The organism is Pseudomonas sp. BN414 (genome assembly GCF_029871275.1).
In the GTDB taxonomy this organism is placed as follows: domain Bacteria; phylum Pseudomonadota; class Gammaproteobacteria; order Pseudomonadales; family Pseudomonadaceae; genus Metapseudomonas; species Metapseudomonas resinovorans_C.
The window spans coordinates 1-54,706 of sequence record NZ_SSOL01000079.1 but is presented as its reverse complement, the minus strand read 5'-3'; the positions used below and the strand labels follow the sequence as shown (position 1 = coordinate 54,706).

The 54,706-nt window shown below is 60.5% G+C and carries 59 protein-coding genes and 2 pseudogenes (1 of these 61 cut by a window edge); 34 read left to right on the top strand and 27 right to left on the bottom strand.

Going from position 1 to position 54,706, the window contains the following annotated elements; all coding sequences use genetic code 11:
* Positions 1-190, bottom strand: the 5' end (the start) of a protein-coding gene (locus tag E8E95_RS28070) for a class I SAM-dependent methyltransferase (RefSeq protein ID WP_280355554.1). The gene continues 656 nt to the left of window position 1, outside the view; the window shows 190 of its 846 coding nt (coding positions 1-190); it begins with the start codon at positions 188-190; its stop codon lies off the left edge, out of view.
* 115 nt (positions 191-305) lie between these two features.
* Here E8E95_RS28070 and E8E95_RS28065 point away from each other — a divergent pair, with 115 nt between their 5' ends.
* Together E8E95_RS28065 and E8E95_RS28060 are read left to right on the top strand one after the other, a co-directional pair.
* Positions 306-1,016 (top strand): DNA-3-methyladenine glycosylase, encoded by a 711-nt coding sequence (locus E8E95_RS28065; protein WP_280355552.1) that lies wholly within the window; start codon positions 306-308, stop codon positions 1,014-1,016.
* The gene (locus E8E95_RS28060; RefSeq protein ID WP_280355550.1) at positions 1,013-2,329 is read left to right on the top strand and encodes a bifunctional DedA family/phosphatase PAP2 family protein; all 1,317 of its coding nucleotides are present in this window, start codon (positions 1,013-1,015) and stop codon (positions 2,327-2,329) included. The genes E8E95_RS28065 and E8E95_RS28060 overlap by 4 nt, the downstream gene beginning before the upstream one ends.
* Positions 2,330-2,356: 27 nt before the next feature.
* Here E8E95_RS28060 and E8E95_RS28055 read toward each other — a convergent pair whose 3' ends face one another.
* From E8E95_RS28055 to E8E95_RS28045, 3 genes are read right to left on the bottom strand one after another with little or no spacing between them, the layout of a single operon-like run.
* Entirely contained in the window at positions 2,357-2,953 is a 597-nt protein-coding gene (locus tag E8E95_RS28055; RefSeq protein WP_280355549.1) for an LON peptidase substrate-binding domain-containing protein, read from the bottom strand.
* A gap of 9 nt (positions 2,954-2,962) precedes the next feature.
* The gene (locus tag E8E95_RS28050) at positions 2,963-3,679 is read right to left on the bottom strand and encodes an LrgB family protein (RefSeq protein WP_179061048.1); all 717 of its coding nucleotides are present in this window, start codon (positions 3,677-3,679) and stop codon (positions 2,963-2,965) included.
* On the bottom strand, positions 3,676-4,038 hold the full coding sequence (locus E8E95_RS28045) for a CidA/LrgA family protein (RefSeq protein WP_280355547.1): 363 nt from the start codon (positions 4,036-4,038) through the stop codon (positions 3,676-3,678). Before E8E95_RS28045 ends, E8E95_RS28050 begins: the two co-directional genes overlap by 4 nt.
* A gap of 215 nt (positions 4,039-4,253) precedes the next feature.
* Here E8E95_RS28045 and E8E95_RS28040 point away from each other — a divergent pair, with 215 nt between their 5' ends.
* The 5 genes from E8E95_RS28040 (at position 4,254) to E8E95_RS28020 (ending at position 8,424) form a co-directional block, all read left to right on the top strand.
* Positions 4,254-4,709: a MaoC family dehydratase gene (locus tag E8E95_RS28040; protein ID WP_077525225.1), complete on the top strand. Its 456-nt coding sequence runs from the start codon at positions 4,254-4,256 to the stop codon at positions 4,707-4,709.
* Positions 4,710-4,796: 87 nt separating this feature from the next.
* The gene (locus E8E95_RS28035; RefSeq protein ID WP_280355545.1) at positions 4,797-6,524 is read left to right on the top strand and encodes a C13 family peptidase; all 1,728 of its coding nucleotides are present in this window, start codon (positions 4,797-4,799) and stop codon (positions 6,522-6,524) included.
* 28 nt (positions 6,525-6,552) lie between these two features.
* A complete protein-coding gene (locus tag E8E95_RS28030) occupies positions 6,553-7,194 on the top strand; it encodes an oxidoreductase (RefSeq protein ID WP_280355543.1) in 642 nt (213 codons plus the stop codon).
* 98 nt (positions 7,195-7,292) lie between these two features.
* Positions 7,293-7,904 (top strand): class I SAM-dependent methyltransferase, encoded by a 612-nt coding sequence (locus tag E8E95_RS28025; RefSeq protein ID WP_280355541.1) that lies wholly within the window; start codon positions 7,293-7,295, stop codon positions 7,902-7,904.
* 52 nt (positions 7,905-7,956) lie between these two features.
* A complete protein-coding gene (locus E8E95_RS28020) occupies positions 7,957-8,424 on the top strand; it encodes a YbaK/EbsC family protein (RefSeq protein WP_280355540.1) in 468 nt (155 codons plus the stop codon).
* A gap of 124 nt (positions 8,425-8,548) precedes the next feature.
* Here E8E95_RS28020 and E8E95_RS28015 read toward each other — a convergent pair whose 3' ends face one another.
* From E8E95_RS28015 to mpl, 3 genes are read right to left on the bottom strand one after another with little or no spacing between them, the layout of a single operon-like run.
* Positions 8,549-8,839: a YceK/YidQ family lipoprotein gene (locus E8E95_RS28015; RefSeq protein ID WP_280355538.1), complete on the bottom strand. Its 291-nt coding sequence runs from the start codon at positions 8,837-8,839 to the stop codon at positions 8,549-8,551.
* Positions 8,832-9,461, bottom strand: coding sequence for a flavin prenyltransferase UbiX (ubiX, locus tag E8E95_RS28010; protein WP_077525231.1), 630 nt, complete (start codon positions 9,459-9,461; stop codon positions 8,832-8,834). The genes E8E95_RS28015 and ubiX overlap by 8 nt, the downstream gene beginning before the upstream one ends.
* A gap of 4 nt (positions 9,462-9,465) precedes the next feature.
* A complete protein-coding gene (mpl, locus tag E8E95_RS28005) occupies positions 9,466-10,818 on the bottom strand; it encodes a UDP-N-acetylmuramate:L-alanyl-gamma-D-glutamyl-meso-diaminopimelate ligase (RefSeq protein ID WP_280355536.1) in 1,353 nt (450 codons plus the stop codon).
* 495 nt (positions 10,819-11,313) lie between these two features.
* Between mpl and E8E95_RS28000 the strand changes: the two are divergent.
* A pseudogene (locus E8E95_RS28000) lies at positions 11,314-12,380 on the top strand (ISL3 family transposase); the annotation flags it as partial.
* Between the two features lie 169 nt (positions 12,381-12,549).
* Here the strand turns inward: E8E95_RS28000 and E8E95_RS27995 are convergent.
* Both E8E95_RS27995 and E8E95_RS27990 read right to left on the bottom strand, forming a co-directional pair.
* Positions 12,550-13,416, bottom strand: a complete 867-nt coding sequence (locus E8E95_RS27995; RefSeq protein ID WP_280355534.1) for an ImmA/IrrE family metallo-endopeptidase — start codon at positions 13,414-13,416, stop codon at positions 12,550-12,552.
* A 12-nt stretch (positions 13,417-13,428) separates the two neighbouring features.
* Positions 13,429-13,800 (bottom strand): helix-turn-helix transcriptional regulator, encoded by a 372-nt coding sequence (locus E8E95_RS27990; protein WP_280355532.1) that lies wholly within the window; start codon positions 13,798-13,800, stop codon positions 13,429-13,431.
* Positions 13,801-14,037: 237 nt separating this feature from the next.
* Here E8E95_RS27990 and E8E95_RS27985 point away from each other — a divergent pair, with 237 nt between their 5' ends.
* The 3 genes from E8E95_RS27985 to E8E95_RS27975 are packed head-to-tail and all read left to right on the top strand — an operon-like array spanning position 14,038 to position 16,410.
* Entirely contained in the window at positions 14,038-14,787 is a 750-nt protein-coding gene (locus E8E95_RS27985) for a multiubiquitin domain-containing protein (RefSeq protein WP_280355529.1), read from the top strand.
* Positions 14,762-15,952 carry a ThiF family adenylyltransferase gene (locus E8E95_RS27980; RefSeq protein ID WP_280355527.1) on the top strand — a complete coding sequence of 397 codons (1,191 nt, stop codon included), beginning with the start codon at positions 14,762-14,764 and terminating at the stop codon, positions 15,950-15,952. Before E8E95_RS27985 ends, E8E95_RS27980 begins: the two co-directional genes overlap by 26 nt.
* Positions 15,949-16,410, top strand: coding sequence for a DUF6527 family protein (locus E8E95_RS27975; RefSeq protein ID WP_280355525.1), 462 nt, complete (start codon positions 15,949-15,951; stop codon positions 16,408-16,410). The genes E8E95_RS27980 and E8E95_RS27975 overlap by 4 nt, the downstream gene beginning before the upstream one ends.
* A 371-nt stretch (positions 16,411-16,781) precedes the next feature.
* Here the strand turns inward: E8E95_RS27975 and E8E95_RS27970 are convergent, their stop codons facing one another.
* Entirely contained in the window at positions 16,782-17,015 is a 234-nt protein-coding gene (locus E8E95_RS27970) for a hypothetical protein (RefSeq protein WP_280355523.1), read from the bottom strand.
* 30 nt (positions 17,016-17,045) lie between these two features.
* Positions 17,046-18,608 (bottom strand): anti-phage dCTP deaminase, encoded by a 1,563-nt coding sequence (locus tag E8E95_RS27965; protein WP_280355521.1) that lies wholly within the window; start codon positions 18,606-18,608, stop codon positions 17,046-17,048.
* Between the two features lie 340 nt (positions 18,609-18,948).
* On the opposite strand from E8E95_RS27965, the gene E8E95_RS27960 reads away from it, so the two are divergent.
* The 13 genes from E8E95_RS27960 (at position 18,949) to E8E95_RS27900 (ending at position 32,777) form a co-directional block, all read left to right on the top strand.
* The gene (locus tag E8E95_RS27960; protein WP_280355519.1) at positions 18,949-19,584 is read left to right on the top strand and encodes a hypothetical protein; all 636 of its coding nucleotides are present in this window, start codon (positions 18,949-18,951) and stop codon (positions 19,582-19,584) included.
* Positions 19,585-20,156: 572 nt separating this feature from the next.
* Complete coding sequence (locus E8E95_RS27955; RefSeq protein ID WP_280355517.1) at positions 20,157-20,612, top strand: TlpA disulfide reductase family protein; 456 nt, start codon at positions 20,157-20,159, stop codon at positions 20,610-20,612.
* Positions 20,613-20,618: 6 nt separating this feature from the next.
* Positions 20,619-21,362: a cytochrome c biogenesis protein CcdA gene (locus tag E8E95_RS27950; protein ID WP_280355515.1), complete on the top strand. Its 744-nt coding sequence runs from the start codon at positions 20,619-20,621 to the stop codon at positions 21,360-21,362.
* 141 nt (positions 21,363-21,503) lie between these two features.
* On the top strand, positions 21,504-22,547 hold the full coding sequence (locus E8E95_RS27945; protein WP_280355513.1) for a beta-propeller fold lactonase family protein: 1,044 nt from the start codon (positions 21,504-21,506) through the stop codon (positions 22,545-22,547).
* Between the two features lie 156 nt (positions 22,548-22,703).
* A complete protein-coding gene (locus tag E8E95_RS27940; RefSeq protein WP_280355511.1) occupies positions 22,704-23,168 on the top strand; it encodes a hypothetical protein in 465 nt (154 codons plus the stop codon).
* Positions 23,169-23,192: 24 nt separating this feature from the next.
* Positions 23,193-23,468, top strand: coding sequence for a DUF2933 domain-containing protein (locus E8E95_RS27935; RefSeq protein ID WP_280355509.1), 276 nt, complete (start codon positions 23,193-23,195; stop codon positions 23,466-23,468).
* On the top strand, positions 23,465-24,124 hold the full coding sequence (locus tag E8E95_RS27930; RefSeq protein WP_280355507.1) for an isoprenylcysteine carboxylmethyltransferase family protein: 660 nt from the start codon (positions 23,465-23,467) through the stop codon (positions 24,122-24,124). Before E8E95_RS27935 ends, E8E95_RS27930 begins: the two co-directional genes overlap by 4 nt.
* 217 nt (positions 24,125-24,341) lie before the next feature.
* The gene (locus E8E95_RS27925; protein WP_280355505.1) at positions 24,342-24,674 is read left to right on the top strand and encodes a hypothetical protein; all 333 of its coding nucleotides are present in this window, start codon (positions 24,342-24,344) and stop codon (positions 24,672-24,674) included.
* A 97-nt stretch (positions 24,675-24,771) separates the two neighbouring features.
* A complete protein-coding gene (locus E8E95_RS27920) occupies positions 24,772-26,022 on the top strand; it encodes a TolC family protein (RefSeq protein ID WP_280355503.1) in 1,251 nt (416 codons plus the stop codon).
* Entirely contained in the window at positions 26,022-27,503 is a 1,482-nt protein-coding gene (locus E8E95_RS27915; protein ID WP_280355501.1) for an efflux RND transporter periplasmic adaptor subunit, read from the top strand. The genes E8E95_RS27920 and E8E95_RS27915 overlap by 1 nt, the downstream gene beginning before the upstream one ends.
* Positions 27,500-30,664 carry an efflux RND transporter permease subunit gene (locus E8E95_RS27910; RefSeq protein WP_280355499.1) on the top strand — a complete coding sequence of 1,055 codons (3,165 nt, stop codon included), beginning with the start codon at positions 27,500-27,502 and terminating at the stop codon, positions 30,662-30,664. The genes E8E95_RS27915 and E8E95_RS27910 overlap by 4 nt, the downstream gene beginning before the upstream one ends.
* A gap of 257 nt (positions 30,665-30,921) precedes the next feature.
* Entirely contained in the window at positions 30,922-31,254 is a 333-nt protein-coding gene (locus E8E95_RS27905) for a DUF2790 domain-containing protein (protein ID WP_280355497.1), read from the top strand.
* A 197-nt stretch (positions 31,255-31,451) separates the two neighbouring features.
* A complete protein-coding gene (locus E8E95_RS27900; RefSeq protein ID WP_280355495.1) occupies positions 31,452-32,777 on the top strand; it encodes an OprD family porin in 1,326 nt (441 codons plus the stop codon).
* Between the two features lie 317 nt (positions 32,778-33,094).
* Here the strand turns inward: E8E95_RS27900 and E8E95_RS27895 are convergent, their stop codons facing one another.
* The 13 genes from E8E95_RS27895 to E8E95_RS27835 form a co-directional block, all read right to left on the bottom strand.
* Positions 33,095-33,553, bottom strand: a complete 459-nt coding sequence (locus E8E95_RS27895) for a DUF411 domain-containing protein (RefSeq protein ID WP_280355492.1) — start codon at positions 33,551-33,553, stop codon at positions 33,095-33,097.
* Positions 33,543-34,382, bottom strand: coding sequence for a c-type cytochrome (locus E8E95_RS27890; RefSeq protein WP_280355490.1), 840 nt, complete (start codon positions 34,380-34,382; stop codon positions 33,543-33,545). Before E8E95_RS27890 ends, E8E95_RS27895 begins: the two co-directional genes overlap by 11 nt.
* A gap of 9 nt (positions 34,383-34,391) precedes the next feature.
* A complete protein-coding gene (locus E8E95_RS27885; protein ID WP_280355489.1) occupies positions 34,392-35,450 on the bottom strand; it encodes a copper resistance protein B in 1,059 nt (352 codons plus the stop codon).
* Positions 35,440-35,751 (bottom strand): hypothetical protein, encoded by a 312-nt coding sequence (locus E8E95_RS27880; RefSeq protein ID WP_280355486.1) that lies wholly within the window; start codon positions 35,749-35,751, stop codon positions 35,440-35,442. Before E8E95_RS27880 ends, E8E95_RS27885 begins: the two co-directional genes overlap by 11 nt.
* An 11-nt stretch (positions 35,752-35,762) precedes the next feature.
* On the bottom strand, positions 35,763-37,775 hold the full coding sequence (locus E8E95_RS27875; protein ID WP_280355484.1) for a copper resistance system multicopper oxidase: 2,013 nt from the start codon (positions 37,773-37,775) through the stop codon (positions 35,763-35,765).
* A 200-nt stretch (positions 37,776-37,975) separates the two neighbouring features.
* Entirely contained in the window at positions 37,976-38,176 is a 201-nt protein-coding gene (locus E8E95_RS27870) for a co-regulatory protein PtrA N-terminal domain-containing protein (RefSeq protein ID WP_077524884.1), read from the bottom strand.
* 224 nt (positions 38,177-38,400) lie between these two features.
* Positions 38,401-39,138 carry a TraX family protein gene (locus E8E95_RS27865; RefSeq protein ID WP_280355481.1) on the bottom strand — a complete coding sequence of 246 codons (738 nt, stop codon included), beginning with the start codon at positions 39,136-39,138 and terminating at the stop codon, positions 38,401-38,403.
* Between the two features lie 182 nt (positions 39,139-39,320).
* Entirely contained in the window at positions 39,321-39,521 is a 201-nt protein-coding gene (locus E8E95_RS27860; protein ID WP_280355479.1) for a heavy-metal-associated domain-containing protein, read from the bottom strand.
* A gap of 87 nt (positions 39,522-39,608) precedes the next feature.
* Complete coding sequence (gene dsbG / locus E8E95_RS27855; RefSeq protein WP_280355478.1) at positions 39,609-40,376, bottom strand: thiol:disulfide interchange protein DsbG; 768 nt, start codon at positions 40,374-40,376, stop codon at positions 39,609-39,611.
* 135 nt (positions 40,377-40,511) lie between these two features.
* A complete protein-coding gene (locus E8E95_RS27850; RefSeq protein WP_280355476.1) occupies positions 40,512-42,896 on the bottom strand; it encodes a heavy metal translocating P-type ATPase in 2,385 nt (794 codons plus the stop codon).
* A gap of 3 nt (positions 42,897-42,899) precedes the next feature.
* Positions 42,900-43,154: a DUF2933 domain-containing protein gene (locus E8E95_RS27845; RefSeq protein ID WP_280355475.1), complete on the bottom strand. Its 255-nt coding sequence runs from the start codon at positions 43,152-43,154 to the stop codon at positions 42,900-42,902.
* Between the two features lie 97 nt (positions 43,155-43,251).
* Entirely contained in the window at positions 43,252-43,791 is a 540-nt protein-coding gene (locus tag E8E95_RS27840) for a plastocyanin/azurin family copper-binding protein (protein ID WP_280355474.1), read from the bottom strand.
* A 259-nt stretch (positions 43,792-44,050) separates the two neighbouring features.
* Complete coding sequence (locus tag E8E95_RS27835; RefSeq protein WP_280355473.1) at positions 44,051-44,410, bottom strand: co-regulatory protein PtrA N-terminal domain-containing protein; 360 nt, start codon at positions 44,408-44,410, stop codon at positions 44,051-44,053.
* A 203-nt stretch (positions 44,411-44,613) separates the two neighbouring features.
* On the opposite strand from E8E95_RS27835, the gene E8E95_RS27830 reads away from it, so the two are divergent.
* The 8 genes and pseudogenes from E8E95_RS27830 to E8E95_RS27795 all read left to right on the top strand — a co-directional run bounded on the left by E8E95_RS27830 (position 44,614) and on the right by E8E95_RS27795 (position 50,429).
* The gene (locus tag E8E95_RS27830; RefSeq protein WP_280355471.1) at positions 44,614-45,297 is read left to right on the top strand and encodes a heavy metal response regulator transcription factor; all 684 of its coding nucleotides are present in this window, start codon (positions 44,614-44,616) and stop codon (positions 45,295-45,297) included.
* Positions 45,294-46,688: a heavy metal sensor histidine kinase gene (locus tag E8E95_RS27825; RefSeq protein ID WP_280355470.1), complete on the top strand. Its 1,395-nt coding sequence runs from the start codon at positions 45,294-45,296 to the stop codon at positions 46,686-46,688. Before E8E95_RS27830 ends, E8E95_RS27825 begins: the two co-directional genes overlap by 4 nt.
* Positions 46,685-46,882 carry a hypothetical protein gene (locus E8E95_RS27820; protein WP_280355468.1) on the top strand — a complete coding sequence of 66 codons (198 nt, stop codon included), beginning with the start codon at positions 46,685-46,687 and terminating at the stop codon, positions 46,880-46,882. Before E8E95_RS27825 ends, E8E95_RS27820 begins: the two co-directional genes overlap by 4 nt.
* Positions 46,883-46,995: 113 nt before the next feature.
* Positions 46,996-47,445 (top strand): hypothetical protein, encoded by a 450-nt coding sequence (locus E8E95_RS27815; RefSeq protein ID WP_280355467.1) that lies wholly within the window; start codon positions 46,996-46,998, stop codon positions 47,443-47,445.
* Between the two features lie 617 nt (positions 47,446-48,062).
* Positions 48,063-48,446, top strand: a complete 384-nt coding sequence (gene copC / locus E8E95_RS27810; protein ID WP_077524905.1) for a copper homeostasis periplasmic binding protein CopC — start codon at positions 48,063-48,065, stop codon at positions 48,444-48,446.
* Positions 48,447-48,449: 3 nt separating this feature from the next.
* Positions 48,450-49,388 carry a copper homeostasis membrane protein CopD gene (gene copD / locus E8E95_RS27805; RefSeq protein WP_280355464.1) on the top strand — a complete coding sequence of 313 codons (939 nt, stop codon included), beginning with the start codon at positions 48,450-48,452 and terminating at the stop codon, positions 49,386-49,388.
* An 81-nt stretch (positions 49,389-49,469) separates the two neighbouring features.
* Positions 49,470-49,587, top strand: a pseudogene (locus tag E8E95_RS27800) (IS630 family transposase); the annotation flags it as partial.
* 200 nt (positions 49,588-49,787) lie between these two features.
* Positions 49,788-50,429 carry a calcium-binding protein gene (locus E8E95_RS27795; RefSeq protein ID WP_280355463.1) on the top strand — a complete coding sequence of 214 codons (642 nt, stop codon included), beginning with the start codon at positions 49,788-49,790 and terminating at the stop codon, positions 50,427-50,429.
* 106 nt (positions 50,430-50,535) lie between these two features.
* On the opposite strand, the gene E8E95_RS27790 is transcribed toward E8E95_RS27795, so the two are convergent.
* The 3 genes from E8E95_RS27790 to E8E95_RS27780 form a co-directional block, all read right to left on the bottom strand.
* Positions 50,536-50,988, bottom strand: a complete 453-nt coding sequence (locus E8E95_RS27790) for a hypothetical protein (RefSeq protein ID WP_280355461.1) — start codon at positions 50,986-50,988, stop codon at positions 50,536-50,538.
* Positions 50,989-51,310: 322 nt separating this feature from the next.
* Positions 51,311-52,264, bottom strand: a complete 954-nt coding sequence (locus E8E95_RS27785; protein WP_280355459.1) for a hypothetical protein — start codon at positions 52,262-52,264, stop codon at positions 51,311-51,313.
* A gap of 427 nt (positions 52,265-52,691) precedes the next feature.
* A complete protein-coding gene (locus E8E95_RS27780; protein WP_280355458.1) occupies positions 52,692-52,883 on the bottom strand; it encodes a hypothetical protein in 192 nt (63 codons plus the stop codon).
* A gap of 174 nt (positions 52,884-53,057) precedes the next feature.
* Between E8E95_RS27780 and E8E95_RS27775 the strand changes: the two genes are divergently transcribed.
* Positions 53,058-53,276 carry a GDCCVxC domain-containing (seleno)protein gene (locus tag E8E95_RS27775; protein ID WP_280355457.1) on the top strand — a complete coding sequence of 73 codons (219 nt, stop codon included), beginning with the start codon at positions 53,058-53,060 and terminating at the stop codon, positions 53,274-53,276.
* 55 nt (positions 53,277-53,331) lie between these two features.
* Positions 53,332-54,036 (top strand): SOS response-associated peptidase, encoded by a 705-nt coding sequence (locus tag E8E95_RS27770; protein WP_280355455.1) that lies wholly within the window; start codon positions 53,332-53,334, stop codon positions 54,034-54,036.
* Positions 54,037-54,706: the final 670 nt, after the last annotated feature.

Here is a 54,706-nt window from a genome sequence, read left to right as displayed (position 1 = left end):
GGAAGCGCTCGACATCCAACCCGAACGCCACCCGCGCGCCCCAGCTCACGGGCGCCAGCACGCCATGGGCGAAGCGTCCGAAAGGCGTAACGAAGGGGGCTTCGGCAAGCTGGTGGCGATACCAGACGTAACCGGTGTAGTGCGCACTGGGGGTGATGTGGGCACTGTCGAGACGGGCAGCTCGGGACATGGCAGCGGGCTCTTGTTATTTTGCGTGACGATTCCGACGCCGGCGTTCAGCTTCGGCTCAGCATGCTTCCGTATAATCGCGAGCCTATTCCGACCCGTAACCCTGCGACAGCCCCATGTCCTGCGATCCCATCCTTAGTTTGCCCTGGCCGGGTGCCCGCCCGCTGACCGATGCCTTTTTCGACCGCGACGCCCAGCAAGTGGCCCGCGAGCTGCTGGGCAAAGTGATTCGCCACCGGGCAGGCGACCGCTGGCTCTCGGCCCGCATCATCGAGACCGAGGCCTATTACCTGGTGGACAAGGGCAGCCACGCGTCCCTCGGCTACACGCACAAGCGCCGCGCGCTGTTCCTCGATGGCGGGCACATCTATATGTACTACTCCCGTGGCGGTGACTCGCTGAACTTCAGCGCCCACGGCGCCGGCAACGCGGTGCTGATCAAGTCCGGGCATCCCTGGGTGGACGCCATCTCCCCCGCCGACGCCCTGGCCGCCATGCAACGCAACAACCCCGACGCCCAGGGACAGCCCCGCCCCGCCGAGCGCCTCTGCGCCGGCCAGACGCTGCTGTGCAAATCCCTTGGCCTGAAAGTGCCCGACTGGGACGGCCAGCGCTTCGACTGGCAGCGCCTGTTCGTCGAAGACGTCGACGAACGTCCCGCCTGCATCATCCAGACCGCGCGCCTGGGCATCCCCCACGGCCGCGATGAACACCTGCCTTACCGCTTCGTCGATGCCGCCTATGCTCGCCATTGCACACGCAACCCGCTGCGCCGCGGGCAGGTCGAAGGATTCGACTACACGCTGATCGAGGACACACCCGCATGAGTCAATGGTTCGACCAGGTCACCGCCTGGCTTGGCGCCAACCCGGAATGGTTGGGCCTGGCCATTTTCCTGATCGCCTGCATCGAATGCCTGGCCATCGCCGGCATCGTCGTACCGGGCGTGGCGCTGCTGTTCGCCGTCGGCGTGATGGCCGGCAGCGGCGCACTGGAACTTTGGCAGACCCTGCTCCTGGCCTACTGCGGCGGCCTGGTGGGCGACATGATCTCCTACGGCCTGGGGCGACGCTTCCACCAGAACATCCGCCGTCTGCCCTTGCTGCGCGACCACCCCGAATGGATCACCGGCGCTGAGAATTACTTCCAGCGCTATGGCATCGCCAGCCTGCTGGTGGGCCGCTACATCGGCCCGCTGCGTCCCATGCTGCCGATGGTGGCGGGCATGCTCGACATGCCCTTCCCGCGCTTCGTCGCCGTCAGCATGCTGGCAGCCGCAGGCTGGGCCGTGGCCTACCTGGTTCCCGGCTGGGCCACCGGCGCGGCACTGCGCCTGCCGCTGCCGGAAGGCTTCTGGAGCGAAGCCGGGGTCGTGATAGTCGTGGTCGTCGCCATGCTCGGCCTGATCATCCACAGCACGCTTCGTGAGAAGCGCTCGGCCAACCCATTGGCGGCCGGACTGTGCCTGGCGGCCCTGGGCGCCCTGTTGATCGGCTGGCCACACCTGCAGGCCCTGGACCAGGGATTGATGGCGCTGGTTCAGGAGCAGCGCCGGGACGGCTTCGATCATTGGATGGTGCTGGTCACTCGTGTCGGCGACTTCAAGACCCAGTTGCTCGCCGGCGCGCTGCTCGGCGCCCTGTTGCTGCTACTGCGCCAGTGGCGCCCAGCCTGCTTTGCCATCGGCACCCTGCTGATCACGGGGCTGGCCAATACCGGCCTCAAGCACCTCTACGCACGCGCACGCCCCGAGGTTCTGGTCGAGCCGCTCACCACGTTCAGTTTCCCCAGTGGCCACAGCTCGGCGGCCTTCGCGTTCTTCCTGGTACTGGGGATTCTGGCCGGGCGCGGCCAGCCGGGGCGCCTGCGCCTGACATGGCTGCTGCTGGCCTGCTTGCCGGCGCTGGCCATTGCCCTGTCGCGGGTCTACCTCGGCGTGCACTGGCCCACCGACATCCTCGCCGGCGCCTTGCTGGCTGGCGGCATCTCGGCGGCCGGTCTCGCACTGATGCAGCGTGCGGCGCCACTGACTGCAATGAGTGCGAGGGTGTGGGCGCTGATCCTGCCGGCCTGCCTGGCCCTGCTCGGCGGAGTCGCCACCTGGGCCCTGCCGGAAGCGCTGGCGCGTTACGGCTACTAGCTGCTGCATCAGGCCCGACAGGAAATATCAGGCGATGGATTCGCCCTCGCCCTGCAGCTGATCCAGCAGGCCCTGGAGGAAATCCAGACGTTCGTCAGGATCGCTCAAGGTCAGCAGGTGGATCTTTTCCTTGATGTGGAACGGCAGCAGGTAGGACAGCTGATTGGCCAGCGCCTGCTGCCCGTCCACCACGCCGCCCATACCCAGGCCCTGGACCATGGGGTGCTCGGCCAGGGCGTTGAGCAATGCGGCCAGGTCAGCATGCTCCCCACGCAGGGGGCGCTCAGGCTCATCGGCCAGCCATTCGACTTCGGCGAGGGTCAGTTGGTCGCGCAGCACTTCCGCCTTGCTCACATGAAAGCGCCGCCCACCTTCCACACGGATACCCAGCAAACCGTTGGGACGCTGCTGCCAGTCGCGGATCAGTGCCTCGCAGCCGATGGCGGCGAAGCGGCTGGCCGCCTCGCCCACTTCCTGGCCTTCGAGGATGCAGACCACGCCGAAGCCCTCGCCCTGCTTCATGCAGCGCCCCAGCATGTCCAGGTAGCGCGCCTCGAATATCTGCAAGTCCAGCGTGCAACCCGGAAACAGCACGGTGTTGAGCGGAAACAACGGCAACTTCATGCATCGACCTCAAGCAATCATGGCAACGGCGAGCGGCAGCAGCACCGCTGTGGCGACACCCATGAGGCTCATCGCCAGGGCGGCGAACGCACCGCACTCCTCGCCTTCCTGCAAAGCCCGCGCGGTGCCCACGGCGTGAGCGGTGAGTCCCAGGGCCATGCCCTGTGCCGCCGGGTGACGTACACCGCAGCGGCGCAGCAGCTCCGGACCGAGAATGGCGCCGAGCACGCCGGTGATCAGCACGAACACCGCCGCCAGGGCCGCCACGCCGCCAAGCTGCTCGGCCACCAGCATGGCGATGGGCGAGGTCACCGACTTCGGCAACAGCGTCATCAGGACCATGCGCTCGGTGCCGAACCACCAGCCCAGTACAGCTACCGACAGCGTAGCGAAGAGCCCACCGAACACCAGTGTCAGCAGGGTCGGCCAGAACAGCTGGCGAATTCGCCGCAGGTTGAGGAAGAGCGGTACGGCCAGCGCGACAGTGGCCGGACCGAGGAAGACCGTCAGCAACTGCGTGCTCTGGCGGTACTCCTGGTAGGTGATACCGAAGGCCAGCAGCACACCGATCAGCAGCAGCATGGACAGCAGCACCGGCTGCAGGAATACCCAGCGGGTCTTCTCGTACGCCGCCAGGGCAAGTTGATAGGCCGCCAGGGTCATGCCGAAGCCGAACAGCGGGTGATGCACGATCGCTTGTATCGCGGCTTGCCAGTCGAGGCTCATGTGTCCTCCCGGCGATTTGCCTGTCGATCGATGAGCTTCTGCATCAGCCAGCCAGAGAAGAGGAAGGTCGCCAACAGGGACAGCACCAGCGCGCCGACGATGGCCCAGAAGTCCGCCCAGATGGCCTGCGCATACACCATCACGCCCACTGCCGGAGGCACCAGCAGCAGCGGCAGGTAGCGCAGCAGGCTGCTGGCGGCCAGGCTCAGCGGCTCGCTTACTTCGCCGCGCACCAGCAGATAGAGAAAGAGCAGCACCAGGCCGATGATGGGCCCGGGCAGCATGGACAGGAACAGGGCATTGAGCCCGCTACCGATCAGCTGGAACAGCACCAGCCAGGTCAGTCCGCGCAACAGCATGAAATTCTCCACGGGTCAGGTCCGGCCAGGCAGGGCCTCGGCCGGGACGGGGGCATTATAGGCTCGCCCGACGCCTCGCTATAACCCGCCATTCGCAGGGGGCATGGCGTCTTGACCCGACGGGTCCGGCATGATGATCTAAGCGCTGCATGCAAGACCGGGCTCACCCCCGAATCAATAAGAATTACAACACTGCATCCAAGGAGGATGACGTAATGGCGTTCGTACCAGTAGCGGAACTGAAGAACTACGTTGGCAAGGAACTCGGCCACTCGGACTGGATAAGCATCGACCAGAACCGCATCAACCAGTTCGCCGAATGCACCGAAGACCACCAGTTCATCCATGTCGACCCGGAGCGCGCCAAGCAGACGCCCTTCGGCTCCACCATCGCCCACGGCTTCCTCAGTCTGTCGCTGATTCCGAAGCTGATCGACGGCCTGCTGGTCCTGCCCGAAGGCGCGAAGATGGTGGTCAACTACGGCCTCGACAGCGTGCGTTTCATCCAGCCGGTCAAGGTCGACTCCCGTGTGCGCCTGGCCGTGAAGGTCATCGACGTCAACGAGAAGAACCCCGGCCAGTGGCTGATCAAGGCCCTTTGCACCCTGGAGATCGAAGGCCAGCAGAAGCCCGCGTACATCGCCGAGTCCCTCAGCCTCTGCTTCGTCTGAGCCGCTCCTCGCCGCCAAAAAAGCCCGCAATAGCGGGCTTTTTTGCGCCACACTGAAAGGCAGATGCCGATTAGGACAAGGACCCCGATGAAGCCGTTTCTGCCCCTCACCCTCGCCATCCTGCTCACAGCCTGCGGCGAGGGCGAACCCCTGACGCCGCCGGACGCGCGCCTGCCGGATGGTTCCCGCTATCGCGGTGAACTGGTCGATGGCCTGCTGCAGGGACCGGGCCGTCTCGACTACAACAACGGCACCTGGTTCGAAGGTCAGTTCAAGGATGGCCAGCCAGAGGGCCAGGGCGAATGGCATGGCCCCAGCGGCCTGGTCTACATCGGCGAATTCAAGGCGGGCCTGTTCCATGGCCAGGGCCGCCTCGCATACGGAAACGGCACTACCTACGAAGGCGGCTTCGCCCAGAACCAGTTCCACGGCGAAGGCACCCTGCGCCAGGGCGAGGTCACCTATCGCGGCCAGTTCCACAACGACAAATACCAGGGCTTCGGCATCCTCGAATGGACCGACGGCAGCAATTACCAGGGGCTCTTCAAGGCCGGCCAGCCAGAGGGCGAAGGCGTCCGCACCGATGAAGCCGGCAACCGTTTCAGCGGACGTTTCAAACGCGGCCAGCTGGTGGGCCAAGGAGCCTATCAGGGGCAGGACGGCTCCAGTTATATCGGTGAGTTCCGCAACAGCCTGTTCGACGGCAAGGGACGCTTCACCAGTGGTGACGACGATGTCTGGAGTGGCACCTTCAAGGAAGGCAACCTGGTTGGCCAGGGCGAATTCACCGGCGCCGACGGCAGCCACTACGTGGGGCACTTCCGGCACTGGCGCTACCAGGGCGAAGGCATCCTTTCGCTGGCCGACGGCAGCCGTTACCAGGGGAACTTCAGCGACGGGCTCTACAGCGGCACTGGCAGCCTGACGCGATCGGATGGCAAGCAGGAAACCGGCACCTGGCAGGACGGGGTCCGCATCCGCGACGAAAAGGGCAAGGCCCTGCCCGACCCACTGGAAATAGGCCTGCTGGCCCAGGGTCACCTGCTCGAGCAGGCCATCGATGCCCTGCCGGTCTCCACGCCGGAGGTGGAGCTTTACTCCATCACCCTCGCCGGCGACGGTCGCCAGAGCGTATTCCTGCGTGAAGCGGATTACGTCTCCAGACTCCTGGCCGAACGCTTCGGCGCCCACGGTCAGCTCACCCTGGTCAATCACCGCGAACACATGGCCGACCGCCCGCTGGCCACCCGCGAAAGCCTGTCCCGTGCCATCAAGGCCGTCGCCAGGCGCAGCGGCCCGGAAGACCTGGTGTTCATCTACCTCACCAGCCACGGCTCACCGACCCACGAACTGGCCCTGGAGCAACCTGGCCTTCAGTTGGGCCACCTGCCGGCACAGGAACTTGCGGACCTGCTCACCCCTCTCAAGGACAGGTACAAGGTGCTGGTGATCTCCGCCTGCTACTCCGGCGGATTCATTCCACCTCTCAAGGACGACAGAACCTTGATCATGACTGCGGCGCGTACCGATCGCGTCTCCTTCGGCTGCTCCGAAGAGAATGACTTCACCTATTTCGGCCGAGCGCTGTTCGCTGACGCCTTCAGCGAAACCGACGATCTGGAGCGCGCATTCGGCATCGCCCGGGAGAAAGTCGCCGAACGCGAGAAGGCCGACGACTTCGAGGCCTCGGAACCGCAGATCTGGGCGCCCAAGGGTGTCACCGCGCGCTGGCGTGCACTTCGCGAATACCAGGCGGAACAGGCCCTGACCGCACAGAGCGCCGAGGACCCCGACAAAACCGCTCTTAGTCACTAAGCTCAGTGTGTATCAGCGGAGAAACAGCATGCATTTGACGCCCCAGCCCATACTGCTCGCCGGCGCCACTGGATTGACCGGCGAGCACCTGCTCGACCGCCTGCTCAACGAACCCACGGTAGCCCGTGTCCTGGCCCCGACCCGGCGCCCGCTGGCTGAACACCCGCACCTGCTGAACCCCGTCGGTCCGCTGGCCGAACTGCTGCCGCAATTGGAGGGAAAGGTCGACGTCGCCTTCTGCTGCCTGGGTAGCACCATCCGCCAGGCCGGCTCCCAGGAAGCCTTCCGCGCAGTGGACCTGGACCTGGTCCTGGCGTTCGCCCAACGCGCCCGCGAACTGGGCGCCCGGCACTTCATCGTGATCAGCGCGCTGGGCGCCAACCGCGCATCCTCGATCTTCTACAACAAGGTCAAGGGCGAGATGGAAGAAGCCCTCAAGGCGATGGATTGGCCGCAACTGACCATTGCCCGCCCGTCGCTGCTGATCGGGCCACGCAGTGAGTTCCGCTTCGGCGAACGCCTCGCCGCAGCGTTCATGCGTTGGCTGCCGGGCAGGCTCCGCGGCATCGACGTCTGCACCCTGGCCCGCGCACTCTGGCGCCTGGCGCTGGAGGAGGAAGACGGCATCCGCATTATCGAGTCGGAAGACCTGCGCCGCCTCGGGCGCTGACCACGGCGGGAGCACACCCGCCAATGGCCGAAATCCCCGCGCCCTTGCGATTCGCCCCCTGCTAAGGTGGACGGCGTCCTTCGCCGGAGACAGCCAGCATGGGCTTCTATGATCGCCACATCCTGCCCCACCTGATCGACTTCGCCTGCGGCATGGGGCATGTGATGAAGACCCGTTCCCTGGTCGTGCCCCAGGCTGAAGGCCAGGTGCTGGAAATCGGCATTGGTACCGGGCTCAACCTTGCTTTCTACGATTCCGCCCGTGTCAGCCGCGTCACCGGCGTCGACCCCGCTGCGCAAATGCAGGCTCTGGCACGCCGACGCGCCGAGGCCATTGCGATCCCCGTGGACACCATCGCCCTGGAGCTCGGCGAGATCCAGGCTGCCGACGCCAGCTTCGACAGCATCGTCTGCACCTTCACCCTCTGCACCATTCCGGACGCAATCGCCGCCCTGCGTGAAATGCGTCGTGTACTCAAGCCCGGCGGACGCCTGCATTTCGCCGAACACGGCCTGGCGCCAGACCTGTCCGTGGTGCGCTGGCAGCACCGGCTCACCCCGTTGTGGAAACCGCTGGCCGGCGGCTGTCACCTCGACCGCGACATCCCGCGCCTGATCGAAACCGGCGGCTTCACCATTGGCGAGCTTCACAGCAGCTACCTGCCCGGCCCGAAACCGATGACGTTCGTCTACCGCGGCTGGGCGGATTGACGCCGGCTTGCGGCTGAACAAGGATTCGACCTTTACCCACAGGGATTGCCCCATGAGCCTCGAATCGGTCCGAGCCTTTTTCGCCGGGAAGGCGCCGGAAATCGACATCATCGAATTGCAGACCAGCACAGCCACTGTGGCCTTGGCAGCTGAAGCCCATGGCGTTGAGCCGGGCCGCATCGCCAAGACCCTGGCCTTTCGCGTCGGCGAGGATGCCGTGCTGGTGGTGGCGCGTGGCGACGCCCGCATCGACAACCGCAAGTTCAAGGAAACCTTCGGCGCCAAGGCCAAGATGCTGGATGCCGAAACGGTGGAAGCCCTGACCAGCCATCCAGTGGGCGGGGTTTGCCCGTTCGGGCTGGCCACCCCGCTGGCGGTCTATTGCGACCGCTCCCTGCAAGCCTTCGATGAAGTGGTGCCAGCGGCAGGTGCCGTGCACAGCGCAGTGCGCATCACCCCGGCCTACATGGCCGAACTGGTGGAAGCGAAATGGGTGGACGTCTGCCAGGAGCCGGCTTGAATCAGAGCGACAGCCCGCTCTGTTGTAGGGGCGAATTCATTCGCCAAGCAGACCGCAGGTCTGCCAATCGAAATCCATAGGGGCAGCTTCGCCGCCCTTGGCGAATGAATTCGCCCCTACAGGTTCAATACCCGCCCGTTACCCCCAGGCTCACACCCAACTCCGCCGCCACTGCGAAGGGCAGCAACAGCGTGTCCAGCAATGCACTGGCGGGCAGGTCCAGTGCCGGATAGGCCGGCGGCTCGACGCCGAAGCGGTCCGTGGGGCAGCAGCCGCCATGGAGCGAATACCAGTCCAGACGGGTGCCGGAATAGATGATCGGCGCGCCCGGCTTGGCGGCGTTCAGGGTCCCGACACTGGCGCAGCCTTGCAGGAGGCTCAGCGCCAGCGCGATAACGGCGAAGGGTTTAGTCATCGACGCCCTGATGGTGTTCGCCCCAACGCGGCAGCATGTCCTGGGGGATATCCAGAAGGTTGAGGATGCGCGCCACCACGAAGTCGACCAGGTCATCGATGGTCTGCGGCTGGTGATAGAAGCCCGGCGAGGCCGGCACGATCACCGCGCCGAGGTTGGACAGCTTGAGCATGTTCTCCAGGTGAATGCTGGAGTACGGCGCCTCGCGCGGCACCAGGATCAGCTGGCGGCGCTCCTTCAGGGTCACGTCGGCGGCGCGCTCGATCAGGTTGTTGCAGGCACCGGTGGCAATGGCCGAGAGCGTCCCGGTGGAACAGGGCACCACCACCATCGCCGCTGGCGCGCCGGAGCCGGAAGCCACTGGAGACATCCAGTCTTCCTTGCCATAGCAGCGAATCTGGCCCGGTGCGGCACCGGTGTACTCGCTGAGGAAGGCCTGCATGGACTGGGGCTTGGCCGGCAGGGTGACGTCGGTTTCAGTGGCCATCACCAACTGCGCCGCCTTCGAGATGAGGAAGTGCACCTCGCGGTCTTCCTGAATCAGGCAATCCAGCAGGCGCAGACCGTACTGGGCGCCGGAGGCGCCCGTCATTGCCAGGGTGATGCGGGACGGTCCGTTCATTGCCTCACTCCGCCAGGGCCGAAGCCAGCTTGCCGTGCAGGCCGCCGAAACCGCCGTTGCTCATGATCACCACCTGGGTGCCGGGCGCGGCGATGGCCTTCACCCCCTCGATGATGGACTCCAGGGACTCGCACACCTGGGTAGGCACAGTGGAGCCGGCAACGGTGGCCGCCAGATCCCAGCCAAGATTCGGCGGCGCGTACCAGAACACCTGATCGGCCAGCTTCACCGAGTCCGGCAAGCCATCGCGGTGGGCGCCGAGCTTCATGGAGTTGGAGCGCGGCTCGATCACTGCGATCACCGGGGCGTCGCCCACGCGCTTGCGCAGGCCGTCGAGGGTGGTGGCGATGGCAGTCGGGTGGTGGGCGAAATCGTCGTAGATGGTCACGCCATTCACTTCGGCCACCTTCTCCATGCGCCGCTTGACGCTCTTGAAGACCGACAGCGCAGCGACACCCAGCTCCGGAACCACGCCAACATGGCGGGCCGCAGCCAGGGTGGCGAGGGCATTGGCAACGTTGTGCTGGCCAGTCAGCTCCCAGTCCACGGTGCCGGCGACCTGGCCTTCGAACAGCACGTCGAAACGCGAGCCGTCTTCGGCCAGCAGGCGAGCCTGCCATTGACCGCCTTCACCGGTGGTCTGCACCGGGGTCCAGCAACCCATGTCCAGCACACGCTTGAGCGCGGTTTCGGACGTCGGATGGATGACCAGGCCCTCGCCGGGAATGGTCCGTACCAGATGATGGAATTGGCGCTCGATGGCGGCGAGGTCGGGGAAGATATCCGCGTGATCGAACTCGAGGTTATTGAGGATGGCGGTGCGTGGGCGGTAGTGGACGAACTTGGAGCGCTTATCGAAGAAGGCGCTGTCGTACTCGTCAGCTTCCACCACGAAGAAAGGCGTGCCGCCCAGGCGTGCGGAGACACCGAAATTCTGCGGAACGCCGCCGATCAGGAAGCCCGGGCTCATGCCGGCATGCTCCAGCACCCAGGCCAGCATGCTGGTGGTGGTGGTCTTGCCGTGGGTACCGGCGACCGCGAGTACCCACCGCCCCTGCAGCACATGGTCGGCCAGCCACTGCGGGCCGGAGACATAGGGCAGGCCCTTGTTCAGCACGTACTCGACGGCGGGATTGCCACGGGACAAGGCATTACCGACGACCACCAGGTCTGGAGCGGGCTCCAGATGGGCCGGCTCGTACCCCTGCATCAGCTCGATTCCCTGGGCTTCCAGCTGGGTGCTCATGGGCGGGTAGACGTTGGCGTCGGAGCCGGTGACACGGTGGCCAAGTTCCTTGGCCAGCACCGCCAGCGAACCCATGAAGGTGCCGCAGATGCCGAGGATGTGGATATGCATGGATGACCTCTGAAACGGGCCGCCCCGGCCCGGAAAAAACTTGTCGCAGGTTAGCACAGCGGCCCCTCTGGGAGCCCCAGGAGACTGGTGTAGGGGCGAATTCATTCGCCAAGCAGGCCGAAGGCGTGCCATGGGTATCCCTGGGGACCGCTACGCGGTCCTTGGCGAATGAATTCGCCCCTACAAGGGGGTGTTCGCTAAGAATAAATGTTGAGAATTGACCCCCTGATTTTATTGGGGTTCAAAGAAGCGCAACTGTCAGCATCAGGAAATATATTTTGAGAATCCTGCTTTCTACGCGCATTGAAAGACCAAAATTTGGGGAATATATTTTGAGACGAGTCGACCGAGATGCTTAGCGAAGCCAACTTACTCTTGACTGTCGGTGGCACGATCCTCAGCAGGGTGTTACTCGGCTCAATCCTTACCCCCGATCAAGCGACCTACTCTGACTACTCTCAGTGATATCGGGCGCTCGTCCCCCCAGTTACCGCACCAATTCCGTTGATCCACAAGCGGCGAATTCGTCAGGTGCGTGACCGTGACCTGTTGGATCAGCGTGTGCTGCTCCAACTGCCGGTGCGCCGCGTCGACTGCCTGGATTGTGGGCGGGTGACCGAACGGATTGACTGGTTGGCGCCAGCCTCCCACCTGACCCAGCGCTTGCGCGTCTGGCTCGAGGGCTTGCTGCAACTGTTGCCGATCAGCCACGTCAGCCGCCTCACCGGCCTGCACTGGCACACCCTCAAGACCCTCGACCAGCGCCGCCTGGAAGCCTCGGTTGGCGCGTTTGAGCCAGGCGAGGTGCGTCGGCTGGTGATGGACGAGTTCGCCCTGCACAAAGGCCATCGCTACGCCACGGTGATCATGGATGCCGAGCGCACGCGGGTGCTGTGGGTGGGGCACGGCAACAGCCGTGAGGCGATCCGCCCGTTCTTCGAATTACTCGGCGAGCACTGCCAGCAGATTGAGGCGGTGGCCATGGACATGAACACCGCTTTCGACCTGGAAGTGCGGCAGCACTGCCCGCAGGCCGAAGTGGTATACGACCTGTTTCATGTGGTGGCGCGCTACGGTCGTGACGTGATCGACCGTATCCGGGTCGACCAGGCCAACCTCCTGCGCGAAGACAAACCGGCGCGCAAGGTGGTCAAGCAAAGTCGCTGGTTGTTGCTGCGCAATCGCGAAAACCTCAAGGACGGGCAAGCCGTGCAGTTACAGGAACTGCTCGCGGCCAACCAGCCGCTGGCCACGGTCTATGTGCTCAAGGATGCTCTGAAGGAAGTCTGGTACGCCCCCAGCGTGCGGGAAGGCTGGCGGCGCTGGCGGGCCTGGCTGCGACATGCCCAGGACAGCGGCCTTGCACCGCTACAGCGCTTTGCCCGCAACCTGTGCAAATACGCTCGGGGCATCCTCGCCAGTGCTCGTTTTCCCTGCACACCAGTGTGCTGGAGGGGGTGAACAACCGCATCAAGGTGATCAAGCGGATGGCCTATGGCTTCCGGGACTCGGCCTACTTCTTCCTGAAAATCAAGGCCGCCTTCCCCGGGAAAGCGCGATGAATCAAATAAAAGTGAAGGCAACCGCTAGCTTGGCCTCCCGAAATGCCCATGCCAGAGCCGCTTCAGGAGATTGGGAAATGTGAGAAATGACTGGGGACAATCAATCTTCCTGCCAATAGCGCGAAGCGAGTCCGAAGAGCTTCGACAAAGAATCGAAGAAAAGCGCTTATCAACGCTTCGGCCATGGGAGGTGGCCGGAGAGCTCTTCGAGCAAACCATCATCCTCATGAGCTTGGCGACGCTCATTCGAAGCCGGACGTACGACAAACGCCTCAAACGTCAGAACCGAGATCGTCTGCTTGGCCGGGGAGTAGTAGGTCGCTTGCTCGTAGCACGCGAAATTCTGCGCGCTCTCGGAACTGCTCCAGTCCGAACCTTCCAGTTCGGCGGTAAACGTTTCGTTGGAGTCCGCCTTTATCGCTTGGGCGGCAGCAGACCTCCGTGGCAAGGCGATGTCCTTCTGGATCCACAGTCTGGCGTCTCTCAGCGCCCTCGAGGTGATCGAGTACTGAACGACGCCTTCCTCTGCGACCACAAACGCGAGGTGTTCGCTTGAGGCCTGTGCGAGCCGAGATGCGACGCATGCCCAGGAGGCTTGGAAGATCCTGGCAAGCTTCGCAATGCTTTCCAGGGTGAATTCATACTCCTCGGCCATGGGCTGAATCAGTTGCCAGGGTACAAGGCATTCCGCTGCGAAGATGTCGCACAGGACTTCCTCGGATGGTCTGCCCTTGTAGCGCTCCAGTTCATTTGAGGGGAGTGTCTCACCGTGCTTCGACGGCAACTTCAGCACGTCGTGCGCGATCTCATGGAGAATGGTGAAGCGCTGTCTACTCGGCCCATCATTCTGGTTCACCAGGATGTATTTCTTTCCGCGCCGCTCGAACGTGCTTCCAGCTTCACCGGGAGGTAAGTCTTGGCGCGATACTTGATAGCCCAGCGACAGGGCGAGAGCCTCCACGTCTACTGGAGCTTCCGTGATACCCGCCTTTTTCAGGAGCTGCCTTGCACGTGAGATTGCGGTGTTTTCATCCATGAAGTGGCTGCTCTACATCTGTTGAATGAGTGCGATACGTTTGAGCCAAGCCTCTTGGGTGTTGGGTCGCTCACCCCTGAAGCTCATGGTGGCCACATCCTCGAAATCTTCCCATGGGATGTCCATGCGCGTGAGCATGAGCTCGTAGAGAGAGTCCTCGATGCTCACTGACTTGGCCAGCAAACGGAACACGTCGATCTCTCTATCCCCAAGCTCCAATGCGGAGGCAAGGCGAGTCACGGTCTCCTCGGATGGGGCCGCTCGGTCCCCCTTCTCAAGGCGCCAGATGTACGCGTGATCCAAGTCGCCTGCACGTCGCTCCAGGTCCCTGAAGCTCAACTCTTTTCGTTCACGCATCGTTGCGATGAACCCTGCTAGATCCATTTTTTCCTCAGCCTATTGCAATGCCCAAACCATGGGGCGTAGTCTGTTGTCTAGCCAGACAACAGCCAGCGATTCATGGGTTCATGATAAGCGGCTTTTTTTTGAAGTCCATCGTTGTCTGGCCAGGCAACGGCCGTCGGCCGTTTTTTTAGGGCACCACCGTTGTCTGACCAGACAACACGGTCCCGATGTCGGCCCCTTGGGCCTGCGCAGTTCGACACCATCGAGGATGGCGCTATGACAGAGATGCATGATGTAGACGTAGAGGATGTCGGCTCGGCCGTTGCGGCGGGTCGTGAAGTACGCGAGCACGGGCCGTATCGGGTACAGGTGGGGGACCACAACCTCCACTACCGCCCGGTCGTTATCTCGGACCCCGTGCCGACTGGCAATCAAGTTCTGGAGGCAGCCGGCCTCTCCCCGATGGGTGACTACTTGCTCTACCAGGTCTTGAGCAATGGCTTGCTGGAGAGCATCAGCCCCACCGAGACGACGGATCTGCGCAAGGCCGGGATTGAGAAGTTCCTGGCTTTCCAGAGCGACCGTTCCTTCCGCTTGTTCATCAACGATCGTGCTCAGGATTGGGGTGGCCAGTACATCTCCGGTCGCACGCTGAAAAAACTCGCAGGCGTTGATCCGCTGACCCACGACGTATTCCTGGTGGTCGTTGGCGGCGAAGACGATCTGATCGGAGACCGCGACTTGTTCGACCTGGCCCGTCCGGGTGCTGAACACTTTGCGACCCTCGGGATCAGCATCCAGGTGTACGTGAACACCCAGCCCAAGATCGTCCACACGCGGTCGCTGAGTTACTGGGATGTCGTTCATCTGGAGTACCCCGATGCTGTGCCGGGGCCCTCGGCGTACTACACGGTGACCTACTCCAAGGGACCGCACGCAAACCCGTCGGGCAACCTGCTCGAAGGCCAAAACGTTCAAGTCAAAAAAGGGATGATCTTCAATGTCACTCTCACTGATAAGTCGTAGTCCGCACCTGCAGCGTCTGCGTAACGAAGGGTACGATCTGGAAGTCAACTCGGGTTTCCTCCTCGTTCGCGACGTCCCTTACGTCGATGCTCAGCGTCAGGTCCAGCGTGGCATCCTGGTCATGAAGCTCGATCTCACCGCGGATGTCGCTGAGCGGCCGGGTGATCACACGGCCTATTTCCTCGGAGACTGCCCTTGCGATACGCAAGGGCAGCAGATCGAGCAGATTCTCAACAGGAGCCAAACTGAGCAACTGGCACCTGGCCTGACGTCGAATCACTTCTTCTCGGCCAAGCCGCGCTCTGGCGCGTACGCGGACTACTACGAGAAGGTAACGCTGTACGTCACTCTGATCAGCGGGCCAGCGACTGTGCTTCAGCCTGGCGTGACGGCGCAGACCTTCGCACCGATCAGGGCGCAATTCGAGGAATCGGTCTTCACCTATCTCGATACGGCGTCCGCGCGAGCTGAAATCGTCATGCCGATGGAGAAATTCAAGGGCCTGAGGATCGCTCTGGTTGGTCTGGGTGGAACCGGGGCTTACATCCTGGATCTCGTGTCGAAAACGCCGGTGGCGGAAATCCATCTTTTCGATGGTGACGTGCTCCATCAGCACAACGCGTTTCGTTATCCGGGGGCTGTCCCTTTCGCGAAGCTCGAGCATGCACCACTGAAGGTCGAATACCTTCGCGAGGTGTATAGCCACCTGCACACCGGCATCGTTGCTCACCCCTGCATGATCACTACAGACAACGTCAGCGAGCTTCGTTCTTTCGACTACGTCTTCTTGAGTGTCGATCGGACCGATGTGCGTGAAACAGTGGTGAAAGAGCTGCGGGGCACGTCCACGTCTTTGCTCGACGTTGGTATGGGTGTTCATCTGGTAAGGGGTACCCAACAGATCTGGGGCGTCTGCCGAGTGACCACGCTCACTGCGGACTACCACGATCACGCTGCGCGGACGTTACCCCTGGGTGAGGCTGAGGGCGATGGGCTCTACCGCTCCAACATCCAAATCGCAGACCTCAACTCCCTCAATGCAGCTATGGCGGTTGGGATGTGGAAACGGCTTTGTGGCTTCTACGCGGATAATTCCCGGGCGAACCACTTCACCTTCACGACCAACAGCAATGAGATGGCCAACAGCGAGGGGGAGGAGGAATGACTGTTCGACAGCTCACCCCTCACTTTGTCGAGCGGTTCCCCGAGCAGCTCCAGCCGGGTGTTCTTTACCTGGCTATGGAGTTCGTCAGTGCGGCGCACTCCTGCGCCTGTGGCTGTGGTCGCAAGGTGATCACACCGTTCTCACCAACGGACTGGCAGATGGTGTTTGACGGGGAGACCGTGTCGTTGAGGCCATCTATTGGCAATTGGAGCTTTCCTTGTCGATCCCATTACTGGATTCGCTCGAACCGCATTGAGTGGGCCGCCGCGATGTCTCAGGTTTCGATTGAGCGGGGACGGGAAAGGGACGTTCACGCAAAGGCTCTGCATGCCGCCGCGAAGAAAGCAGATGATCAAGCTGAACAGAGGCCGGTGGACCAGCAACTCCCAGCATCAGGGAAAGCGCCCGCTTCAGTCGCCGAGGCATGGGGGAAATTCAAGGCTTGGTTGAACCTTTGACGAGCCTAAAAGTGGCAGAAGCACCGTACGTAAAACTGCAGCATCCAAAAGCCTTTTTCGCCGTTCCGTTCAGTAACAGACGTCGTGAAATGCAAACGCTGGCGGCTGACCGCTCTGGTCACGAACGGAGCTTATAGAGACACTTTGGGCTTAGTGATGCCTGAGCAGTCGCATCGCTAAGAGGCGGGAGGCCGCGAGGGATCTCACCATTGATCACAATGGTCGGCCTACGCTGCACCTTTACGCGCGGAAAACGACAGGCTGCCATTCCTATTTTTGGATTCGAGCCGGGAAAACCTAATGGTGCCAAGCACATTGATCCCACGAGCCGGAATGTAGAAGACCCGGTGCTGACGCACCTCGAGGCCTGCTCACTTAAAGTGTCGTGATCGCTGCAGAATGCGCGCCAGAAGGGTTGCTTCGATCGACGACCTCTTCGGCGTAGGGAACGAGACCACTTTATTGGGGCCAAGGGACATAACAGCCAAAGGCTCGATCAAGCTCGGCCTGGGCAAGCAGGGCTGCTCTCGAAACTCGACCTGCTCAAAGCAAAACGCCAGTTGCATTTCGACCTCGGCGACACGAGCTTCTTCCAGATCTTTCACGTGGACGCCTCCTCTGTAACTCGTCGCCGCTCAAATGCCGCGGGAGTTTAGTGCTTGGACAACGAGCGCTTCAAGGGTCGGTAGAGCTTCCATTGTGATCGAGGCGACAGGATGCGCATCGCGCGTGTACATCTTCCCACTGCTGTCTTTTCGACCACTGGGGTGTGCCGAGAAAAACCGCAGGAAACGGGATGGTGCCACACCGTCAAACGGCATCACTCTCACCTTGTCTGTATCGCTTTCGTTTTCAGTTATAGCATCCTCATGGAGCTTGGTAGCTAGACTCTTGCGATACGGTTCTAGGAAATAGACCTCCCGTACACCAGCCGCGACCAAATGCCGTGCGCATGAGTGGCAAGGGTAAGTGGTGACGTACAGTTTCCCGTCTCGAATCTTTCCACCATCAGTCGCCCCTGCGTTGAGCAAGGCGTGCATCTCGGCGTGAACGGCGCGTGAGAATTCAATGAGGCTCTTTAGCTGGGATTTTTTCCGAATTACGGTGAAGGCTGCTTCCTTCTGGGATTCAGCAATGAGCCCCTCCTTGATCAGCAAGTCAACGATGACATCCGAAATGACCTTCTTCTCCTGATCGTTTGAGCAGAGACCGCCGTTGAGATTCCAGCATCGACGATCCTCGTCGGGCGAGCTGCCATACGCCTCAGTCTGGTAAAGACCACCGAAAGCTTTCGGTACGTCGTTCCATCCGGTTGCGAGAATTTCTCCTTCGGAACTGGTGATTGCAGCCCCAACCTGCCTTGAAAGGCACGCTGAATTGCGTGCGGCAGAGAACGCGGCGTACATGGCTCGCTCATTCAGCGTGGGAGTCGCTATGACCGTTCCAAGCATGAGGTCAAGGAATCGCTTAACCCGCCCTCTTCGGTGTGTATCTGTAGTCTTATCGACTCGCAAGAAAAAGTCGGCTTGGGGGAATGTGTCTTCGACCCGTTGACCGTAATCGACCTCCTCTCCGGAGTCCCGATCAATCAAGGCATGAATCTGATCTTCCGGCCCTTTAATGCGCTCAAGCCTAGTGATACGAAGCTCTATGGGTGAGTAGACGCCGACCACGTGCAGCATATCGCCGTAGACGGAGCGCAGCAGGCGAAGCTCATCAATATGCTTTACCGAATCGATGATGTGGCAATACCGCGGAGTTACCTTCGGAACAATTGCACCTTCTTGGTCATCAAAAAGGTCCGGCTCTCTACGGTCCTCCGCCTCCTTTTGGGCAGCTTCCCGCGCTAGGGTGATCTTCCTGATAGCAAATCGAGCAAGAATTTCATTCCCATACTGCTGCCGCAGCTGATTTCCCGCTTCGATCAACTTAAGGATCGATCGCTCCACAGGAGGTTTGGTATGGGCCCTAATTTCATCGCTGAGCTTGATGATGTTGACTTCTTGGTAGCCGTAATCGGTCCCGGTAAGCAGCGACTGGAACGTCTCTGCCACTTCGTGGAGTGGCGTTCCCATCGGTCCACACAACGCAATCACGACTTCTGGCGTGATCGTTTTGCGAATGGCTCCAACATCGTCGAAATGTCCGCTGTCGTCACTATTGGCCGAGGCGACTAGTCGAAAATCTGGAGCTGCCATAACGATCCCTGTCTGTTTTGTGGGGCAATGTAGATGATCGCACTATGACATTGGTCCGAATAGCCTGGGAAGTATTCGCTCCGACGAGATTGCTGATGGGATGGGTGAGATGGGGCTACTCCTAGTCGCCCCAGGCAACAAGATCGCCCTTATGTGCCCGGAAGCAAGGCGATGCGGTGAGGTACACATCGCCGGCAGAACTCACCTGGATTGCTGGCCCGTCAGTGCTGCCTCTCATGCTCCTGGCTTGAGACTAGAGCGCTTCTGGTCGTTACTGGCGGGATCGAGAAGGACGGGAGATCCGTCCCTTTCTGGACGTGTAGATGAGGTTCGTCGAGCGTTGTTCATCGTGCTGCGCGCTGCCAGTGCGGAGGTGGTTCGTGACCTGAAGGCCGATTACCAGTTGCTTCGTAAGTTGGGAGATTTAGGTGGAGACGTTGCGGGCTTCCGCTGGTTGCTGCGCGATTTGTCCATGGACAGGGAGTCTGTGACTACCGAGGAAGGGCGACGCGCTACCGCGGCCATGCTTTTTGACCGGCTACGGCCCCTGCTGCCGGAGAACATGACTGTGGATGCGTTCACGGCATTGCCGGTTCTCTTGGAGCCGGACGCCCCTCCTGCTTCGGAGGAGCAGCATACTTTCTGCAGGGTTGAGCGGCATGGTCGCCGACTCGACATCCAAGTTGGCAGTCTCGCCTCGATGAAAGGCGAAACTCACGTGGCCACCCTCGTACTTGAGTCTCTGGGCCATCCGAACCGGCGTTTCGATATGGAAGTAGCTTTGCCGGTGAGTGCAGGGCTCAGCGCACGAGCAGCGAGGATGCCTGAAAGCCAGTTATCTCAGTTCTGGAATCTGTACGTCGGCATGTCACGTCCGACTAGTTTCCTCTGCTTAGCCGTGAATGCAGAACGAGTAACCGAAGAGTGCAAGGCAGCGCTGATCGGGCTAGGCTGGAACATCATCCATCTGACCTGAACCGTAGAGAGATCGATATAAAGCGATCACCTGCAATTTAGGCCGCCATGGTGTAAACATAAGTCTCTGCCCATTGCCAGGCCCCGTCATAAACCGTGAGATAGCTAATTTGCGCTGGCATTGGCGGGTTCCTTGAACTGGACAATGCTCTTCCAGCCGGCTTGGATTGCAGGCCATCATCACGGGCTACTTTCGGCCAAAAGCGGACGGCCCCATGCCCAGCAAATGATGTCGGATTAAAGGCATGGTGATAGGGACGTCACCTGGTAGCGCGGGGTGAGATCGAATCCATCGGACAGCCAGTGGTGGCCTATAGTCCTTTCAATAGCTGGCCCGCTTCCGAGAACTTGCACTGCTTTCAGCTAGCGCCGGTCAGCTGGTTCATAGCTGATTCCCGCTAGAGGTGTGAGATGGCAAGCCCCATTCAAAGCACCAAGCCTTGGGCCAGAGGGTATTTTGACCGGATGGGGTGTCGTTGGTCCTTCTGGTTGCTGCAATGCCTGCTTCTGATGTCAGCCGGACAGCCCTTTACCTTGGCCCAACAGTCATCGGAACCAAGCACACGCGCCGGCATGCTCATCTGGCCCGAAGCCAGACGGGTGGAGGATTTCCGCTTCATTGATGGCGGGGGGAAGCCACTCAGCCTGGCTGACTTCCGCGGCAAGGTGGTTCTGCTCAACCTGTGGGCCACCTGGTGCGTCCCCTGCCGTCAGGAAATGCCGACCTTGGATCGCCTTCAAGCAAAGCTGGGCGGCAGCGACTTCCAGGTGGTGGCGCTCTCGCTCGATCAAGGCGGGTTGCCGGTAGTGCGGGACTTTTACCGAGAGATTGGTATCCAGCACCTCCCGGTCTACCTCGATGAGCACATGCAAGCCATCCAAAGCCTCGGCGCCTTCGGCTTGCCAGTCACCCTGCTGCTGGACCGCGAGGGACGAGAAATCGGCCGTAAAGCCGGTGCGGCCGAGTGGGACAGCCCGGAGGTCATTGAGTTTGTGCAGGAAGTGATGGCCAGCACAGCGAGGAAATAGTCTGCGATGAGCCTTAGCGACATCGGCATCCTCAGCGCGTTTGCCGCGGGAATGATCTCGTTCCTGTCGCCCTGTGTGCTGCCCTTGGTACCCGGCTATATGTCCTTCATCGCCGGCCGCTCGGTGGACGAACTGCAGGTCCTGGAAAGCCGCCGGGAGCGGCTTGCGGTGATCGGCATGAGCCTGAGCTTCGTGCTGGGCTTTTCCACCATCTTCATTGCGCTGGGGGCCAGCGCCACTGCCATCAGCCAGCTGCTGATCGCCTATAGGCAGGAAACCAACCTGGTTGGCGGCATCATCGTGATTGCCTTCGGCCTGTTCATCACCGGTCTGATCAACCCGCGTTGGCTGAACATGGACGTGCGCTTCGTCCACCAGCTTAAGTCCAGCGGAGGACCACTGGCCGCCTATGTGTTGGGCGTGGCGTTCGCCTTTGGCTGGACACCCTGTATCGGCCCGATCCTGGGCAGCATCCTGACGCTGAGTGCCGCCACGGGCCGTACCGGCGCCAGTGGTGTCGCTCTGCTGTCGATTTACTCGCTCGGCCTGGGTCTCCCGTTTCTGCTGACCGCCTGGTTCACCAACCACTTCCTTGCCCACATGAAGCGCCTGCGCCGTTGGAGCCGGATCATTCACATAGGGGCTGGCGTCATCCTGATTTTCATGGGAGCGGCCATGGTCACGGGTCAGCTGACCGACTTTGCCTGGTGGCTGCTGGAGGTGTTTCCCATCCTCGGCAGGATCGGCTAGCTAGCGGTACTCCCCTAGAGAATTTGGCGCGTTCGATCACTCAGTATCGAGCCTGTTAGAGATCGTTGACCGCGATCAACAAACTACTTCGCGATTGGCGCTTAGCTTGAGCATCGGTTTAGGCCTGTCTGGCTCAAGACCATGTCCTTCGTTGGAGACACCACGATGAACGCTAAGCGGTTTACTTCTCTGGCCTTAGGTCTATTCCTGGTGACCCACCTGGGTCTGACCATGGCAAACCCGACTGGCAGCGTCTACACCGCGAACGAGCGGGCGGCCTCCATAAGCCAGGTCGACCTCGATACAGGCGTGATCAGCACGGTTGCCTTGCCCATCTCCCCGCACAACGTGCAGGTTTCCCCTGACGGCAGCTTGCTTTTGGTGGTTGGGATTTCCGGACATGCCGGGCATTCGAGTGGTGAAAAGGCCAGTGGTCAGTTGCTGGTATTCAGTACCACCGCGCTGGATAGACCGCAGTTCAGCCTGCCAGCCGGCGATCACCCGGCTCATGTGGTCACCGACTCTACTGGGCAGCGCGCCTTTGTTACCGACTCTGCCGCCAACCAGGTGCGAGTCTTCGACCTCAAACAGCAGGTTGAACTACCTGGCATTCCGACTGGGCGCTATCCCCACGGGCTGCGCTTAAGTCCGGATGGCCAAACGCTCTACGTCGCCAATATGCGGAGCGACAGCGTCTCGCTTATCGACGTCACCACGCTTAAGGAGACCGCGCAAATTCCAGTGGGTAAAGGTCCTGTCCAGGTGGGCTTTGCCCCCGACGGAAGCCTGGCGTTTGTGTCGCTCAGTGCCGCGAACCAGCTTGGCATCATCGACACCGCCGGACGCAAGGTGATCGGCAAGGTTGATGTGGGCCGTACGCCGATCCAGATGATGGCCACCGTTGACGGCCGCCAGGTCTATGTCGCGAACCAAGGCAGTGGCCAGAATCCGGACGATCGAGTCTCCATCGTCGATCCCCAAACACGCAGCAGCATTGGCACCGTGACCACCGGCAAGGGCGCCCATGGTGTGGCCATTAGCACAGACGGCGCCTATGTGTTTGTCAGCAATATCGAAGCGGGCACCGTCTCCGTAATTGATACGAACAGCCGCAAGGTCGTTGGCACGCACAAGGTCGGCGCTGGTCCGAACGGGATCAGCTACAAGCCGCCGAAGGCCAACTAGCCCTTCGATATGCCGCAGGGAATGGCACCAAAACCAAGTCTTGCGGCACGGATGGGGTCATTTGAACGACGTTCGAGCGACCTGACGACGACTCAACCGATAGCCGTGTTGCTGAGGCCGCCACACAAATTTTCGAGCATGGTTAAGGAGATGATGATGTCTAACATTCGCAATGTGCTGATCGGACTCTGCATGGCTGCTGCGTCTCTGGGGGTCATGGCGCAAAACACCGATGAACACTCGGCACATCACCCGGCCGATACTGCTGGTTCAGCGGCCACCGAGAAGATCCCCCCTGCCCAGCAAATGGACAAAGGGCAAATGGCGGCGATGGACCAGCACATGAAGGCCATGCAAGCCATGCACGAAAAGATGGCTGCAGCGAAAACTCCGGAAGAGCGTCAGGCGCTGATGGCCGAGCATATGACGCTGATGAAGAACGGCATGGCCATGATGAAGTCCATGGGGGATGGAATGTCGGGTATGGCGGTAATGCAAGGCGGCAAGGGTATGGACGGTGATATGGCCGCACGTCAGCAGATGATGGAAAAGCGCATGGACATGATGGAATCCATGATGCAGATGATGATGGACCGTATGCCCTCCACGCCGTCGAAGTAGCTCTCACCTTTCCGAGGAGGCGCTATGAACCATCATTCCGATGAACACAGCTCGCCAACCAGCTTCTGGCGTTCCCGCTACGCAATCGGCCTTGTGGTGATCGGTGGAGTCGCCGGCTATTTCCTGCTGACCGAGCACCTGGCCCATGTGGTCGGCGCCCTGCCGTATCTGCTGTTACTCGCCTGCCCACTGATGCATGTCTTCATGCACCGCGGGCACGGGGGGCACCATCACTCAGGCCAGAGCAAATCGGCCCCCTCTGGAAAGTCCGATCCCCGTAATCCAGGAGACCCATCATGAACCATGGTGAAACCGCATATGGTCTCTGGTCGCTGGTTTTCCTCAACTCAGCGATCTTCATCATGTTTGCTTTCAGCTTCTTCAAACCTGCGACCGCCAGAGACTGGAGGAGCTTCGGCGCATTTTCTGCGTTCATCGTCGCCCTGTTCGTGGAAATGTATGGCTTTCCGCTGACGATTTACCTGCTTTCAGGCTGGTTGCAGTCCAAGTTCCCAAACCTCGATCTGCTGTCCCACGACGCCGGGCATCTGTGGTCGACGTTGCTGGGCGATAAGGGCAATCCGCATTTCAGTGCGCTGCACATTGCCAGCTACATATTCCTGGGCTTTGGCTTCTATCTGCTTTCGGCCGCGTGGAACGTGCTCTACCACGCGCAACGCCGACACTCTCTCGCCACAGCTGGGCCCTATGCCTGGATTCGACATCCGCAGTACGTAGCTTTTGTCCTGATTCTCCTAGGCTTTTTGCTTCAGTGGCCAACCCTTCTGACTCTGGCGATGTTCCCAGTGCTGCTGGTGATGTACGGACGCTTGGCGGTTACCGAAGAGCGGGATATGCGCAAGGAGTTTGGCGCTGCTTACGACGCTTATGCCCGTGCCACACCCAGGTTCATTCCGCGCTTTCGAGCTGGGTTCCAAGCGGGTCAGGGAGGCTGAAGTATGGAGCAGCAAAGCTTCGATCTGAGTCACACAAGAGCCACGTCCGGTGTGTGAGAGTTCCATGCGAGCAGACGAGGGGTCTGTCGGGCACAAGGGGCGAACGCGAGCGTCAAAAATGGGCAACTTGGAGCCCTCGATCAACCTCGGCGAACGCTCTCCAAGCCTTACAGAATCGTAATTGTTAGCCCCCAGAGCCCGGTCTAAACTGCCCCACATGCAACGCTACCTGCGCCTGTGTCTGCTCCTGCTGTTTAGCTTCGCGCTTCCTTTCAACGGGATGGCGGGCGAACAGTCGCCGTCGGAGCCTTGCCCGATGAAGTCCGCGAGCATGAGCAAAGTGATGGACACGGGCGCGGACTGCTGTCACGGCAATTCCGATCATGGCAAGCTCTGCAAGCCTGGCCTGGAATGCAAGACCGTCAGCATCCTGCAGGTGAGATTCCTGAAGCCAGTTGTAGACCTGGCTTTCCCCGTAGCAACGACCTCCTTCAGCGATTTCCTGCCTGAGCGAATGCCATCCAGCATCTGGCATCCCCCCCGCGTTTGATTTCTGTTCCCTACTGACTGCCGCGCGACTCACGCGGCGCAGCTAATCTCCGTTCGTGCCGTATGCCACGCAGCGGAGCTTCACAGGAATCGTGACGATGAACCCAACACGCTATTGCACCGGCTGGCCAATCGCCGCCGTGGTGGCATCTGTAATTGGCGCACCTAGCCACGCCGCCGACTTGACCCTCGACGAAGCCTTGCGGCTGGCTGAGGACAACGCTCCATCTCTCGCCGCCCAGACGTACAAACTGCAAGCCGCCAGCAGTGCAGCCATCCCCGCCGGTGAACTGCCAGACCCAAAATTGATCCTCGGCGTGCAGAACTACCCCGTTGGCGGCCCCGACCGCTGGACCCTCAAGGAAGACTTCATGACCATGCAGATGGTTGGGGTCATGCAAGAAATGCCCAACGGCGACAAGCGTCGGGCGCGCAGTGAGGTCGCCAATGCGGCCGTCGATCGCGCGGCCGCCGATGGCCGCATCGAGCGCCTGAAGGTTCGCCAGGGCACAGCTGAAGCCTGGATCACCCGTTATTCGGTGGAGCGCAAGCAAGCGCTCTTTGGCGAGTTGTTCCGGGAGAATCGGCTCCTGGCCACTACAGTGAACGCGCAAATTGCCGGGGGGCGTGCCCAGGCCGCGGATGCGGTGACCGCGAAACAGGAGGCGGCCCAACTCGCCGAGCAGGAGGACGAACTGGTTCGCCAGCAGACCGAGGCACGTGCTGCGCTGCGCCGCTGGATCGGCCCTGCCGCGGACGAGCCCTTGGTCGGCGAACTGCCAGTCTGGCCGATTGCGGCTGCGGAGTATGCCGGCAAGCTGGAGCGGAATCCTGAGCTGGCAGCTTATGCGCACATCACCGGTGAGGCCGAAGCCAAAGTTCGAGAGGCAGAGGCGGAGAAGAAGCCCGACTGGAGCTGGGAGGTCGACTACCAACGCCGGGCCCGTGAGTTTGGCGACATGGTGAGCGTGGAGTTCACCTTCGACCTACCGATGTTTCCAGGGTCCCGACAGAACCCCACGATCGCCGCCCGCCGTGCCGAGCTCAACCAACTGGAGGCTGAGCGCGAAGCTCGCACGCGGGAAAGCGCCCAGCAACTGGAAGCGGACCTTGCTGAGTACGAGCGCCTGAACCGCTCGGTCCGTCGCAGCCAGGACAGCCTGCTGCCGCTGGCGAAAGAGAAGGTCGACCTGACCACGGCCAGCTACCGCGCCGGCACGGGTGACCTGTCCTCCGTCATTGCAGCACGCCGCGAACTGATTGAGGCACGCCTGAATCACATTGACGTCGAGGGACAGCGTTCCCTGACCGGCGCCAGGCTCCACTTCACCTACGGGGAGCGTCACTAATGAGCGCACAACTCTGGAAAGGTGTGCTGCTGAGCGGCCTTTCGATCGCCCTGGGGTTAGCAGGCGGGTACTGGTACGCCTCCTCCGGCATGGGCGACGCTTCCAACGCGACAGCCGAGCACGCCACTGCCACTCAGGACGGACGCAAGGTGCTGTACTGGTACGACCCCATGAGCCCGCAGCAGAAGTTCGACAAGCCGGGTAAGTCGCCCTTCATGGACATGGAGTTGCTGCCCAAGTATGCCGACGAAGGCGCTGACAGCACCTCCATCAGCATCGACCCCAGTCTGACGCAGAACCTGGGCCTGAGACTGGCCACCGTCACTCGCGGCCCCCTCACCAATACCCTGGATGTGGTTGGCGTGCTGGCCCTCAACGAACGAGAGGTCGCGGTGGTCCAAGCGCGCGCTGGCGGCTTCGTCGAGCGGGTTTACGCCCGGGCGCCAGGGGATGTGCTCAAGGCGGGAGCGCCGCTGGTGGACCTGTTGATCCCGGACTGGGCCGCCGCTCAGGAAGAGTTCCTCGCGCTGAAACACAACGGCGATGCCAGCCTGTTGGCAGCGGCACGTCAGCGGCTGCAACTCCTGGGCATGCCGCCGACACTGATCAGCCAGGTCGAACGCGGAGGCAAGTCCCGACCGGTTCTGACGTTGAGCAGTCCGATTGGTGGTGTCATCCAGGAACTGGACGTGCGCGCCGGCATGACGGTGGCGGCCGGCACCAATCTGGCCCGGATCAATGGTCTGAGCAGCGTCTGGCTGAGCCTTGCTGTCCCGGAATCAGAAGCTGGCTCGATTGCGCAAGGCCAGGCGGTTGAAGCACGCCTGCCGGCCTTTCCTGGCGAAGTGCTCGCAGGGACAGTCGATGCGATTCTGCCGGAAACCAACCCCGACAGTCGCACACTGCGGGTACGGGTCGAATTGCCCAATCCCGATGGCCGTCTGCGCCCCGGCCTGACCGCCCAGGTCCGTTTGAATCGTTCCTCCGCGCAGAGCGTCCTGTGGGTGTCCAGCGAAGCTGTCATGCGCACGGGCCGCCGCGCTTTGGTCATGCTTGCCGAGGACGGCGGTCGTTATCGTCCGGTGGAGGTCCGGCTTGGGCCGGAAAGCGCCGGCCGCACCGTAGTGACCCAAGGGCTCACGGAAGGCCAGCAGGTGGTCGCTTCCGGGCAGTTCCTGCTGGACTCCGAGGCTAGTCTCAAAGGCCTGACCGCGCCCGCCGAGAGCAAACCCACTTCAACCTCCGCTCCCGTGCGGGACGAAGCCGACGCGCAGGTCACGGCGATCGACGCTGCCAGCGTTACCCTGGCCCATGGGCCATTCGAGACAGTGGGCATGCCGGGCATGACCATGGCCTACCCGCTCGCCGATCCCACCGTGATGGTTGGCATCAAGGCTGGCGACAAGGTCCGTGTCACGGTACGCCAGACCGACAGTGGTCTGGTAGTCGAGCGTTTGGAAAAGCTCGGAGGCCAGCCATGATTGCCGCACTGATTCGCTGGTCGTTGGCCAACCGCTTCCTGGTCATACTGGCCACCCTGTTCGCGACGGCCTGGGGCGTCTGGTCGGTGCAGAACATGCCGATGGATGCGCTGCCCGACCTCTCCGACGTCCAAGTGATCATCCGCACCCCTTACCCGGGCCAGGCGCCACAAATTGTCGAGAACCAGGTCACCTATCCGTTGGCGACCACCATGCTCTCGGTCCCGGGGGCGAAAACGGTGCGGGGCTATTCCTTCTTCGGGGACAGCTTCGTCTATGTGATTTTCGAGGATGGCACCGATTTGTACTGGGCCCGTTCCCGCGTGCTGGAATACCTCAGCCAGATCCAGAGCCGCTTGCCGGCCACCGCGAAACCGGCGCTGGGTCCGGATGCCACTGGAGTGGGCTGGATCTTCCAGTACGCCCTAGTGGATCGCAGCGGTGGGCACGACCTGGCGCAATTGCGCGCCTTGCAGGACTGGTTCCTCAAGTTCGAACTGAAGACCCTGCCTAACGTCGCCGAGGTGGCCACCGTGGGTGGCATGGTCAAGCAGTACCAGGTGGTGCTCGACCCTGTGCGTCTGGCCAGTCAGGGCATCACCCAGGATGCAGTGATCGAGGCCATCGGCAAGGCCAACCAGGAAACCGGGGGCGCCGTGCTGACCCTGGCGGAAGCCGAGTTCATGGTGCGCGCCACTGGCTACCTAAAATCGCTGGACGATTTCCGCGCCGTGCCGCTCAAACTCGCCAGCGGCAGTGTACCGGTCACCCTCGGCGACGTGGCGACCATTCAGCAAGGACCGGAGATGCGTCGCGGAATTACCGAGTTGGATGGACAGGGCGAGACGGTCGGCGGCGTGGTTATCTTGCGCAGTGGTAAGAACGCTCGCGAGACCATCGCCGCAGTGAAAGCCAAGTTGGACGAGCTTCAGAAAAGCCTACCGGCCGGCGTGGAAATCGTGACCACCTACGACCGTAGCCTGTTGATCGATCGCGCGGTGACAAACCTCAGCCACAAGCTGCTGCTGGAGTTCATCGTGGTCGCTTTGGTCTGTGCAGTGTTCCTCTGGCACCTGCGCTCCTCGCTGGTGGCGATCATCTCTCTACCGATCGGCGTGCTCATCGCCTTCATCATCATGCAGAAGCAAGGGATCAACGCCGACATCATGTCCCTGGGCGGGATCGCCATTGCCATCGGCGCGATGGTGGACGCTGCGGTGGTGATGATTGAGAACGCCCACAAGAAGATCGAGGCGTGGCATGCCGCCCATCCAGGCGAGGAGTTGAAGGGCAAGCATCACTGGCAGGTGATGAGCGATGCTGCCGCCGAGGTCGGGCCTGCGCTGTTTTTCTGCTTGCTGATCATCACCCTGTCCTTTATCCCGGTGTTCACCCTGGAGGCGCAGGAGGGCCGCTTGTTCGGGCCGCTGGCCTTCACCAAGACCTACGCCATGGCGACCGCTGCCGCGCTGTCGGTGACCCTGGTACCGGTGCTGATGGGCTACTGGATTCGCGGGCGCATTCCCAAGGAAGAGCAGAACCCGCTGAATCGCGGGCTGATCCGAATTTACGAGCCCGCACTGGAGTGGGTGCTACGCAATCCCAAACTGACTTTGGTGGTGGCTGTGGTGGTCTTTGTCAGCGCCCTGTGGCCAATCTCGCGGTTGGGCGGTGAGTTCCTCCCACCCCTGGACGAGGGCGACTTGCTCTACATGCCCTCGGCACTGCCAGGCCTGTCCGCACAGAAAGCCAGCCAGCTGCTGCAGGTGACCGATCGCCTGATCAAGACGGTACCGGAAGTCAGACACGTCTTTGGCAAGGCAGGCCGTGCCGAGACGGCCACCGACCCGGCGCCGTTGGAGATGTTCGAGACCACGATCCAGTTCAAGCCGCGCGAAGAATGGCGCGCGGGCATGACCCCGGAAAAGCTGGTGGAAGAACTGGACCGGGTGGTGAAGGTGCCTGGGCTGACCAACATCTGGATTCCACCGATCCGCAACCGTATCGACATGCTTGCCACCGGGATCAAGAGCCCGATTGGGGTTAAGGTCGCCGGCCCCAACCTGGCGCACATCGATGCCGTTACCCAGGCGGTGGAACAGGTCGCCAAGACGGTACCTGGTGTCAGCTCGGCGCTGGCCGAGCGCCTCACCGGCGGACGCTACGTTGATGTCGACATCGACCGCCAGGCCGCCGCGCGATATGGACTAAACATCGCTGACGTCCAGTCCATCGTGGCCAGTGCCATCGGCGGCGAGAACATCGGCGAAACCATCGAGGGTCTGGCGCGCTTCCCGATCAGCGTGCGCTACCCACGGGAGTGGCGGGATTCGCCAGAGGCTCTGGAGCAGTTGCCGATCTACACTCCTCAAGGCCTGCAAATCACCCTGGGCATGGTGGCCAGGATCAAGACCACCGACGGTCCACCCATGTTGAAAAGCGAAAATGCCCGGCCCTCCGGCTGGGTATATATCGACGTGCGTGGTCGGGATATCGCCTCGGTGGTGGCCGACCTTCGCAAGGTCGTCAGCGAACAGGTCGAGCTGAAACCGAGGATGAGCCTCACCTACTCAGGGCAGTTCGAGTTTCTCGAACGGGCCAATGCCCGGCTCAAGCTGGTGGTGCCGGCCACGCTGCTGATCATCTTCGTCCTGCTTTACCTGACTTTTGCCCGTTTTGACGAGGCCTTGCTGATAATGGCCACCCTGCCGTTCGCCCTGACCGGAGGGATGTGGTTCCTCTATGTGCTCGGCTACAACCTGTCAGTGGCCACCGGCGTCGGCTTCATTGCCTTGGCCGGCGTCGCCGCCGAGTTCGGTGTGATCATGCTGCTCTACCTGAAGAATGCCTGGGCCGAACGCGAAGATGCCGGCGACGCTACTGAGGAGGATCTGCTCGCGGCGATTCGCGAAGGCGCCGTGCAGCGTGTGCGACCGAAGGCCATGACGGTGGCGGTGATCATCGCCGGCCTGCTGCCGATCCTCTGGGGCAGCGGCACCGGCAGCGAGATCATGAGCCGCATCGCCGCACCGATGGTCGGCGGCATGGTGACTGCACCCTTGCTGTCGTTGTTTGTCCTGCCGGCCGCCTACTGCTTGATGCGGCGTCGGCACCTACCCCCTCACGTGAACAATCAACGCGCCGTTTCTGCGGGACCTTAAGTAAGGAATAACCAACTGCAGGAAGGAAAAGTTCTTCCTGCAGTTGGAGTTGTAATTGCGACTGGATTTACTTCCAATGCTGTTCGAATTGTAGGTTTTAATATTCAGAAACACTAAGCGCCCGGCGAATTGCCGCTTCCCTCCTATATCTGCCAGTTTCTGGCATGTCGCTTACCAAAATGTAATTTTCGCCTCAGCTTGATGACAGGTGGATTTTCTAGCATTCCAGTGGGAAAACCGAAATTAAGGTGAATGGAATGAAAACAATCCAAACAGTCATGGCAATATCGTTCTTGGTAGTTTCCCCCGTTGCATTGGCTGAAGGCGGGGCTGATCGGGTATTTGGGCGAATGCTCCAGTCCAATGAGAAAGCCATGGCGCAGTACGCTGAAGCGCAAGGTAAAGCGGCGCCTGCAGTAAAGCACTACAAGTATGGGATGACGTTGGACATCTCCAAGGTGGTGAGCGTTACACCCAGCAGCAGTGCTTGCGGCGTAGTGCCGGCACGTATGACTTATGAGGACTCCCGAGGCGAGTTGCACACCATTGAATACCGCGTCCAAGGCTTTGGCTGTCCCCATGGCGGTTAATTAACGAACAGAAGAACTGGGTAGTTTAAACACTACTTGCTTACTTTCTGCTGACAGAAAAGTAATTTTGAAGTCACCCTGGCGTTAGTTTGCGCGTGGAACTATGGCCGTGGTGCGCATCAGCGGGCTGAGCGCACCACCTGTTCTTAATAAGAAACCATTAACAGAAGAACTGCCAATCACGCCAGGAGTAGAAAATGAACAACAAGAGCCTGTTTGGCCTATCGCTCATTGCGTTGGGCATCGGCGTTGGGCACGGCGCAATGGCCGATGAGCCAAAACCAGAAGGCTTCATCGAGGGCAGCAGCCTTACCATCCTCAACCGCAATCTGTACTTCAATCGCGATTTCCGCAAAGGCCAATCGAGTCGCACCGGTAACGGGTTTTCCGAGGAGTGGGCCCATGGAATCATGGGCCGGTTCGAGTCCGGCTTCACCGAGGGCACCGTGGGAGTCGGGATTGATGCCTTCGCCATGTTGGGGATCAAGCTCGACTCGGGTGACGGCCGATCCGGTGCCGGCGGTTCGGTTGACGTCATGCCCTACAACAGCACTGGTCAGCCCGAGGATGATTATTCCAAGGTCGGGGGGGCGGTCAAAGCCCGCTTCATGGATACCGTCATCAAAGCCGGTGATGTATTCCCGGTGACGCCGGTGGTGCAATACGGCGATTCGCGCCTGCTCCCGGAAAGCTTCCGGGGAATCACCCTGGCCAACACCAGCATCGATGGGCTGACCCTGCAGGGTGGGCGCCTGCATGCGATGAGCCAGCCCAACTCCAGCAGCATGCGGGATGGTTTTGCAACCTTCTACGCCGGCGCGGTGGACTCGCCATGGATCGCCTACTTTGGCGGCGATTACTCAGTAAATGACAACGTTGCCGTCAGCCTCTACACCAGTCGCCTCAAGGAAGCCTGGAACCAGTACTACTTCGGCACCACGCTGAGCTATCCGCTGGCGGATGACGTAGCGCTGATCGGTGGGTTCAACTACTACAAGGCTGTTGATGAGGGAAAACAGCTCCTCGGCAGCTTCGACAACAACATCTGGAGCGGCAAGGCCGGGGTGAAGTTCGGCGCCCACAGCGTCATCGTGGCTTATCAGCGCAACAACGGTGACGATGACTTCGATTACCTGCGACAGTCCGATTCGATCTACCTGGACAACTCCATCCAGTACAGCGACTTCAACTCACCGAAAGAGCAATCCTGGCAGGTCCGCTATGACCTGGACATGGAGTCCTTTGGCGTCCCCGGCCTGAGTTTCATGACCCGCTATGCGCAGGGTTGGGACGCGGATTACACCAACGCGAACGCCGTCTACATGCGGCGGGATGCCAATGGCGATCCGCTGACTAATCAGAAGCGCTGGGAGCGAGATATCGAGGCCAAATACGTGATCCAGAGTGGCTCGCTCAAGGACCTGTCCTTCCGTATCCGCCAGGCCACCACGCGGGCGACCGACTTTGAGTCGGACCTGGATGAGTTCCGACTGATCGTCGAATACCCGCTTGAAGTGTTGTAAGTGACTCTGGGTGGACTCCCCGCAAGGTGTTCACCCCGATCCATCACCATTACCTCCATTGTGCTCCCTTGGAGGTAATCCTCGGCGCCTGCGGGCGCCTCTTTTTCTCCCGTCCGAAAGCTCAGCCAGAGCGACGACTGTCTGTCCCCTGATGCGCCAGAGGTGGAACACAGTAAAGGAGACAAGTATCCAGTATCCAAGACCTTGAAGGAGCATAACGAGGCTTCAATGGTTCAGAACCGGCTACAAGCGAGGGGAGAAAAAAGGAAAACCCGGCCAACCTTTTGGCTGGCCGGGCGTGCCGGTCGGGCTTGAGGTTACTTGGCCGGGTAGTCGGCGATTACCTGGTCGGTACCCGCCTGAGTCAGGCCAATGACTTGATAGGCGTCTTGTTTCCCGCCCACTTCCATGCCGGGAGAGCCTGCCGGCATCCCCGGTACGGCAATGCCCCGCAGATCAGAGCGCTTGCTGAGCTCGACGATTTGCGCAGCCGGGACATGACCCTCGATGAATTTGCCATCGATCACCGCGGTATGGCAGGACGCCAACCGTGGCGCAACGCCGAGGCGCTGCTTGACCGAGGTCATATCCGACTCGACATGATCGATAACCTTGAAGCCGTTGGCTTCAAGGTGTTCCACCCACTTCTTGCAGCAGCCGCAACTGGCGCTGCGGTGGACATCAACCGTCAAAGCTTCCGCTGCTTGGGCGGCGGAAACGGTGAACAGAGAGGCGAGCGCGAGAAACCTCAGTACTCGATGAGATTTAGCTTTCATGGACGTGCTCTTTGCCATCGGCATGGGTGTGGGATTTCGGCGCCGGCGCTGTGTCGTCCTGAGCTTGCTCCGCCTCATGGTGATGGACTTCACCTTCTTCGCCGCCTTGGTGATCGGTACCGCCCTGGGCGGCCGGTTCAGCGGCATGATGATCCTCTTGCTGGCTGGCTGACTCACCCGCGTGGTGATCTTCAGCCGCCTGCCCAGCGCCATGGTGATCATCGCCCGCGCCATCCTGGTGGCTGCCGCCCGCGGACACGTTGTCGCCGTGCAGGCCTTCGTGGTTGTGCATCTTGGTTTCACCACCACCGTGCTGATGGCCACCGCTGCTGGCCACCAGCGCGCGGTACTGCTCGGCCTCTAGGGTGGGAAGCTTCTGCAGGAACGCCACTATGCCCCAGATGTATTGGTCACCCATGCTCCTGCCCCAGGCCGGCATGCCTGTGGCCTTGATACCATGCTTGATGATCCAGAAGGCACTTTCCGGGCTGCCGTCGACGCCGACCTTGGTCAGGTTTGGCGGCGCCGGGTAAAGACTCTGACTGAGTTCGGTTTGAGCGACGCCGGGGGCCAGGTGGCAACCGATGCACATGGAGTTGTAGTTGCCGGCGCCGGCGCGAATCAGCGCTTCATCCTCCAGATTCGGCGCCTGGAGATCCCGCGCTCGTACTTCGATCGAACGCTCCCGGGCCATAGTCAGAAAAGCGTGGATGGGGGCCAGGTGCGGATCATCGGCGCCCACATTGACCAGGCCGAAATACGCCACGCCCATGACACCAACAAAACCCACCGTGCTCGCAATGGCTAAGGTCTTTATTGTTCTTTTCATGTCGGCCTCTCAAAACCACATCCGGATACCGGCAACGAAGCGTGCCTCGTCTACGTCCTCACCTTCGTCGTGCAGCATGTCGGCGGTATTGCCATAGGAACGGTTCCACGTGACACCGATGTATGGGGCGAATTCACGAAGGATTTCGTAGCGCAGGCGCAGACCGACTTCGGTGTTGGCCAGGCCCGAGCCAACGCCACGCTCGTGATCGTTCTTGCCGTAGAAATTCGCTTCTGCGGTCGGCTGCAGGATGAGTCGATTGGTGAGCAGAATGTCGTAGTCGCCTTCCAACCGCGCAGCGGTCTGGCCATTCTCGCCAACGAAAGCGGTAGCTTCAGCCTCGAACGCATAGAGCGCCATGCCCTGGAGACCGAAGGCACCCCAGGTCTGTGGCGACCCGGGTTTGAAGTCCTGGCGAACACCGGTGACGACATCCCACCAAGGGCCGATGGAGTGCCCCCAGAGCGCCTGAACTTCGGCCTCTTCGGTCACCCCGTTAGTGCGCTCACCTTCCGAACGCAGCCATAGGCGGTCGACGTCTCCGCCAATCCAGCCGGAAGCATCCCAACTGAGCACACTTCCTTCGTCGGCGTCCTGATACTCCAGTTGGTCGATCAGGAAGAAGGTGTTGACCTTGCTGTCATGAATGCCGTGCCCAGGTAGCGGCGGGAAGGCCGCTTCGCGATCGGCATCGGTCAGGACTGGAATAGGCGTCCGACTGGTCGTGGTGGAGGCTGCATCAGCCGAACCCTGGTCCATCTTGCTGTGATCCATGCCTTGCATCTGGCTATGGTCCATGCCCTGCATTTGGCTGTGATCCATACCCTGCATCTGGCCCTGGTTCATCTGGCTGTGGTCCATGCCCTGCATCTGGCTATGGTCCATCTTGCTGTGATCCATGCCCTGCATCTTGCCCTGGTCCATCTGGCTGTGGTCCATGCCCTGCATTTGGCTATGGTCCATCTTGCTGTGGTCCATTTCCTCGGCCGCACTCGCCAGGCCTGCATGTAGGGCGCTGAACGAGACCAGCAGCGCTAGGGCGGATGGAGCTGAAATCCTACTGATCATGAGCCTGGCCCGCTTTAGCCTCGTCCGCGTTGTGCTCGTGCTTCATCGAGCCGTGATCCTTCATCTGGCTGTGATCCATGCCTTGCATCTGGTCATGATTCATCTGGCTGTGGTCCATCTGCCCGTGGTTCATCTGGCTATGGTCCATTTGCTGCGCCTGGGCTGCCTGACCTTTCTGCAGGTCAGTATTACCTTCACCGGCGAGGGCTACCGGAACCATCAATGCAGCGGTGAGGCCCCCGGCCACAGCCACGGCCAACGCACTGCCCATCAAAGTCTTGCGCTTCATAATTTCGCTCATTGAAAGATTCCTCATTCGTCCACACGGACTTCGCGGAACATGCCCATTTCCATGTGGAACAGCAGGTGGCAGTGGTAAGCCCAGCGACCCAGAGCGTCCGCCGTGACGCGGTAGCTGCGTTTGGAGCCCGGCGGCATGTCGATGGTGTGCTTGCGCACCATGAAGTTGCCGTTCTCATCTTCCAGGTCACTCCACATGCCGTGGAGGTGAATGGGGTGGGTCATCATGGTGTCATTGACCAAGGTGATGCGGACACGCTCGCCATACTTGAGGCGCAGCGGCTCGGCATCGGAGAACTTGATGCCGTCGAACGACCAGGAGAATTTCTCCATGTGACCGGTCAGGTGCAGTTCAATGGTGCGGCTGGGCTCGCGGCCATCCGGATCGATGAAAGTGCTTCGCAGGTCGGAATAGGTCAGCACGCGGCGGCCGTTGTTGCGCAGCCCCATGCCCGGATCGTCCAGCTTGTGGGTTGGGGTCATGGTCTGCATGTCGACCAGCGGGTTGTTGGTCTCGGATGCCGGGTGGGCCTGCATCTGGCCACCCATGCTGCCATGGTCCATGCCAGCCATCTTGCTGTGATCCATGCCGGACATATCGCCTTGCATGGTGCTGTGGTCCATCCCAGCCATCTTGCTGTGATCCATGCCGGACATATCGCCCTGCATGGCGCCGTGGTCCATCCCAGCCATCTTGCTGTGATCCATGCCGGCCATATCGCCTTGCATGGTGCTGTGGTCCATCCCAGCCATCTTGCTGTGATCCATGCCGGCCATATCGCCTTGCATGGCGCTGTGGTCCATTCCCGCCATCTTGCTGTGATCCATGCCGGCCATATCGCCCTGCATGGCGCTGTGGTCCATCCCCGCCATGCTGCCGTGATCCATGCCGCCCATGCTGCCATGGTCCATGCCCATGTCACCCATGCCAATCAAGGGACGGGGATCGATCTCAGGCACCGCAGCGCTCAGACCCTCACGCACGGCCAGGGTGCCGCGGGCATAGCCGGTGCGATCCATGGACTGGGCAAAGATGGTGTAGGCCTGTTCACTGGTCGGTTCAACGATGACGTCGTAGGTTTCCGCTACGGCGATACGGAACTCGTCGACGCTCACCGGCTTGACGTGCTGGCCGTCAGCCGCCACCACGGTCATTTTCAGCCCCGGAATGCGAACGTCGAAGTAGCTCATGGCTGAGCCGTTGATGAAGCGCAGACGAATCTTTTCGCCCGGCTTGAACAGGCCGGTCCAGTTGCCGTCAGGCGCCTGGCCGTTCATCAGGTAGGTGTAGGTGTAGCCACTGACGTCGGCGAGGTCGGTGGGGCTCATCTTCATTTCAGCCCACATCTTTCGGTCCGCCACGGTGGCGGCCCAGCCTTTCTCGCTCACATCGTTGATGAAGTCGCCAACGGTGCGCTTGTGGAAGTTGTAGTAGTCCGACTGCTTCTTCAGTTTGGCCATGACGCGGGCTGGATTTTCGTCTGTCCAGTCGCTCAGCATCACCACGTAGTCGCGGTCGTACTGGAAGGACTCGGGTTCCTTCGGTTCGATCACGATGGGGCCGTAGACGCCGATCTGTTCCTGCAGCCCGGAGTGACTGTGGTACCAGTAGGTGCCGTTCTGGTGGACCTTGAACTTGTACTCGTACATGCCATCCGGGGCGATGCCGTGGAAGCTCAAGCCCGGCACGCCGTCCATATTGGCCGGCAGGATGATGCCGTGCCAGTGAATGGAGGTGTCTTCGCTCAGGCGGTTGCGCACGCGCAAGGTGACGGTATCGCCTTCGCGCCAACGCAGAATCGGACCAGGAATGGTGCCATTGATCGTCATGGCCGTACGCGCGGAGCCCGTGATGTTCACTGGGGTTTCACCAATGTACAAATCGAATTCGGTACCGCTCAGCACAGTGGGCTGACCAGGGCTGGTCACCGCCCAGACAGGAGTGCGCCAAAGGCCCAGTCCGCCCAGAATGCCACCGGCGGCCAGGCCCTTGACGAAGGTTCGCCTTGAGGTTTTGCAATGCATGCCGTGTATGTCCAATCAGTCAATGGAGCCAGCGCTGAACAACCAACGCGATTAGGCTGCCGCACCAGGTGATTCCTGTTCCCTAGAGGGCTTGCCCGCGGTCGGCCATCCTTGAGGCGCGCGCCCGCGAGCATACAAGCTGCCACATCCCTACCTTTCAGAAGATTACATTTCTGTAAGGTTGGCCAACGCGCCCCGACTCAGCAGTTGGCATGTTCAGCCGATTTGGCCTTTTCAGCGACCGACGACTCGGCCTTCTGCTGCTCCAGGCGGTAGGCTTCCATCGACGCCTGGGCGAGCTTGTCGGCCCGCGCCATGGTCCGATCACCGCCACCAGCAGCCATGGCGAAGGACGAAGCAGTCAGGGCGGCAACAACAAACAGAGCTTTCATGGATTTCATGTGGGTATCCTCGAATATGTGCGGGTTAGCCGGGTATGTCCGGGCTGAGTGTCAGACTCGAAGCCACCTTAACCACCCCGTGCTGTCAGCAACCTGAGCTGAACATTACAGTTGTGTAAGGTTGGCTTTTCCTACTCGTGAAGTCGCCCGCTCGCTCTGTCGTGTCCATGGCATGTCGGATAGAGACTTCCCTTCGCATTCGCTGGCCGGACTGCCAACTAGTGCTACAGCGCAATCCGGATGAGCTGCAGAGCAGCCAAGTGTCCGGGATAAAACAGGTACCCCCAGCGCCGGACCGGCCAAATGGCGGGGGCAAATGCCTGACGTAGCAGCCAAAGTCCTGCCATCGGCGTAGCAAACGCAACGATGAGGGGGGCCAGCGTCTCTACCGCGAGTCCGGTATCAGCGAGCCATCGTGTACGGCTATTGGCCAACGCGGCTATTGCCGCCGGGAGCAACCACCACCCCCAGGATCGCTGCAGACTGAGAAGCAAGGCGGCTGGCAAGAGCACTCCGAAGGCGCCGTACATCAAGCGTGAGTGCAATGCGGTAGCGATCAGCAGCGTCGCTATGGCCAGCCACGAGCTCGTGCGGTCGCGGTTGTGGATGCCCCACGCCAGGAGCAACCCCAGCATCAGAGTGGGCATCACATTGAGCGTGCTGCTCAACGGCGAAAGCAATCGGTAGGGCAGCTCAGAGATGACGGAGAAGGCGATCAGCCAGCCCAAATAATGAACGTTGCTGTCGGTGAACAAATCACCGGGACGGGAGCGGGCAACGTTGGTCGCGATTCCCAGGCAGAACAGCGGAAACGCTATCCGGCCAACGACGAACAGCCAGTGCGCGTCTGGCCACAGATAGCGGAGGTGATCTATCAGCATGGTCGCCATGGCGACCCACTTGATGAGATCCAGGCTGCCATTACGACTTGAGGCAATTGGCAGTTGCATCACCGCAGTCATCCGGACCACCCCGAAGTCAGCAAGTAGCGACTGGCCTGAGTCCAGTACAGTCGATCATGGGGCAACCACGCCCACCAGCAAGTCACCATTCCCCTGTGGGCCCAGGGCGACTCTCTCGGCAGCAAGCGTGAGAGCCATTGTCAGTACCGGCCCCATTAGGGGCCGGCCTGAAATCAGGGCGACTAGGCACTGACCCTGGTGGGATAGCCCAATGCCTGTACCAACTCACTTACGCGCTCGGCTGCGACGGCACTTTCAACACTCACCTTCCCGGTTGCGCGATCGACTGTGACCTGGGCCTCCGAATCTGCTGCCTGGATGGCCTTGGTGATCTTGCTGACACAACTGCCACACCCCATACCGGAAACTTCCAAGACGAACATAGCGGGCCTCTCATGCTGGAGCGGCATCTCTTGCCGCAAATACAGCTTCGACCTTGACATGATGGGAAGGTCAAGCCCGACTTGGGCTTATTTCGGCCCCAGCAGCTCTGGCATAGCCTGAGCTGGCGGTAAGCCTTTCTGCATTTGCAGGCGGCCCTTTGCATCGCGATAAACGAGCGTGGGCGTGGCCTCGCTGCCCAGTTCCGTCATCAGCGCCAAATTGGCGTCGAGCTGCTCCTGGACAGCGTTGGGCACCGTTTCCAGAGCCTTGAGTGCGCTCACGTTACCGGCCATCTCATGCTGTTTCAGCGCGGCTTCTGGTTGCTTGGCCGTCAACAGTGCCGCGGACTTGCCGGCGCTGTCGGGACTAAGCAGGCCCACCATGATGTGGCGCAACTGGACCTTGCCGGACTCAACCCAGGGGCGCGCCTGGTGCCAGAACTTATTGCAGTAGGGGCAGTTCGGATCATCGAACATGTAGACGATGCGGGGAGCATCCTTGCGCCCATCGGCAATCCAGGTGCTTTTTTCCAGGCGTGCCCACACCTCTTTGGCCATTGGTTCAAAAACCAGACGGTCGAGCGTTGCACTCGTCAGATCCTCGCCCTGGGCATCGAACAGGGTACCCACCAGGACGTGCTGGCCATCGGCCGTGAGGTACAGAGCCAGCCCTTGGCCGTTGTAGCGCGCGGCATAGCCTCGCAGACCGCCAGGTGCCGTGAACTCGCCCACGATGGTGACGCCGCGTGCCTCAATCGCCTTGATGGGCGCTGGCAGCTCCGCGGCCTGGGTGACTGCGGCGAGCAGAAGGCTGGCAAAGGTGAGCAACAGGGGGAGGTACTTGTGGCGCATCATGGCTGAGGCCTCTCTCGCGTAATCGCTAGGGCCCCCCGCGAGTATCACGGGGGTATCTCACCGATCAGGTACGACCTGGCGACTGGTACACCACCTATCTTCGCGCCGCTTGCCGTACCTTGGTAGCTGACCGATTTAGCCGATGTCCGTACGCCGCAGGCGCAGCGCGTTAAAGACCACCGAGGCTGAGCTGACGCTCATGGCCAGCGCGGCAATCATTGGCGACAGCAGATGACCAGTCAGCGGATAGAGCAAACCGGCCGCCAACGGTATGCCCATCGCGTTGTAGAGGAAGGCAAAGCCCAGGTTCTGGCGCATGTTCTTCACGGTGGCCACGGAAAGCTGCCGAGCGCGCAGGATGCCCATCAGGTCGCCCTTCACCAGGGTCACTTGAGCACTGTTCATCGCCACATCGGTGCCAGTCCCCATGGCAATGCCGACATCGGCACGCGCCAGTGCGGGGGCGTCGTTGATACCGTCGCCGGCCATTGCAACACGGCGGCCGTAAGCCTGCAGGTCGGCCGCCAGTTTCTCCTTGTCCTGGGGTTTTACTTCGCCGTGGACTTCCTCGATCCCCAGCTGCTTCGCCACCGCGCGGGCCGTGGTCACGCCATCCCCGGTGGCCATGATGACCTTCACCTCTTCGTCCTGGAGACGCTTCACCGCCTCCTTGGCGCTCGGTTTGATCGGGTCGGACACCGCCAGCAGACCGGCCAGCACACCATCAACGGCCAGGTACATGATGCTCATGCCTTCCACGCGGAGCAGCTCAGCTTGATCTCTGAGCAGGGCGATATCCAGCCCAGCGTCCTCCATCAAGGCGGTATTGCCGAGCTGCAGCTGTTTGCCTTCCACCTGGCCACGAACGCCAATGCCGGAGCCGGACTCGAACGCCTCCGGCTTGCTCAGGACCACCCCGGCTGCCCGTGCATGGTCGACGATCGCATGAGCTAAGGGGTGTTCGCTGCCCTGGTCCAGGCTGGCTGCCAGGCGCAGGACCTCTGCCGGCGCGAACCGATTGGTGCCCACAACGCTGTGAAACATGGGGCGCCCTTCGGTCAGGGTGCCGGTCTTGTCCACGATCAAGGTGTCGATCTTGCACAGGTTTTCGATGGCGCTGGCGTCCCGGAACAGCACGCCACTGCCGGCCGCCTTGCCGGTCGCCACCATGATCGACATCGGCGTGGCGAGGCCCAGTGCACACGGACAGGCGATGATCAGCACCGCGACCGCATTGATCAGGCCATAGACCCAACCAGGTTCTGGCCCGAACAGCCCCCAGCCGAAGAAGGTCAGGACCGCGATCAGCACCACCCCCACGACAAAGTAGCCGGCGACGATATCCGCCATTCGCTGCATGGGCGCCTTCGAACGCTGGGCACGGGCGACCATCTGGACGATCTGCGACAGCACGGTGTCCGCGCCGACTTTCTGCGCTTCCATCACCAGGCTGCCATGGGTGTTGAGCGTGGCCCCAATGAGGGTCTCACCGGCTTTCTTCATCACTGGTACCGGCTCACCGGTCAGCATGGACTCATCGACGGCGCTCTCGCCCTCCAGCACGACCCCATCGACCGGGACCTTCTCTCCTGGACGGACCCGCAGATGGTCACCCGTGTGCACGTGGGTCAGGGGAATGTCTTCCTCGCCGCCATCGGCGTTGATACGCCGCGCGGTCTTGGGGGCGAGCCCGAGGAGTGCCTTGATGGCGGCGGAAGTCTGCGAGCGCGCTTTCAGCTCAAGCATCTGCCCCAGTAGGGTCAGCGAGATGATCACCGCGGCTGCTTCGAAGTAAACGCCGATACGGCCGTCCTCCATGAAGGTCGCCGGAAAGGCTTGAGGGATCAGGGTCGCGGCCACGCTGTAGAGGTAGGCGGCTGCCGTCCCGAGGCCAATGAGCGTCCACATGTTGGGGCTGCGGTGACGGATCGAAGCGATCCCGCGCACGAAGAAGGGCCAGCCGGCCCACAGGGTTACCGGCGTCGCCAACACGAGTTCGACCCAGTTCTGGATCGCGCCATGGAGCAACTGCATCTGGTGGGCAGTCATGGCCAGCAAAGTCACGATGATGGTCAAGGGCAGGGTCCACCAGAAACGTCGGGTGAAGTCCTTAAGCTCCGGATTTTCCTCCTCTTCCAGCTCCGGGATAACCGGCTCCAGGGCCATGCCGCAGATCGGACAGCTGCCGGGGCCGGGTTGGCGGATCTGCGGGTGCATCGGACAGGTGTATTCGGCAACGCCTGCACCAGGCGCCTGCGCGACGGCCGGCTGACCATGGTTGGCGTGCCCGTGGCCCGCATGTGCATGGTCGCCAGTAGGGCCGGTGTATCGCGCCGGTTCCGCCTGGAACTTGGTCAGGCACTTCTCGCTGCAGAAGCGATAGGTTTGCCCCTGATACTGCTCGCGAAAGCGGCTGTCCGGCGGCACCGCCATGCCGCACACCGGATCGCGCTGACTTCCATCCGGTTGCTCATGCTGGTGTGAGTGGTCATGGTCGTGCTGGCACGATGCGGTGGGCATGGACTAGTTCCCTCTGTTATCCGGCTTGGTGGAGTCTTCGCGGTCCTGGTGAGAATGCCCACCGTGGTTATGCCCGAAGAGGTGCATCAGCGGGCAAAGCAGCAGGATCAAGTAGGGCAAAGCCAGGGAGAGGTGGCCGTAGTGCTCTCGCGCTACATAGAACAAGCCGATCACAACCAGCATGATCAGCGCGATGCCCCCTTTGCTCCGCCAGAAGGGTGTGGCTGGTTCGGGGCCATGGCGATGGGTTTCCGTCATGATTCAACTCCTGAGCTAAGGTGGAGGTGTCGTCCGCTGCCGCGTTCCTCAGCCTAGACGACACCCCGTGTTCACCAGTTGACGCCAGTCAATTCGCTCACTGCACGTTGACCGGACCGACCATGCCGAGCTGATAGTGACCGGGCACGTTGCAGGCAAACTGCAGGCCGGTGGTTTTGCCAAAGGTCCAGATCAGCTCCTTAGTGGCTCCAGGCTCGACCAGCATGCTGTTGGGGTCGTTGTGTTCCATGCCGACCATCTTCATACCGCCCATCGTATGGTCCATTGCCTGCATGTCGTGATTGCGCCCCGTCGGGCTGAGCGTGCCGTTCTGAAACATGGCCGCCATTTCTTTCTGGTGCGCGGCATGGGCGGCCGCTTTACCCAGGTTGAACTCGTGTAGCACCGCGCCGTCATTCTTCAGCACGAACCGGATGGTTTCGCCGTCTTTGACATCGATGCTTTCCGGGGCGAAATAGACATCGCCCATCTTCACCTCGATGGTGCGGTCAACCTCTGCCAAGGTGCCGGGTCGCCCAATTTCGTCCTTCGCGTGGCCCGCATCGGCTTGGGCGATAGCACCGGTGACCAGGGAAACAGTGGCAATCAGGGAAGAAGCGAGCTTGGTATTATTCATTTTGAACCTCGCAAGATGGTGTGGTTTGAAACGCCTCTGATGCTAGCCAGGCGGAGTTGCCGGCAGACTTACGCGAAAACTACATATCTGTAAGGTTCGACGGACCTCATGCCCCCTAGTGAGTGGTTCCGGAGGCATGGGTCGTCGACTCAGCGCATCCCCAAACTGCAAATGCGTCAGCGATAAAAAGTGCGGCGCCAAGAAGGCGCCGCCAGGCCAAAGGAGCAATCACGAAAGGCCTTGAAGATGGGGGAATTCTTTAGGGATGGCATTCTTTGTCGGCCATCATCAGCTTGTGCTCGCGCATCATTTGCCCGAGCACGTCATCGACCAGCTTGTCGTGCTGCTCCATCCACGCCAGATGCTCCTCGCCCGTCATTCCCGGCTTGGGATGCTCGTTGTGGAGCTGCGTCATGATGTCGTCGAGCATTTTCATGTGCTCTTTCATATGCACATGGCGCTCACTGGCCGGCGCCTTCTCCGCCTGAATCAGCACGGCCTCGGCCTTGTCCCGCATCTGCTCGATGCGTTGGAAGGTGCGATCACTCCCGCCTTCGGCCCACACGGCAGAAGACAGCAGGAGCGAACCAACCAGAAGCAGTGGTTTCAGTGATCTCATTGGGCAGTCTCCCTACAGGTAGTGGAGCCGGCCCTTCTGGATTGGTCGTTCGGGAGCCGGGCGAGCGCACAATCGCTCATGCTTGCACCCTAGACAGCGCTCCCTGACAGTGGCCTGAAGCCAGAATTACATTTTTGTAAGCTTGTGCTTGGGGGGAGGTATTCACTGCAAACTGCGTCCATTCGCCACACGGATACTGCCCAATGAAATTACTGGTTGCCGAAGACGAACCTAAAACCGGCACTTACCTGCAACAGGGGCTCAGAGAGGCTGGGTTCAATGTCGATCGGGTCATGACGGGGACTGATGCGCTTCAGCATGCCCTCAGCGAGTCCTATGACCTGTTGATCCTGGACGTGATGATGCCGGGGTTAGACGGGTGGGAAGTGCTGCGGATGGTTCGCGCCGCCGGGAAAGACGTCCCCGTACTGTTCCTAACCGCCCGGGACGGGGTCGATGACCGGGTGAAAGGGCTTGAGTTGGGCGCCGATGACTACCTAATCAAACCCTTTGCATTTTCCGAGCTCTTGGCACGGGTCAGGACACTCCTGCGCCGGGGTAACAGCGTACCGACCCAGGCGATCCTGCGAATTGCGGACCTGGAAATGGACCTGCTGAAGCGCCGCGCCATTCGCGGTGGCAAACGCATCGAGCTAACAGCCAAGGAATTCTCCTTGCTCGAACTACTGATGCGCCGGCGCGGTGAAGTGCTGCCGAAATCGCTGATCGCCTCGCAGGTCTGGGATATGAACTTCGACAGCGATACCAATGTGATCGAGGTGGCTGTCCGCCGTCTGCGCGCGAAGATGGATGATGACTACGCCGTGAAGCTGATCCATACCGCCCGCGGCATGGGTTATATGCTTGATGGGCCCGACCCAGAATGAGGCATCTCTCCCTGACGGCGCGCATGAGCCTGATGTTCATGCTCGCGGTGACAGCGGTGCTGACCGTGGCTGGGCTGAGCTTCAACCACTTGAGTCAGCGCCACTTCAAGTCGCTCGACTACCAAGTCCTGGTGGAAAAACTGGAGTCGGCACAAAGCATCCTGCAGGGACTACCCAGCGTGACCGACTTCACCGAGCTGAAGCCGCAGCTCAGCGCGTTGCTGGGTGCCCACCGGGACCTTGCGGCGATTATTCTGGACAGCGATGGCAAGGTGCTATTTGCGGAGCCTGCCATGGTGAATGTTCCCCAAGGCCTTCGTGTCCGGTCTGCCCCCACCATGTGGGAGTGGGGAGATCAGGAGTTCATGTACCGCGGCTTGACGGCTGAGCTCAACGTCCCGGGTCTGGCGGCCCCATTGACCCTGTTGTTAGTGCTGGACGTGACCCACCACATGGCTTTTTTTGAGGCCTTGCAGCGCTGGTTCACCATTGGGCTGATCATCAGCGCCCTGGTCAGTGCAGGACTGGGCTGGGTCGTCGCCCGCAGCGGGCTTCGCCCACTACGACAAGTGACCCAGATGGCCGCATCAATGTCGGCCAAATCGCTCAAGGAACGCATTCCGATGGAGCCGGTGCCATTGGAACTGCAGCAGTTGATGTCGTCATTCAACGCTATGTTGGCTCGGCTGGATGAGGCCTTCGTGCGGCTCTCTAACTTCTCCGCGGATATCGCTCACGAGTTGCGGACACCGGTGAGCAATCTGATGACTCATACGGAGGTTGTACTGTCCCGGAAACGGGATATCGAGGCGTATGAAGACAACCTGTACTCGAACCTCGACGACCTCAAGCGCATGTCGCGGATAATCGACGACATGTTGTTCCTGGCCAAGGCGGACAATGGCTTGATCGTGCCGCAACGCGAACAGATCGAGTTGGAGAATATCGTTGGCAAGCTCTTCGAATACTACCAACTGATGGCGGATGAACGCGGTATAGCACTCAAACTCTCAGGCCTGGGTAGTGTCCGTGGTGACGTGCTGATGCTGGATCGCGCTATCTCGAACTTACTTTCCAATGCCCTTCGCTATACCCCGCCTGGTAAGACCATCACGGTGAGAATCGCCCAAACGGATGCGTCGACCAGGCTGAGTGTCGAGAACCCGGGCGAATCTATCCCCGCTGAACACCTCAAGCGCCTGTTCGACCGCTTCTACCGCGCCGACCCCGCACGGCGAGAGGGTAGTCCCAGTAATGCCGGCCTGGGGTTGGCAATCACCCGGTCAATTGTCGAAGCCCACCGCGGTCGGATCTGGTGCACGTCGGCACACGGCCGTACCGCTTTTCACATGGAGTTTCCTCGGCTAGACGAGACAAGGGAGACCGTATGACCAAAGAGCAACTTCGGGCGGAACTGGAGCTGCAAGCGCGCAGTTTCGTCGAGCGCGACGGAGGTGAGGTGGTGCTTTACGCCGCTCAGCGCAAGCCAGATCGCCAGCCCTGGCGCAAGAAACCCAGCGTGCTAGATGAAGCGTTCCAAGCGGAGGTGCAAAAAATTGCCAACCAGCGGAACGCGGAAACCTGAGGGGCTTCCGCGTGAACCCAATGCAGGGGATTGGGTGGCGTGGCCAGGCCTGGATATCTCCCGGGCTGGGCGTCTTTGTTGGGCAGGCGGGTAGCCACGATTGTCATTGCCACATGGCCCACCAGATCACTATTGGTCTAGCCGCCGAGTTGACCGTACATACCCCGGATACCGCTGTCAGGGCCCGAGCTGTCTGCATCCGCGCCGGCGTCATGCATCGGATCGAAGCGGTAGAGATCCTGTCGATCTACCTCGACGCATTGTCCGAAGAGGCCGGAGCCCTTCATGCTGGGGCGGACATCGTGCCTGTCGACATCGACATGGAGGACATCGCCTTCCTGCGTAGCTTGCTGGCAGAGCCGAACAATTCAACCCAGCAGATGCGAGATGGGGTTCGCCAGACCCTCAACCTGGCCAACGGCCCTGCCATTGATCCAAGGCTGCAGACAGTACGCGCAGTTCTTCGACCAGCCTCGGGACCCACGGGCACAGAGTTTCCTCAGGCAGGTGCTTTGACGAGGGGGCCGCTAAGCGGCCCCAACGCTCTGTCACCGAACTGGTGATCGATTACGAATGGATGGGACGTGCGGGCACTTCTTCGCGGCAGTGATGGCATTGAACGGCATAAAAAGGCCGCTCTCAGGCGGCCTTAGGGGGAGCATTACACGGAACGAGTTTGATTGTAGTCCAGAATCAGTGATCGCCTGATTTCCCAGCGCATACGAGAGTGCCTGATCGAAGCCACCATGCAGCTGAAGCTGCTCGGCCATGTCCTGCCCGGCCAATGAAGCCGGACGCCTCACCGACAGGAACGTTACAGCTCAACTGTCGCGGAAAAAATCATCGCGCCTAACCAAGCCAAACGCATCACCGCCGCTCTCGGCTTGCTCATCGGATAAGGCCTGGTGATCTGCGAGCCGGGGGCTACTTCCTGCCCTCAACGTCACCCCAAAATGTGCCCGCCAAGCTTACTGAATTGTAATCGAACGGTCGGCGGTAATGTGGCATCGTGTCCTAGCTCTACGAAGTGGCTAGCTTGATCCATTACCTCGGTTCAGGGCCTATCAGGACGCGGCATACGCTTGGTATTGGCTAGTGGTTCTAACCAGAATCGAGAAGTAAAAACTAGAAATTCCCCACCAAACCTCGTACCAACAGCTTACGCTGTGAGGAGTCTTGCATGTCATTCTTTAAAACTACTACCGCAGCTGTTGCACTTGGCGCTGGTTTGCTGTTGAGCGCTATGGCCCAAGCACATCCAAAACTGGTGTCCTCTACCCCTGCAGAAGGCTCGACTTCCACAGCACCTTCCAAGATTGAGCTGCATTTCTCGGAAAACCTCACGGCTCAGTTCTCCGGTGCGAAGCTGATCATGACCGATATGCCCGGCATGCCGAATTCCCCAATGGGTGTTAAGGCATCTGTCTCCGGCAGCGATGATCCGAAAACGATGGTCATCACGCCCGCCTCTCCGTTAACCACGGGTACCTACAAGGTTGAATGGCGAGCAGTCTCTTCCGACACTCACCCCGTAACAGGCAGTCTTGTTTTCAACGTGAAATGATCCATGAGCGACTCAATCAACATCGCTGTCCGCTTCGCTCTTTATATGGATCTCATGCTGCTGTTTGGATTGGCCATATTTGGTTTGTACAGTCTCAGGGGAAAAGAGCGGGTATCCGGCGCTGTCTTGAACTTTGAGTCGCTTCTTTTCGGCGCAGTAGTTGCTGGCATATTTCTGTCACTCGCTGCCATGTTGTTGCTTGCCAAGGCAATGAGTGGCGTTTCAGGATTTATGGAGCTTAATCACCATATCGTCGAAATGGTGATTACCGGTACTGACGTCGGCTTCACGTGGATGGTTCGTATAGCTGCGCTTGTTCTGGCGGGTATAGGCTTTACACTAAACAAACGCCTTCCGACCCTGAGCCTGTGGCTAGTTACTGTGTGCGGCGCCATCGCCCTGTCAACCCTCGCCTGGACTGGGCATGGTGCGATGGATGAAGGCAATCGCCGTTATATTCATTTCGCTAGTGACATCTTCCACCTTTTGGCAGCAGGTGGTTGGCTGGGGGCTTTGGCGGCATTCGCTTTATTGCTACGGTCAAAGATACTCAGTGGCGAACAAGAGGTGAGAATTCTTTCCCGAGTTCTTACCGGGTTCGAATCAGCAGGTGCGTTGATTGTAGTTAGCCTAGCCATTACTGGTGTTGTAAATTACCTGTTTATCGTTGGCCCAACACTGGATCGAATAACACTTAGCACTTATGGCGCGCTACTATTTTTGAAGATTTTGCTATTTGCAGCGATGCTCGCATTAGCCACGCTGAACCGTTTTCACTTGAGTCCACTTTTGGCACGATCGATCCAGAGTGGAGAATACAGTGGCGCGGTTAATGTGTTGCGACGCAGCATGGCCATAGAGTTCTCAGTAGCAATAATCATTGTGTGCCTAGTTGCTTGGCTGGGCACCTTGAGCCCTGAGATGGATATGGGCACTGTGTAGAGCTAGTGTGATGCCTCAAAATTGGCGTTCCCAGGCGCAACTGCTATAGCTGCTGGTGTCAGCCACCGCAGAGGGGCGGCGATGAGCTCTCAGGACATTATTTTAAGTGAGGAAGAACGGGTTGAATCGTCGGACGTGCTTGGCGACGATTAGTCAGCGTGATGGGCGGTGGGCGCGGGTGATCCTGTTGATCGCCCGGAGCCATCTCCCCAAGATATTCACGCGCTTGAGCCACCTCTCCCTGGTATTGGTCACCGGCATGCTCGCTACTCAAGCCCACAGCCCTCCACCCGAGTGCTCCGGCCACAGACATCGCAACTAATGTCTGCCGTGGCTTCCGTCAGTTGAAGTCTGTGGGAGTCAGGCGCTCTCGCCTACTCCCAGCTGCTCAGATACGTCATGGCAGCCAACCTGGAGAGGTTGGTCTTCGTTGGCAGCAACGCGAACTACGTAGTCGGCAACACGGTGGGTAACCACATCACCGGAGGCTTTGGCGGAGACGTGTTGTTGGGCAACGGCGGCGACGACTCGCTGATTGGCCTGGAAGGTGACGACTCACTGGACGGAGGCACCGGCAACGATGTGTTGCTAGGTGGGCTAGGCAATGACTCGCTGATCGGAGGTGTCGGCAACGACTTGCTCGAAGGTCAGGAAGGCAATGACGCGCTGGCTGGCGGCTCGGGTGACGATGTGCTGCTTGGTGGGGACGGCGCCGAAGTGCTGCAGGGTGGAACGGGTAATGACGTACTGGTGGGGGGCGCGGGCAACGACATCCTCGATGATGGATCCGGAAGCGACATCTTCCAGTTCGCCGCCGGTTTCGGTCATGACCAAATCATCGGCTTCGACGGTAATCCGGCGGGAGGCCAGGATCTGCTGGATGTCGCCGCGCTCGGCATCAACGCAGCAAATTTTGCCGCGTTGGTGTCCATCAGCGGCACCGTTGCCCAGACCGTAGTGACCATCGGTAGCGACAGCATCACGCTGGTAGGAGTCAACGTCGCGTCAATCAACCAGAGCGACTTCGTAATGGGCGCCTGATATCCCACGTGACACGATATCCGCCACGGCGAAAAATTAATGTCGCCGTGGCGTTGCAATCAGCGGGGTTGGTACAAAATCCCCCGTGATAGGGCTCTCGCTCCGGTCATCCCATCTGGACGCCAACGCTCAACTTGTCATGTGGCGCGTCAACCCAGTCCAGCTTATCGAGGTGCCGCTTGCAGTTGATGTACTGCTGCCCAACTACCTCATCTATCCAGCCAAACTGCTCGATGACCCGTGCATTCACCCAGCCGTTGTAGGCCAAGGACAGCACTTGGGCTCGCCAGCCGTCGTGGTATCCCTCTACACGTTCGAATCGACGCCACCCCTTTAGAGCATCATCGGAGCCCAGCCAGTACCACTCGCCGTAGTAGGCCTGATCAAACACCGCGAACTTGTTCTTCCTCGCCCAGAAGCTCTGACTGACTTCCTGTTTGCACTCTTCGAAGTTAAACAGCCCTCCATAGTGCAATGCCTCCAAGGCATGAGCGATGTGCTGCTGGGCCAACTTTCGAGCCATGCGGCGAACTATCCCATCGAACACCGAATCAGACATGGGCGGGGCCCTTACTGGGGTGGAAGTACAGGGAGGATATCAGGCGACCAAAATATTGCTCGCTGCCGGGTATACCAGTCAGTCCATCCATCACCTGCAACCGCGTATGTAAACCTGTCAGCTACCCTTAAAGTTGTCCTAGAGAGAGGACATGTGGCCACTACGGGCAACCCATCATTGGCACTTTGGCGCAGCGCCTGTGGCGGCCACTTCAAACTTCTAAGGCCGTCACGGAAACTTCACCCCTCCCCGAAGTGAATGCTCGCAGCCGTGACGGCCTCTTTTCCTTACTCGGATTGACTCGACGTCAGCGCCTACCGTCTCACGGCGAACGTGGCGTCAGTCTATTTTCCTGCGGCACAGGGAAGGGGAAGCCAAGCACCGGGAACTTGCCGCGTACACGGTTCTGGGCTTGGCAGTTCTTGACGCAGTTTGTGGACGGCGGAGCCACTTCCACGGAGTCTTCACCCAGCACACCACCCATCCGCCCACCACTAGCAACCCGCCACACCGAAACACCGCCGAACTGGCTCACACGGGTGGCAACTTGGGTGCTGTCTCGCCCAACAAACTTGGGTGACAGGTCATTGGCGAAGTTGACCCGTGGCGTCACCGGCACCGGCGCACAGCTGGGGTTGAAGTTCGGAGGGACGCACAGCGGTAGGTTCACGTTCGTGAAGTTGGGGTTATCGAAGTAAAAAACTCCGTCTGCCAATACATGGGTGAAGTCGGTCGTAAGGCCATCCGCACGCTCCGGCTCCATCTGGAATATCCCGCCCTGGGCACAATCCTTGGCCTGGATCTTCATCCCGACACCGGGACCATTTCTTGCCAGCAGGACATCCGGGCCATCCAGCTCAAGCGTAAGATTCCCATTCAGCGTCGCCCCTTGGAGATCAGGAGTCTTGCTGGCGAAGATTGTGGTCGGCACACCTCCAGTCATGTCCAGAGGATTGGGCGCCCCAGTCAGCGTGTAGTTGCGAACACCCAGCGTGGCCGCGTCCACCACAAACACCACGAACTTGCCCCGAACCGTGAAGCTGGCGCCCACACCGCTCGCGGGGATTGTCGTTTCGGTAAGTCCGCTAACAGGCCCACCCGGAAGTTCGACGGTAAATCCGCCCCCCTCGCAGCCCGCATCTTTGGCGGCGTAAGCCTGCTGGCCCAGCAGTCCTGATGACAATGCCGCTAACGCGAGCAATCCAGCCCTCATCAGGTCAGGCTTCTTTGTGGGGAAAATTGTCTCCGAGGCAGGTAATTCCAATCGGCGGTTCATGATGTGATCCTCATGCACACAGGGGAACGCCAACCGGTCCATACCTAGTCGCCCGTGGGGAGCGGCCAGCCAACCAGCACGGCCAATATCTGCAGCGTGATAGCGCAACTGCGGTTCCGCACCATCCTTCCAAACCAGTCAGCACCGTCTAAAGCGTGGGAATTTTTCCCACGAGATGAGGCTAGTTCTGTCTCCCGAGGAGTCAACGACCGAACATCGGGGTATGAATCAGCTGTGGCGTTGGCGCCCAGAGCGCAGCTCGTCTTGGCGGTTTTCTTTCCCTCCGCCGTCCATCACCCTCGCGCTTGCCTGCATACACCAGGTGTATCGTGAAAGTGTCCCGTCAGAAGGACAGAAAGCCATCGCACGCCCCCTTCCCCATCGGGCACATGGAACGCGGTGGCTTTCCTATTTGGGGCGGGAAAAGTTACGGGAGCGTCATCACCAGATACAGGGCAAAGCAAGCGGTAGTGGCAACCGTTGCAAGCACAAGGGCGTTCACCAGTTTCAGGCTTCTTTCTTCGTCTGCATCGCCGGTGTAGCTGACAGCAGCAATCAGGCCCATGTGCATTAACCAGATGACGGCGGCTGTCCCTGCCAGAACAAATTCCCTTTCCATCCTTGCCCCTTGTAGCGGTCCATTCGTGCCAGTGGACCCTGCCCAGTCCACTACACTTAACGTACTTCGCAGAGCGCGGAGCCAGTTGCCTTAAGGCCGTTACGGCAACCCCTCCCCCATGCGCAATGCTCGCAAGCCGTAGCGGCCTCTTTTCCCCCAACGACATTCCTGAACATGCCCGTCATTCTCGAATCAGTATTGACCTGCCCACATTGCGGCCATGCCCGGCAGGAAACCATGCCCACGGACGCCTGCCAGTACTTCTACGAGTGCAGCCAATGCAAGTCACTGCTGCGGCCCAAGCCGGGAGACTGCTGCGTGTTTTGTTCGTTCGGCTCCGCACCCTGCCCGCCTATCCAGGAGCAACGTGGGTGCTGCCAAAGTAAGACTTAGCCTACGATTTCTTCCGAATGCTGAGACTTCCCCCAATGACAGTGGAGGGATCGCTATGTGTGGCAGATACGTTTCCCCGGGAGACTGGGCCATCGAACACTTCTGGCACATCGGTGCCCGTAAATCCGAGCGCTGGATCGAGAGCTTCAACGTCGCCCCCACCATGCAAGTGCCTATGCTGTGCCTGACCCCGCAAGGCGAATTGGAACTGGTGGCTGCCCGCTGGGACCTGATTCCCTTCTGGTGGACTCAGCCCAAGCCACCGGATTTCAGCTTCAACGCCCGTAGCGAGGCAGCCGCCACCATGCCCATGTGGCGCCAGAGCCTGCGTACCCATCGTTGCCTGATGCTTGCTCTGGGCTGGTACGAATGGAACAAACACCAGCAGGTCCGAGGCAGGTCCGGCTACAAGACAAATCAGCCCTACTACCACCACGGTATCGACAATGGCGTACTGGCGATTGCTGGCCTTTGGTCGACCTGGTTTGGCCCAGAGGGGCAGAAAGTGGTCTCTTGCGCGATGTTGACCAGGGACGCAGCGCCGTCGGTAGCCTTTGTCCATCACCGGATGCCGGTGATTCTGCCCGCCGAACAGTTCGACTTGTGGCTATCGCCCAGCACGCCCATTAAGCAAGTTGAAGACGCTGTCGCGCTGAGCCGGGAAGATTTCTTTGCTTATCCCGTGTCAACGGAGGTGAACAACATTCGAAACGACTCTTCCAAGCTACTCAAACCGGTAGAAATTGTGCCGATGGCGTAGAGCTGGCAGTAAATGGGTACAGACTTATTTTCTCGACACTGAACGCCCACTTTTGGCCGGTTCAGTCCGCCCAATGCTGCGCGCCACGATGCCAGCCCCCAACCGTAGCTGGTACCACCTTCCTTGAATTATTCCGCCTCGAAAAACACCCAATGTTGGGGGTTATCCCCCACAGAAACGGGGGCGTCTTTTTCCGACTGGGTAGGCGAACGCCTCGGTGCCTTTTCCATAGCCATTCTGTCCTGGGGTAGCGTCCGTGGTATGGCAGTTGCTTGGTTCCCGGTAGCCGGCCGGCGGAGCCGAGGTCGCCCAAAAGGCCTGCTTACATTGCAAACCAGTGCTTTTTCAGGCGTCCGTCCAGCCGGCGGTGTGGTCGATTACATCAGTGCACACCGCAACCAGTTGGATGATTTGTCACGGCCGTCTTGGTTACGTCCTATCCGTCCCACCCGGTGGAGAGGCATTGATCGAGACATCGTTCTAAGGTCGAGTCACGGCTCCTCATTTGGACACAGATCTCGTGCTGGTTGTCGCATAGCCCGCCCCCCAGGTTGGGGGCGTATCGAGACGATACCGAAACGGAGATTCACCATGCTTATAAAGCAATGCTTGTTGGCGCTGGCAATCGGTGGCGCCTTATCCGCAACAACCGTGCTAGTGCCCGACTCCA

What these genes read in the sequence shown, in the direction of transcription:
- E8E95_RS28065 (WP_280355552.1), top strand. Translation starts at nt 306, where the DNA reads ATGTCCTGCGATCCCATCCTTAGTTTGCCCTGGCCGGGTGCCCGCCCG.
- E8E95_RS28060 (WP_280355550.1), top strand. Translation starts at nt 1,013, where the DNA reads ATGAGTCAATGGTTCGACCAGGTCACCGCCTGGCTTGGCGCCAACCCG.
- E8E95_RS28055 (WP_280355549.1), bottom strand. Translation starts at nt 2,953, where the DNA reads ATGAAGTTGCCGTTGTTTCCGCTCAACACCGTGCTGTTTCCGGGTTGC.
- E8E95_RS28050 (WP_179061048.1), bottom strand. Translation starts at nt 3,679, where the DNA reads ATGAGCCTCGACTGGCAAGCCGCGATACAAGCGATCGTGCATCACCCG.
- E8E95_RS28045 (WP_280355547.1), bottom strand. Translation starts at nt 4,038, where the DNA reads ATGCTGTTGCGCGGACTGACCTGGCTGGTGCTGTTCCAGCTGATCGGT.
- E8E95_RS28040 (WP_077525225.1), top strand. Translation starts at nt 4,254, where the DNA reads ATGGCGTTCGTACCAGTAGCGGAACTGAAGAACTACGTTGGCAAGGAA.
- E8E95_RS28035 (WP_280355545.1), top strand. Translation starts at nt 4,797, where the DNA reads ATGAAGCCGTTTCTGCCCCTCACCCTCGCCATCCTGCTCACAGCCTGC.
- E8E95_RS28030 (WP_280355543.1), top strand. Translation starts at nt 6,553, where the DNA reads ATGCATTTGACGCCCCAGCCCATACTGCTCGCCGGCGCCACTGGATTG.
- E8E95_RS28025 (WP_280355541.1), top strand. Translation starts at nt 7,293, where the DNA reads ATGGGCTTCTATGATCGCCACATCCTGCCCCACCTGATCGACTTCGCC.
- E8E95_RS28020 (WP_280355540.1), top strand. Translation starts at nt 7,957, where the DNA reads ATGAGCCTCGAATCGGTCCGAGCCTTTTTCGCCGGGAAGGCGCCGGAA.
- E8E95_RS28015 (WP_280355538.1), bottom strand. Translation starts at nt 8,839, where the DNA reads ATGACTAAACCCTTCGCCGTTATCGCGCTGGCGCTGAGCCTCCTGCAA.
- ubiX (WP_077525231.1), bottom strand. Translation starts at nt 9,461, where the DNA reads ATGAACGGACCGTCCCGCATCACCCTGGCAATGACGGGCGCCTCCGGC.
- mpl (WP_280355536.1), bottom strand. Translation starts at nt 10,818, where the DNA reads ATGCATATCCACATCCTCGGCATCTGCGGCACCTTCATGGGTTCGCTG.
- E8E95_RS27995 (WP_280355534.1), bottom strand. Translation starts at nt 13,416, where the DNA reads ATGGATGAAAACACCGCAATCTCACGTGCAAGGCAGCTCCTGAAAAAG.
- E8E95_RS27990 (WP_280355532.1), bottom strand. Translation starts at nt 13,800, where the DNA reads ATGGATCTAGCAGGGTTCATCGCAACGATGCGTGAACGAAAAGAGTTG.
- E8E95_RS27985 (WP_280355529.1), top strand. Translation starts at nt 14,038, where the DNA reads ATGACAGAGATGCATGATGTAGACGTAGAGGATGTCGGCTCGGCCGTT.
- E8E95_RS27980 (WP_280355527.1), top strand. Translation starts at nt 14,762, where the DNA reads ATGTCACTCTCACTGATAAGTCGTAGTCCGCACCTGCAGCGTCTGCGT.
- E8E95_RS27975 (WP_280355525.1), top strand. Translation starts at nt 15,949, where the DNA reads ATGACTGTTCGACAGCTCACCCCTCACTTTGTCGAGCGGTTCCCCGAG.
- E8E95_RS27965 (WP_280355521.1), bottom strand. Translation starts at nt 18,608, where the DNA reads ATGGCAGCTCCAGATTTTCGACTAGTCGCCTCGGCCAATAGTGACGAC.
- E8E95_RS27955 (WP_280355517.1), top strand. Translation starts at nt 20,157, where the DNA reads ATGCTCATCTGGCCCGAAGCCAGACGGGTGGAGGATTTCCGCTTCATT.
- E8E95_RS27950 (WP_280355515.1), top strand. Translation starts at nt 20,619, where the DNA reads ATGAGCCTTAGCGACATCGGCATCCTCAGCGCGTTTGCCGCGGGAATG.
- E8E95_RS27945 (WP_280355513.1), top strand. Translation starts at nt 21,504, where the DNA reads ATGTCCTTCGTTGGAGACACCACGATGAACGCTAAGCGGTTTACTTCT.
- E8E95_RS27940 (WP_280355511.1), top strand. Translation starts at nt 22,704, where the DNA reads ATGTCTAACATTCGCAATGTGCTGATCGGACTCTGCATGGCTGCTGCG.
- E8E95_RS27935 (WP_280355509.1), top strand. Translation starts at nt 23,193, where the DNA reads ATGAACCATCATTCCGATGAACACAGCTCGCCAACCAGCTTCTGGCGT.
- E8E95_RS27930 (WP_280355507.1), top strand. Translation starts at nt 23,465, where the DNA reads ATGAACCATGGTGAAACCGCATATGGTCTCTGGTCGCTGGTTTTCCTC.
- E8E95_RS27925 (WP_280355505.1), top strand. Translation starts at nt 24,342, where the DNA reads ATGCAACGCTACCTGCGCCTGTGTCTGCTCCTGCTGTTTAGCTTCGCG.
- E8E95_RS27920 (WP_280355503.1), top strand. Translation starts at nt 24,772, where the DNA reads ATGAACCCAACACGCTATTGCACCGGCTGGCCAATCGCCGCCGTGGTG.
- E8E95_RS27915 (WP_280355501.1), top strand. Translation starts at nt 26,022, where the DNA reads ATGAGCGCACAACTCTGGAAAGGTGTGCTGCTGAGCGGCCTTTCGATC.
- E8E95_RS27910 (WP_280355499.1), top strand. Translation starts at nt 27,500, where the DNA reads ATGATTGCCGCACTGATTCGCTGGTCGTTGGCCAACCGCTTCCTGGTC.
- E8E95_RS27905 (WP_280355497.1), top strand. Translation starts at nt 30,922, where the DNA reads ATGAAAACAATCCAAACAGTCATGGCAATATCGTTCTTGGTAGTTTCC.
- E8E95_RS27900 (WP_280355495.1), top strand. Translation starts at nt 31,452, where the DNA reads ATGAACAACAAGAGCCTGTTTGGCCTATCGCTCATTGCGTTGGGCATC.
- E8E95_RS27895 (WP_280355492.1), bottom strand. Translation starts at nt 33,553, where the DNA reads ATGAAAGCTAAATCTCATCGAGTACTGAGGTTTCTCGCGCTCGCCTCT.
- E8E95_RS27890 (WP_280355490.1), bottom strand. Translation starts at nt 34,382, where the DNA reads ATGAAAAGAACAATAAAGACCTTAGCCATTGCGAGCACGGTGGGTTTT.
- E8E95_RS27885 (WP_280355489.1), bottom strand. Translation starts at nt 35,450, where the DNA reads ATGATCAGTAGGATTTCAGCTCCATCCGCCCTAGCGCTGCTGGTCTCG.
- E8E95_RS27880 (WP_280355486.1), bottom strand. Translation starts at nt 35,751, where the DNA reads ATGAGCGAAATTATGAAGCGCAAGACTTTGATGGGCAGTGCGTTGGCC.
- E8E95_RS27875 (WP_280355484.1), bottom strand. Translation starts at nt 37,775, where the DNA reads ATGCATTGCAAAACCTCAAGGCGAACCTTCGTCAAGGGCCTGGCCGCC.
- E8E95_RS27870 (WP_077524884.1), bottom strand. Translation starts at nt 38,176, where the DNA reads ATGAAATCCATGAAAGCTCTGTTTGTTGTTGCCGCCCTGACTGCTTCG.
- E8E95_RS27865 (WP_280355481.1), bottom strand. Translation starts at nt 39,138, where the DNA reads ATGACTGCGGTGATGCAACTGCCAATTGCCTCAAGTCGTAATGGCAGC.
- E8E95_RS27860 (WP_280355479.1), bottom strand. Translation starts at nt 39,521, where the DNA reads ATGTTCGTCTTGGAAGTTTCCGGTATGGGGTGTGGCAGTTGTGTCAGC.
- dsbG (WP_280355478.1), bottom strand. Translation starts at nt 40,376, where the DNA reads ATGATGCGCCACAAGTACCTCCCCCTGTTGCTCACCTTTGCCAGCCTT.
- E8E95_RS27850 (WP_280355476.1), bottom strand. Translation starts at nt 42,896, where the DNA reads ATGCCCACCGCATCGTGCCAGCACGACCATGACCACTCACACCAGCAT.
- E8E95_RS27845 (WP_280355475.1), bottom strand. Translation starts at nt 43,154, where the DNA reads ATGACGGAAACCCATCGCCATGGCCCCGAACCAGCCACACCCTTCTGG.
- E8E95_RS27840 (WP_280355474.1), bottom strand. Translation starts at nt 43,791, where the DNA reads ATGAATAATACCAAGCTCGCTTCTTCCCTGATTGCCACTGTTTCCCTG.
- E8E95_RS27835 (WP_280355473.1), bottom strand. Translation starts at nt 44,410, where the DNA reads ATGAGATCACTGAAACCACTGCTTCTGGTTGGTTCGCTCCTGCTGTCT.
- E8E95_RS27830 (WP_280355471.1), top strand. Translation starts at nt 44,614, where the DNA reads ATGAAATTACTGGTTGCCGAAGACGAACCTAAAACCGGCACTTACCTG.
- E8E95_RS27825 (WP_280355470.1), top strand. Translation starts at nt 45,294, where the DNA reads ATGAGGCATCTCTCCCTGACGGCGCGCATGAGCCTGATGTTCATGCTC.
- E8E95_RS27820 (WP_280355468.1), top strand. Translation starts at nt 46,685, where the DNA reads ATGACCAAAGAGCAACTTCGGGCGGAACTGGAGCTGCAAGCGCGCAGT.
- E8E95_RS27815 (WP_280355467.1), top strand. Translation starts at nt 46,996, where the DNA reads ATGGCCCACCAGATCACTATTGGTCTAGCCGCCGAGTTGACCGTACAT.
- copC (WP_077524905.1), top strand. Translation starts at nt 48,063, where the DNA reads ATGTCATTCTTTAAAACTACTACCGCAGCTGTTGCACTTGGCGCTGGT.
- copD (WP_280355464.1), top strand. Translation starts at nt 48,450, where the DNA reads ATGAGCGACTCAATCAACATCGCTGTCCGCTTCGCTCTTTATATGGAT.
- E8E95_RS27795 (WP_280355463.1), top strand. Translation starts at nt 49,788, where the DNA reads ATGGCAGCCAACCTGGAGAGGTTGGTCTTCGTTGGCAGCAACGCGAAC.
- E8E95_RS27790 (WP_280355461.1), bottom strand. Translation starts at nt 50,988, where the DNA reads ATGTCTGATTCGGTGTTCGATGGGATAGTTCGCCGCATGGCTCGAAAG.
- E8E95_RS27785 (WP_280355459.1), bottom strand. Translation starts at nt 52,264, where the DNA reads ATGAACCGCCGATTGGAATTACCTGCCTCGGAGACAATTTTCCCCACA.
- E8E95_RS27780 (WP_280355458.1), bottom strand. Translation starts at nt 52,883, where the DNA reads ATGGAAAGGGAATTTGTTCTGGCAGGGACAGCCGCCGTCATCTGGTTA.
- E8E95_RS27775 (WP_280355457.1), top strand. Translation starts at nt 53,058, where the DNA reads ATGCCCGTCATTCTCGAATCAGTATTGACCTGCCCACATTGCGGCCAT.
- E8E95_RS27770 (WP_280355455.1), top strand. Translation starts at nt 53,332, where the DNA reads ATGTGTGGCAGATACGTTTCCCCGGGAGACTGGGCCATCGAACACTTC.